The organism is Pedobacter ghigonis, assembly GCF_903166585.1.
GTDB lineage: Bacteria > Bacteroidota > Bacteroidia > Sphingobacteriales > Sphingobacteriaceae > Pedobacter > Pedobacter ghigonis.
On record NZ_CAESCM010000003.1, the window covers coordinates 461,371 to 513,333 of the forward strand.

The 51,963-nt window shown below is 39.0% G+C and carries 53 protein-coding genes and 1 pseudogene; 27 read left to right on the forward strand and 27 right to left on the reverse strand.

All coding sequences use genetic code 11. The features are described from left to right. Positions 1–51: 51 nt before the first annotated feature. The 8 genes from HWV58_RS07415 to HWV58_RS07450 all read right to left on the reverse strand — a co-directional run bounded on the left by HWV58_RS07415 (position 52) and on the right by HWV58_RS07450 (position 6,635). Positions 52–1,965, reverse strand: coding sequence for an AAA domain-containing protein (locus tag HWV58_RS07415; protein WP_175633475.1), 1,914 nt, complete (start codon positions 1,963–1,965; stop codon positions 52–54). A 58-nt stretch (positions 1,966–2,023) separates the two neighbouring features. Continuing rightward, positions 2,024–2,407 (reverse strand): DUF3037 domain-containing protein, encoded by a 384-nt coding sequence (locus HWV58_RS07420; RefSeq protein WP_175633476.1) that lies wholly within the window; start codon positions 2,405–2,407, stop codon positions 2,024–2,026. Next, positions 2,385–3,176: a HipA family kinase gene (locus tag HWV58_RS07425; protein ID WP_175633477.1), complete on the reverse strand. Its 792-nt coding sequence runs from the start codon at positions 3,174–3,176 to the stop codon at positions 2,385–2,387. The genes HWV58_RS07420 and HWV58_RS07425 overlap by 23 nt, the downstream gene beginning before the upstream one ends. A 181-nt stretch (positions 3,177–3,357) precedes the next feature. Continuing rightward, the gene (locus tag HWV58_RS07430) at positions 3,358–3,546 is read right to left on the reverse strand and encodes a hypothetical protein (protein WP_124560338.1); all 189 of its coding nucleotides are present in this window, start codon (positions 3,544–3,546) and stop codon (positions 3,358–3,360) included. Positions 3,547–3,917: 371 nt separating this feature from the next. Then, positions 3,918–4,460, reverse strand: coding sequence for an isopentenyl-diphosphate Delta-isomerase (idi, locus tag HWV58_RS07435; RefSeq protein ID WP_175633478.1), 543 nt, complete (start codon positions 4,458–4,460; stop codon positions 3,918–3,920). Further along, positions 4,461–5,297 carry a phytoene/squalene synthase family protein gene (locus tag HWV58_RS07440; protein WP_175633479.1) on the reverse strand — a complete coding sequence of 279 codons (837 nt, stop codon included), beginning with the start codon at positions 5,295–5,297 and terminating at the stop codon, positions 4,461–4,463. Continuing rightward, positions 5,281–6,186 (reverse strand): MerR family transcriptional regulator, encoded by a 906-nt coding sequence (locus HWV58_RS07445; RefSeq protein ID WP_175633480.1) that lies wholly within the window; start codon positions 6,184–6,186, stop codon positions 5,281–5,283. Before HWV58_RS07445 ends, HWV58_RS07440 begins: the two co-directional genes overlap by 17 nt. A 173-nt stretch (positions 6,187–6,359) precedes the next feature. After that, positions 6,360–6,635 (reverse strand): hypothetical protein, encoded by a 276-nt coding sequence (locus HWV58_RS07450; RefSeq protein WP_175633481.1) that lies wholly within the window; start codon positions 6,633–6,635, stop codon positions 6,360–6,362. A 295-nt stretch (positions 6,636–6,930) separates the two neighbouring features. Between HWV58_RS07450 and HWV58_RS07455 the strand changes: the two genes are divergently transcribed. The 9 genes from HWV58_RS07455 to HWV58_RS07495 all read left to right on the forward strand — a co-directional run bounded on the left by HWV58_RS07455 (position 6,931) and on the right by HWV58_RS07495 (position 13,614). Continuing rightward, positions 6,931–7,671, forward strand: a complete 741-nt coding sequence (locus HWV58_RS07455) for a LytR/AlgR family response regulator transcription factor (protein ID WP_175633482.1) — start codon at positions 6,931–6,933, stop codon at positions 7,669–7,671. A gap of 101 nt (positions 7,672–7,772) precedes the next feature. Next, positions 7,773–8,870, forward strand: a complete 1,098-nt coding sequence (locus HWV58_RS07460; RefSeq protein WP_175633483.1) for a sensor histidine kinase — start codon at positions 7,773–7,775, stop codon at positions 8,868–8,870. Between the two features lie 148 nt (positions 8,871–9,018). Next, positions 9,019–9,774: a LytR/AlgR family response regulator transcription factor gene (locus HWV58_RS07465; RefSeq protein ID WP_175633484.1), complete on the forward strand. Its 756-nt coding sequence runs from the start codon at positions 9,019–9,021 to the stop codon at positions 9,772–9,774. 110 nt (positions 9,775–9,884) lie between these two features. Continuing rightward, on the forward strand, positions 9,885–10,247 hold the full coding sequence (locus tag HWV58_RS07470; protein ID WP_175633485.1) for a response regulator transcription factor: 363 nt from the start codon (positions 9,885–9,887) through the stop codon (positions 10,245–10,247). 10 nt (positions 10,248–10,257) lie between these two features. Beyond that, entirely contained in the window at positions 10,258–10,884 is a 627-nt protein-coding gene (locus HWV58_RS07475; RefSeq protein WP_175633486.1) for an autotransporter outer membrane beta-barrel domain-containing protein, read from the forward strand. Positions 10,885–11,012: 128 nt separating this feature from the next. Further along, positions 11,013–12,386, forward strand: a complete 1,374-nt coding sequence (locus HWV58_RS07480; RefSeq protein WP_175633487.1) for an exonuclease domain-containing protein — start codon at positions 11,013–11,015, stop codon at positions 12,384–12,386. A gap of 18 nt (positions 12,387–12,404) precedes the next feature. After that, positions 12,405–12,743 carry an MmcQ/YjbR family DNA-binding protein gene (locus HWV58_RS07485; protein ID WP_175633488.1) on the forward strand — a complete coding sequence of 113 codons (339 nt, stop codon included), beginning with the start codon at positions 12,405–12,407 and terminating at the stop codon, positions 12,741–12,743. 98 nt (positions 12,744–12,841) lie between these two features. Next, positions 12,842–13,156 carry an ArsR/SmtB family transcription factor gene (locus HWV58_RS07490; protein ID WP_175633489.1) on the forward strand — a complete coding sequence of 105 codons (315 nt, stop codon included), beginning with the start codon at positions 12,842–12,844 and terminating at the stop codon, positions 13,154–13,156. A 23-nt stretch (positions 13,157–13,179) separates the two neighbouring features. After that, entirely contained in the window at positions 13,180–13,614 is a 435-nt protein-coding gene (locus HWV58_RS07495; RefSeq protein WP_175633490.1) for an SRPBCC family protein, read from the forward strand. Between the two features lie 49 nt (positions 13,615–13,663). On the opposite strand, the gene bioA is transcribed toward HWV58_RS07495, so the two are convergent. The 3 genes from bioA to HWV58_RS07510 are packed head-to-tail and all read right to left on the reverse strand — an operon-like array spanning position 13,664 to position 16,396. Then, positions 13,664–14,965, reverse strand: a complete 1,302-nt coding sequence (gene bioA, locus HWV58_RS07500; RefSeq protein ID WP_175633491.1) for an adenosylmethionine--8-amino-7-oxononanoate transaminase — start codon at positions 14,963–14,965, stop codon at positions 13,664–13,666. A gap of 5 nt (positions 14,966–14,970) precedes the next feature. Continuing rightward, a complete protein-coding gene (locus tag HWV58_RS07505) occupies positions 14,971–15,423 on the reverse strand; it encodes an NUDIX domain-containing protein (protein WP_175633492.1) in 453 nt (150 codons plus the stop codon). Beyond that, complete coding sequence (locus tag HWV58_RS07510) at positions 15,410–16,396, reverse strand: cation diffusion facilitator family transporter (RefSeq protein WP_175633493.1); 987 nt, start codon at positions 16,394–16,396, stop codon at positions 15,410–15,412. The genes HWV58_RS07505 and HWV58_RS07510 overlap by 14 nt, the downstream gene beginning before the upstream one ends. Before the next feature lie 112 nt (positions 16,397–16,508). Between HWV58_RS07510 and HWV58_RS07515 the strand changes: the two genes are divergently transcribed. After that, the gene (locus HWV58_RS07515) at positions 16,509–17,705 is read left to right on the forward strand and encodes a pyridoxal phosphate-dependent aminotransferase (RefSeq protein ID WP_175633494.1); all 1,197 of its coding nucleotides are present in this window, start codon (positions 16,509–16,511) and stop codon (positions 17,703–17,705) included. Between the two features lie 291 nt (positions 17,706–17,996). On the opposite strand, the gene HWV58_RS07520 is transcribed toward HWV58_RS07515, so the two are convergent. Beyond that, a complete protein-coding gene (locus tag HWV58_RS07520; RefSeq protein WP_175633495.1) occupies positions 17,997–19,241 on the reverse strand; it encodes an ABC transporter permease in 1,245 nt (414 codons plus the stop codon). Positions 19,242–19,442: 201 nt separating this feature from the next. Here HWV58_RS07520 and queA point away from each other — a divergent pair, with 201 nt between their 5' ends. Both queA and HWV58_RS07530 read left to right on the forward strand, forming a co-directional pair. Further along, positions 19,443–20,492 carry a tRNA preQ1(34) S-adenosylmethionine ribosyltransferase-isomerase QueA gene (gene queA / locus HWV58_RS07525; protein ID WP_175633496.1) on the forward strand — a complete coding sequence of 350 codons (1,050 nt, stop codon included), beginning with the start codon at positions 19,443–19,445 and terminating at the stop codon, positions 20,490–20,492. Positions 20,493–20,550: 58 nt separating this feature from the next. Further along, on the forward strand, positions 20,551–21,216 hold the full coding sequence (locus tag HWV58_RS07530) for a 2-C-methyl-D-erythritol 4-phosphate cytidylyltransferase (protein WP_175633497.1): 666 nt from the start codon (positions 20,551–20,553) through the stop codon (positions 21,214–21,216). 97 nt (positions 21,217–21,313) lie between these two features. Here the strand turns inward: HWV58_RS07530 and HWV58_RS07535 are convergent, their stop codons facing one another. The 6 genes from HWV58_RS07535 to HWV58_RS07560 all read right to left on the reverse strand — a co-directional run bounded on the left by HWV58_RS07535 (position 21,314) and on the right by HWV58_RS07560 (position 24,945). Continuing rightward, complete coding sequence (locus HWV58_RS07535; RefSeq protein ID WP_143009563.1) at positions 21,314–21,472, reverse strand: lmo0937 family membrane protein; 159 nt, start codon at positions 21,470–21,472, stop codon at positions 21,314–21,316. A 706-nt stretch (positions 21,473–22,178) separates the two neighbouring features. Then, positions 22,179–22,400, reverse strand: a complete 222-nt coding sequence (locus HWV58_RS07540) for a DUF2795 domain-containing protein (protein WP_010603503.1) — start codon at positions 22,398–22,400, stop codon at positions 22,179–22,181. Positions 22,401–22,486: 86 nt separating this feature from the next. Beyond that, entirely contained in the window at positions 22,487–23,035 is a 549-nt protein-coding gene (locus HWV58_RS07545) for a cob(I)yrinic acid a,c-diamide adenosyltransferase (RefSeq protein ID WP_175633498.1), read from the reverse strand. A 54-nt stretch (positions 23,036–23,089) separates the two neighbouring features. Further along, positions 23,090–23,848, reverse strand: a complete 759-nt coding sequence (locus tag HWV58_RS07550; protein WP_175633499.1) for an ABC transporter ATP-binding protein — start codon at positions 23,846–23,848, stop codon at positions 23,090–23,092. 79 nt (positions 23,849–23,927) lie between these two features. Then, positions 23,928–24,218, reverse strand: coding sequence for an Asp-tRNA(Asn)/Glu-tRNA(Gln) amidotransferase subunit GatC (gene gatC / locus HWV58_RS07555; protein ID WP_175633500.1), 291 nt, complete (start codon positions 24,216–24,218; stop codon positions 23,928–23,930). 1 nt (position 24,219) lies between these two features. Next, on the reverse strand, positions 24,220–24,945 hold the full coding sequence (locus HWV58_RS07560; RefSeq protein WP_175633501.1) for a lysophospholipid acyltransferase family protein: 726 nt from the start codon (positions 24,943–24,945) through the stop codon (positions 24,220–24,222). 258 nt (positions 24,946–25,203) lie between these two features. Here HWV58_RS07560 and trpS point away from each other — a divergent pair, with 258 nt between their 5' ends. From trpS to kdsB, 4 genes are all read left to right on the forward strand, one after another. Then, positions 25,204–26,202 carry a tryptophan--tRNA ligase gene (trpS, locus tag HWV58_RS07565; RefSeq protein ID WP_175633502.1) on the forward strand — a complete coding sequence of 333 codons (999 nt, stop codon included), beginning with the start codon at positions 25,204–25,206 and terminating at the stop codon, positions 26,200–26,202. 77 nt (positions 26,203–26,279) lie between these two features. Next, positions 26,280–26,894, forward strand: a complete 615-nt coding sequence (locus tag HWV58_RS07570; protein ID WP_025144984.1) for a deoxynucleoside kinase — start codon at positions 26,280–26,282, stop codon at positions 26,892–26,894. A 39-nt stretch (positions 26,895–26,933) separates the two neighbouring features. Beyond that, positions 26,934–27,134 carry a hypothetical protein gene (locus HWV58_RS07575; protein WP_175633503.1) on the forward strand — a complete coding sequence of 67 codons (201 nt, stop codon included), beginning with the start codon at positions 26,934–26,936 and terminating at the stop codon, positions 27,132–27,134. A 1-nt stretch (position 27,135) separates the two neighbouring features. Continuing rightward, the gene (gene kdsB, locus HWV58_RS07580; protein ID WP_175633504.1) at positions 27,136–27,891 is read left to right on the forward strand and encodes a 3-deoxy-manno-octulosonate cytidylyltransferase; all 756 of its coding nucleotides are present in this window, start codon (positions 27,136–27,138) and stop codon (positions 27,889–27,891) included. Positions 27,892–27,958: 67 nt separating this feature from the next. Here the strand turns inward: kdsB and HWV58_RS07585 are convergent, their stop codons facing one another. Next, on the reverse strand, positions 27,959–28,912 hold the full coding sequence (locus HWV58_RS07585; RefSeq protein WP_175633505.1) for a bifunctional helix-turn-helix transcriptional regulator/GNAT family N-acetyltransferase: 954 nt from the start codon (positions 28,910–28,912) through the stop codon (positions 27,959–27,961). Positions 28,913–29,009: 97 nt separating this feature from the next. On the opposite strand from HWV58_RS07585, the gene HWV58_RS07590 reads away from it, so the two are divergent. From HWV58_RS07590 to HWV58_RS07630, 9 genes are all read left to right on the forward strand, one after another. Beyond that, complete coding sequence (locus tag HWV58_RS07590) at positions 29,010–29,570, forward strand: DUF3575 domain-containing protein (protein ID WP_175633506.1); 561 nt, start codon at positions 29,010–29,012, stop codon at positions 29,568–29,570. Positions 29,571–29,612: 42 nt separating this feature from the next. Then, on the forward strand, positions 29,613–30,155 hold the full coding sequence (locus HWV58_RS07595) for a hypothetical protein (protein ID WP_175633507.1): 543 nt from the start codon (positions 29,613–29,615) through the stop codon (positions 30,153–30,155). Between the two features lie 12 nt (positions 30,156–30,167). Further along, complete coding sequence (locus HWV58_RS07600) at positions 30,168–30,635, forward strand: DinB family protein (protein ID WP_175633508.1); 468 nt, start codon at positions 30,168–30,170, stop codon at positions 30,633–30,635. A gap of 137 nt (positions 30,636–30,772) precedes the next feature. Continuing rightward, the gene (locus tag HWV58_RS07605; protein WP_175633509.1) at positions 30,773–33,544 is read left to right on the forward strand and encodes an outer membrane beta-barrel protein; all 2,772 of its coding nucleotides are present in this window, start codon (positions 30,773–30,775) and stop codon (positions 33,542–33,544) included. A gap of 6 nt (positions 33,545–33,550) precedes the next feature. Next, positions 33,551–34,312 (forward strand): GLPGLI family protein, encoded by a 762-nt coding sequence (locus tag HWV58_RS07610; RefSeq protein ID WP_175633510.1) that lies wholly within the window; start codon positions 33,551–33,553, stop codon positions 34,310–34,312. Positions 34,313–34,473: 161 nt separating this feature from the next. Continuing rightward, positions 34,474–36,090: a CTP synthase gene (locus HWV58_RS07615; protein WP_175633511.1), complete on the forward strand. Its 1,617-nt coding sequence runs from the start codon at positions 34,474–34,476 to the stop codon at positions 36,088–36,090. A 20-nt stretch (positions 36,091–36,110) separates the two neighbouring features. Continuing rightward, a complete protein-coding gene (gene yidC / locus HWV58_RS07620) occupies positions 36,111–37,910 on the forward strand; it encodes a membrane protein insertase YidC (RefSeq protein WP_175633512.1) in 1,800 nt (599 codons plus the stop codon). A gap of 249 nt (positions 37,911–38,159) precedes the next feature. Then, positions 38,160–41,012 carry a S9 family peptidase gene (locus HWV58_RS07625; RefSeq protein ID WP_175633513.1) on the forward strand — a complete coding sequence of 951 codons (2,853 nt, stop codon included), beginning with the start codon at positions 38,160–38,162 and terminating at the stop codon, positions 41,010–41,012. 280 nt (positions 41,013–41,292) lie between these two features. Beyond that, the gene (locus HWV58_RS07630) at positions 41,293–42,570 is read left to right on the forward strand and encodes a nucleoside recognition domain-containing protein (RefSeq protein ID WP_175633514.1); all 1,278 of its coding nucleotides are present in this window, start codon (positions 41,293–41,295) and stop codon (positions 42,568–42,570) included. An 82-nt stretch (positions 42,571–42,652) separates the two neighbouring features. Here HWV58_RS07630 and HWV58_RS07635 read toward each other — a convergent pair whose 3' ends face one another. From HWV58_RS07635 to HWV58_RS07645, 3 genes are all read right to left on the reverse strand, one after another. Continuing rightward, positions 42,653–42,895, reverse strand: coding sequence for a hypothetical protein (locus HWV58_RS07635; RefSeq protein ID WP_175633515.1), 243 nt, complete (start codon positions 42,893–42,895; stop codon positions 42,653–42,655). Positions 42,896–42,995: 100 nt separating this feature from the next. Then, positions 42,996–43,436 (reverse strand): PaaI family thioesterase, encoded by a 441-nt coding sequence (locus tag HWV58_RS07640; RefSeq protein WP_175633516.1) that lies wholly within the window; start codon positions 43,434–43,436, stop codon positions 42,996–42,998. A 421-nt stretch (positions 43,437–43,857) separates the two neighbouring features. Further along, a complete protein-coding gene (locus tag HWV58_RS07645) occupies positions 43,858–46,314 on the reverse strand; it encodes a TonB-dependent receptor (protein WP_175633517.1) in 2,457 nt (818 codons plus the stop codon). Positions 46,315–46,501: 187 nt separating this feature from the next. Here HWV58_RS07645 and HWV58_RS07650 point away from each other — a divergent pair, with 187 nt between their 5' ends. Together HWV58_RS07650 and HWV58_RS07655 are read left to right on the forward strand one after the other, a co-directional pair. Beyond that, positions 46,502–46,705, forward strand: coding sequence for a KOW motif-containing protein (locus HWV58_RS07650; RefSeq protein WP_175633518.1), 204 nt, complete (start codon positions 46,502–46,504; stop codon positions 46,703–46,705). A gap of 182 nt (positions 46,706–46,887) precedes the next feature. Next, the gene (locus tag HWV58_RS07655; RefSeq protein ID WP_175633519.1) at positions 46,888–47,736 is read left to right on the forward strand and encodes a hypothetical protein; all 849 of its coding nucleotides are present in this window, start codon (positions 46,888–46,890) and stop codon (positions 47,734–47,736) included. A 4-nt stretch (positions 47,737–47,740) separates the two neighbouring features. Here the strand turns inward: HWV58_RS07655 and HWV58_RS07660 are convergent, their stop codons facing one another. The 5 genes and pseudogenes from HWV58_RS07660 to HWV58_RS24265 form a co-directional block, all read right to left on the reverse strand. After that, positions 47,741–48,973 carry an MFS transporter gene (locus tag HWV58_RS07660; protein ID WP_175633520.1) on the reverse strand — a complete coding sequence of 411 codons (1,233 nt, stop codon included), beginning with the start codon at positions 48,971–48,973 and terminating at the stop codon, positions 47,741–47,743. 68 nt (positions 48,974–49,041) lie between these two features. Beyond that, the gene (locus HWV58_RS07665; protein ID WP_175633521.1) at positions 49,042–49,863 is read right to left on the reverse strand and encodes an SDR family NAD(P)-dependent oxidoreductase; all 822 of its coding nucleotides are present in this window, start codon (positions 49,861–49,863) and stop codon (positions 49,042–49,044) included. Between the two features lie 261 nt (positions 49,864–50,124). Beyond that, the gene (locus HWV58_RS07670; protein ID WP_175633522.1) at positions 50,125–50,706 is read right to left on the reverse strand and encodes a TetR/AcrR family transcriptional regulator; all 582 of its coding nucleotides are present in this window, start codon (positions 50,704–50,706) and stop codon (positions 50,125–50,127) included. Between the two features lie 88 nt (positions 50,707–50,794). Next, positions 50,795–51,496, reverse strand: a complete 702-nt coding sequence (locus tag HWV58_RS07675; RefSeq protein WP_175633523.1) for a DUF2461 domain-containing protein — start codon at positions 51,494–51,496, stop codon at positions 50,795–50,797. 254 nt (positions 51,497–51,750) lie between these two features. After that, positions 51,751–51,963: pseudogene (locus HWV58_RS24265) on the reverse strand (hypothetical protein); the annotation flags it as partial.

Sequence of the window (51,963 nt, forward strand, 5' to 3'; positions counted from 1 at the left end):
TAAAAATAATGATTTTATTGTCTTTTCACTTCAACTGATCTTATTATTTCCTTACAGGTCCATAAACTCCCATGCGCTGTGGTATCCGCCCAGTTTTTCGGTGTATGCAATAAAATCTGCATAAAATTTTGATTTAGACAATGTAGCGCTATCACCAATTACCACAAGCTTTTTTCTTGCCCTGGTCATTGCCACATTCATCCGTCGGGTATCTGATAAAAATCCGATTGTGCCTTCGGCATTGCTCCTGGTTAAACTAATGTACACCACATCACGCTCCTGCCCCTGAAAACTATCGATGGTGTTTACGGCAATTTGATTACGGTAAGGTGTTAAACTGTCATTTTCATTAATCAGGGAATTTAAAATTTGTACCTGTTGTTTGTATGGAGAAACAATGGCTACCGACGGAAACGGAGCCGGATTATTTGCTGCCAGCAAATTTTCTACCAGATGTGTTAAGTGTCTGATCAAAAAAGAAGCCTCATCAGGGTTTGTGGTACTGGTTCCGTCTAATTTTTCTTCAAAACTACAACCGGCAGTATCCATAAAATTAATGGGTGCATCATTTGCAAAAAGCAACTGATTAGCCACCGAATGATGTGCCTGTAATGCATCCTTATAAAATACTTTAGAAGAATAACCCATAATATCCTTATTCATCCGGTATTGTTCGTTTAACAACACAACCGATTCAGGATGAAGGCCTACAGTTTTTTCGAGTAAAGTATTGCCTAAGCCATTTCTGGATGCTTCGTTTGATTTTATTGTGGGCGAAAGCTGAAAGTGATCGCCAGCCAAAATTACTTTTTGTGCTTTTAATATGGGTATCCAGCAAGCAGGTTCCAATGCTTGTCCGGCTTCATCAATTACAATGGTTTGGTATTTTAAGTTACGTACGGTATAATGGTTTGCACCAACCAAAGTTGCCGTAATAATCTGGGCTTTGGTAAACAGGTTATCCATAATATACTGCTCTGTTTTTTCTACCTCCCTGCCAATTTTATGGGCTTCATCAAACAAGGCTTTCCTTTGGTCGCGTTCTGCTTTACCAAAGCTACGCTTATATTTGTGGGCCATGTTTTTATACTCGCTGGCCTGTTTCTTAAGCGCTTTAATGGTTTTCATATCCGGGTGACCAGCCATTTGATGATCAAGTGTAGCCGCAAGCAATTTTTCTGATACCCTGGCCGGATTGCCTACCCGGATTACCTTTAATCCTTCGGCAGCTAATTTTTCGGTCAGCAAATCAACAGCAGTATTGCTGGGCGCTACCACTAAAATCTTTTGATCGCTATGTTTAGCCAACGATTTAATGGCGTGAACAAGTGTAGTGGTTTTTCCGGTACCCGGCGGCCCATGTACAATGGCCAGATGATCGGCCGAAATGATCTTATTAACCGCAAGCTGTTGCGATTCGTTTAAGGTGTTGGGAATTATAAACTTCTCTTCGCCACGGAAGGAAGGTTTATCGCCCTGTGTTAAAATGCGGATCAGTTTATTTTCTGACTCGTTTTCGGCTAAATGTGTAGCCTGTTTTAGGGCAGCCTGCATTTCGTCGTAACTGTTGTTATCAAACAACAAATCAACCCCTAGTTTTCCATCTCTTGTCCAATCGGGCAGTTCATCTACCCTGAAAGTAATTTTCATCCGACTGCCGCTCTGGTGGGTAATTACCCCTTCAATGCGGTCTTCTTTGGCATCGTGATTGGAAAACAAAACCACCGATGATCCAAACCTGAACTGATGCGAAAAATCCTGATGCGTAGTGCGTTCGAGTTCTACGGTAAGGTAATCACCTCTGCCTATCTCCGTATTTCTGATGGCTATAGGGTACCAGGTTAAGCCCAATGCCCTCCTATCGACCGCAGAAGTATTTTCGGTAAGCTTTAAATAAGACTGTAAATCTTCTTCGCGCTCTATATTGAGCAAATCCTGAAGTTGTTTAAAATATTCTTTTGGCAATAGATGAAGTGTTTAATTGTTGAATGGCTTAACTGTTAAACTGCAAATTTTTAACTGATTACAGCACCAGCTCCTGGTGTAACCTCAGTAGTGTTTCTCCTGCATCAACACAAAGCCCGGGATGTACTTTTGAGCATTGTACAACCGTGCTCCGGGTAGCGGTAAGCCACCTGAAACGCGAAGCCTGATCGTATTGACCAATCGGCCCCGATCCTTTTGCAGCGGTGCTGATCCTTTCGAAAGCACAAAGATTGGCTTTCAGTTCGGCTAAGTCGATTTTAGGTGAAAAGGCTAATATGCGCGCTTCATCCAGGACAAAAATGCTCTTTAAAAATTTCTGCTTAGCGCAAAACAGTATAATCCCCACATTGATAAATTCTTCGCGTTCTACCCTTGGCATCACACGGATCACAGCATACTCAAATAAGAACTTCTCTTGCATATTGTGCTTCTTTTATAATGGTATCGGCATGTGATAACCTGGTGGTTAAAAAATGTGCGTAAGCTTTACGGTGATCGTTTGTATTGCTAAAATTAGTTTCACCTTCCAGCCAGTTATCCGGAATTAACGCAATCACAGCTTCAATTTTTTCAGGCGTAAGTATGGCTTTAAAAGTTTCATTTACCGCTTCTAATTCGGTTGCCCATGGCAACAGCACATGATCTTTAACCAAATAGAAGGGTTTAATAGCCTGCTCTTCCCAATTTTGCCACGAATGGTGAAAATATAGTGAAGCACCGTGATCGATTAACCAGAGCTCCTTGTGCCAAACCAGCATATTGGTATTTCTGCAGGTGCGGTCCATATTGGTTAAAAAGCAATCCAGCCACACAATCTGCGAGGCTAAGGTTGCATCAACAGTGGTAACCGTTGGGTCGAAGGTAATGGCACCTGATAAATAGTGCAGCGCAAGATTTAATCCTACACTCGCTTTTAGCAAATCCTGTATTTCTTCATCAGGTTCTGTACGGCCAAAAGCTTCGTCGAGATTGGCAAATACCAGTTCAGGTACGCGCAAACCCAAAATCCGGGCAATTTCGCCACCAATTAATTCGGCAATCAGCGCTCTTGGCCCCTGACCAGCCCCGCGAAATTTCAGTACATATAAAAAGTTATCGTCGGCCTCGGCAATGGCAGGCATCGAACCTCCCTCGCGCAATGGCGTAACGTACCTGGTTACATTTACTGTTCTTAGTTGTAAATCGTTCATAAACACGGATAGAACGACATTTAATTTATGGAATGTAGCATTCTAAACTAGCGGCAAATTTAACAGAATTAAAGCAATTATTTGGTCAAAGTTTAGTCAGCCAGAAAATGATTAAAATTTCCCGGGCAAGTACTTTATCAATATATTTTAGAGAGAGAATGATGCTTTAAATCATACAAGGCTAATCGTGCCCGAGGTATTCATTCCCTGTAGGGGTCATTGCTGCCGACCATTGTACCGATTCGCGGTTAATTTTGATTAGTCCCAGGCTTTCCAGTTCTTCGTAATCTTCTTCCATGCCGCCCAGAATAGAGGAACTCACCTGTTGATTGATTACCTCGAGTAGAGATATAATTTCTGATCTTTCCATAACAGTTAGCAATTAAATACATTTTGATTAACATAAATATAATCAAAATGTTTCCTGCTTAGCCAAATTGCAAGCCAGAAAAAGTATTTATTTCTTTCGGAGAGCCTGCCGCTTATTCCCTGCTATAAAAAAGATCGTTAAGCTAAGTCTTTAACAACTCAGTACACAGGTAAAACATATTGAAAAAAAATATTCAAGGTTAAGCCTAAAGCTTAAATCCCTCTTTACTAAGAACTTATTTTTGAGGCGAAGGCTCAAATTGAGCATCCAAGTATAATCTTAAAGTAAAAGAAATGTTAAAACTATTGCAATTTTCTAAACTACTCCTATATTTGTCCTCGAGAGCGTTAATTTAGATACGGGTATATGGCTTAGGCTGTATGCCCGTTTTTTGTTCTGGCAGTTGAAGCATGCCTTACAACTTTATCCAAACAAATCCTTAACCAGGGGCTATAAGCCTGAGGATTAAGGTTAATATCTTCCTGTAAGGACACTAAATCCATATACTTAAAGTCTTCTACTTCTTCCCGATTGATAAGCGGCAGTTCGTCCGTCATTCCGAAAAAAACGTGGTCTACTTCATGCTCGGTTAATCCGTTATCAAATTCGGCCTTGTAGGTAAATTTAAAAAGGTAGCTAATCTCGCACTCCATCCCCATTTCTTCTTTAAGCCTCCTTTTAGCTGCATGAACATTGCTTTCGCCAATTTTCGGGTGACTACAACAGGTATTGGTCCATAAACCTCCCGAATGGTATTTACTTTTGGCTCTTTGCTGCAGGAGCAATTCCCGCTTAAAATTGAAAATAAACACAGAAAAGGCACGGTGTAATGCCCCTACTTCATGTGCTTTCATCTTTTCCATCTGCCCCCGGGGCACATCCTCGCCATCTACCAATATAACGTGTTCTTCCATTTATATTACATTTAACTTGTTCCTGATGATTGAATCAAACATCAAACCAACTTTACGCGTATTTGAAATTCTAATCCTTTCAGTCATGATTTTTTCGGCGCTTAACCGTTTTATTTTTACAAAAAGCTTTTTATAGTAGATGTAGGTTAGATACACCCCATTCCGCGAACTTGCCGGCAAAAGCTTAATACCTGCAAGGGCTGCATCAAATTCTTCTTCTATTTCGGTTTCTATCTCTTGTTTTTGGGTATCACAAAATGCAGCCAGATTAACATTTGGAAAATAATTACGCTTTAAACCCTGATGATCAGCTTTCACATCGCGCAGAAAATTTACTTTTTGAAATGCTGAGCCCAGTTTCATAGCATAGGGCTTTAATCGTTCGTAATCGGCAATTTGGCCATTGGTAAATACTTTCAAACACATTAAACCTACAACTTCTGCAGAACCCAAAATATATTCGTTATACAACTCGGCAGTATATTTGGTTTCCGAAAGATCCATTTCCATGCTTTTCAGAAAGAGAACGATCAGTTCGTGATCTATTGTATACTGATTAACAACTTTTTGAAAGGAATTCAGGATCGGATTTAAGCTGATTCCCAGATTAATCGCCTCAAAAGTATCCTGTTTAAATTTATCGAGCAGTAACTTTTTATCATAGCGATGAAAACTATCTACTATTTCATCAGCCAGGCGCACAAAACCGTATATAGCATGAACGGGAAGGCGCAATTCCTTTCCGAGCATATATATACCAAAAGAAAAACTGGTACTATATCTTTTAGTGGTTAGCCTGCTGCAATCGGCAGATAGTTGATCAAAAATTTCTTTCATGTACGGCTTGGAATTGGATAGATTGTTCAAATTCATCAAGTGTTTTAAACCAATTGATGTGATCAATGTTTTTTAATTTGCTAATAACCTGGCTATTTCCGGCGAGGTGGATCTGAGCGGATGCACATATGGCCGATAGTTGATTGATATATTGCTGAGCTTTAACCGGAGCTTGTGTTTTAACCATAAAAATGAGCACATGATCTGCATTCAATACCGGATAAACTTGTTCAATAGCAGCTAAAGGCATTTTACTACCTAAAAAGACTACCTGCTGGTGATGTATGCGCAACATATAACTGGCAAAAAGCAACCCGATATCATGGTCTTCATATTCGGGCAAAAAAAGTAGCCATTTAGGTCCCGCACCCTTTTGAACGGGAATACTATCGATATGGGTAAATATTTTCTGGCGGATAATATTGGATAAAAAGTGTTCGTGTGCCGCGCAAATATCGTCTTTACGCCACATTAAACCTAAACGCATCAGCAAAGGATAAATAACCTTACGGTAACAAACCGAAAGCCCTAAGCCATCTATGCTTTCATCTAACAGGCGGTAAAAAGAAAACTCATCAAAAGCAATACCGTGCCTTACCAGTTGCGAAATATAATATTCGCTATGCTCATCATCTGGTGCCTGGGCAAATTCCTGATCAAGCAGCCTGTTCATTTCGGCATCAGAGAGCGAACAGATTTTAGAAATCTTTAGTCCGCTTTTAATTAAACTTACAATATTCAGCAACCGCTTTAACTGGTTGTCATCGTACAGCCTGGTATTCCCCTGCGAGCGCGCGGGACTTAAAGCACCATAGCGGCGCTCCCAAATCCTGATGGTATGCGCGTAGATGCCCGAAAGCTGTTCCAGGTCTGAAATAGAGTAAGTCATTATATTTTGTTCAAATATATTGCTTAAAATTTAAACAAAAATAATTCTCTGTTTATTTTTTTAAAAGAATCTACTCAGGCTAACGAATAAACATAGGCCTTTAAAAACAAACAGATTAAAAAAGAGCGGAAAAATAAAAGAGAGCGATGCTGGTAAATGTAAGCTGGCGCTTACTAAAGAGCTTCTTCTGTAAGCAATACGCCTTTTTCGCCATTACCGGTTTCGATGGTATGTACATGCTTATATGAATGGCTAAACAGATCGTAGCCATGTTCCATTTGTTTAATGGCAACAGTGCTTAAGGGATATTTAAAATTGGTTTGCATACAAAGCAGGTTATTATTGGCCAATAACAAGAAATCACAATCGTAACCTTTTTCTTGCAATTCAATAACCTTTTTGGTAATTGACACATTTAACCGGTTGGTTGTACGGATTTTGTTTTTCATGAGATATTGTGTTTAGGTAAATTCCGGGATGATAATTCGCTTAATAAATATATCTATAAAATATTACGATTCAAAATATAATATATTGTTTTACAACGAATTAAATCACACTCCTGTGTGTTTTGTTGCTACAAAACATTGCCTTTAAAACCTACTGAAGCAAACATCTTGAGCTGTAAAAACACTATGTATCATATTTATGACATAAAGTGTTAAAAAAGGTTACGCTGTTAAAATTAATTTCTAAAATTAAAATGCATGCTCTAATTTAGCTCTACTAACACACACGCACTTAATGAAACTAACATGTATCGTAATTGATGACGATATTCATGCCGTTAATGGTATAATATCTTACATCAATGCACTGGCCAATATCCAGCTTATCAAATCGTACACCGATCCCTTGCTGGCTTTAAACGAAATTACAGCAGGAGAAGCAGTCGACATTATGTTTATGGATGTTGATATGCCCCTTATTTCCGGGCTGGAGCTTTCCAAAGTAATCAGGCATAAAACTGATAAACTTATTTTCACCACGTCGCATTCAAAATACGCATACGAAGCTTTCGAAATGTACGCCAGTGCCTACCTGTTAAAGCCCTACACCTTTGCCCGTTTCGCCGAAACCATCAACATGCTCTTTCCTAAAAGGCCGGCAACACCCAATATAAACCTTAAACAAGAGGATGATTACTTCTTTGTTAGAAACAAAAACGACAACAATAACCTCATAAAAGTGCGGTATCCTGATATCGTAGCGGTAGAAAGTCTTCAGAATTATGTCAGAATTTTTACATTAAATGAAACAATTGTCGCCTATATCGCCCTATCCGAAATCAAAGTAATCCTCCTTAATTACGCCAATTTTGCTCAAGCCCACCGTTCGTTCATTATTGCAAAAAACTACATTGAGAAGGTTGAGGGCAATACTTTGAAGATGATTAACAACCTGACTATCAATATTGGCAGCAGTTACCGCGACAGCATCCAGGACTACATTAAAGAAAAAACGATTAAAACTAACCGCTCTTAAAGTTAAATTTTTGTTATTTTCGTATCACTAACCAATAAGCTCCGGGCTTTTTTTGGATGGTGATGTATTTGCCGTTCCCCAATTTACAAGTCGTTTACCAAATGAAACTAACAAAACAAAAAGAAAAAAAGTGGCCCGTTTTAAGCTGGATAGCCAGTAAAAAACTGCATATCATTATCTGGCTTGTCTTTATCTTTTACGAAGCCATTATTGTAGGCTTAATTAATGGAAAGTTTGGCCGTTTGGCTCCCTATGTTTTATACTACACGCTCAACATCACCACTTTTTATATACATGCACATATAGTTTTAGCCATAGGCCTTAACAAACCCAAACAAACCGCATGGAAATTACCATTACTACTCCTGGTCGAAATTGCTGCTTATTTTAGTATCTCCATCTGCCTCGATTATATCATTATCAACTATACCAATTATACCGGATCGAGAAGGATAACACTCGATCTGGTCTATTTCTCTGCGCCTTTATACCGCTGCGTTTATTTCATGTGTTTTTCTACAGGTTATTATTTTTTAACGCGTTATATTAAAGAGCGGAAAAAGACCGAGGAGCTGGAAAAACAAAGGCTAAACAATCTTATTCAACTCGCAAAATCCGAAAATGCATTTTTAAAAGCCCAGATACAGCCACATTTACTGTTTAATACTTTGGATTTTATTTACCAGAACGCCCGCGAATCGTCGCCTGTTGCTGCAGAAACTATCCTTTCGCTTTCAGAAATGATGCGCTATTCGGTAGATAACAATAAGGACAAAGATTTTGTATTGCTGGCAGAAGAAATTAACCAGGTAGAAAACCTGATCAATTTGCATCAGTTACGCCAAAATCACGGTATAGGTTTACGTTTCTGGTACGATGATGAAATCCGCCACATTAAAATTATACCCATGGTGCTCATTACCCTGGTTGAAAATATTTTCAAACACGGAGATTTGCTAAATGAAATTTATCCTGCCGAAATAAGCATAAAAGCTGAATCTAGTAAACTGATTATCGAAACGGCTAACCTGATTAAAGATACTAAAGACAGTTCGGGCTTAAATTCAGGCCTGGAGAACATCAAAAAACGTTTAACCTATACCTATGGTAAGGATGCAGAATTTAAATATGCAGTAACCGATGGCAACTGTTTTAGCGTAAGATTATCGATCATACTAAGAAAAGACAATCAACTTTAGTATTTTTACGTGGAAATCCCACATTACAATACAATTTCAAAAGAAATGATGATTTTCCTTGCCGAATAAATAAAAATCAGCAAGGAATGTTAATTTTTTCCTTTTTAAGTGCTGAAATTGTAATTTGCGTCATCTAAACCTATCAAAAATGTCAATAAGTTGCATCGCTATCGATGATGACCCCCATTCATTAGAGAGTCTGATAGCATACATGGATAAGCTTCCCGATTTAAAGCTTATTCAAACTTTTACCGAACCCATTCAGGCTTTGGCAGAGATTTCTGCTTCCAATCCTGTTGATATTATTTTTCTGGACGTGGAAATGCCTTCCCTTTCGGGCATTGAACTGGCTGGCTTACTCAGACAAAAAACAAAACACCTTGTTTTTACAACTGCCCATGCCCGTTATGCCATTGATGCATTTAAAGTAGATGCAGATGCTTACCTCCTTAAGCCCTACTCTATTTTGCATTTCACCAAAACCATCAATAATTTATACCCAACGGGCAAAAAAGCAGTTAATCCCTTTTCTATTTTTGAAGAAAATTTCTTCTACATCCCTTTACAAGGTCAGGATGGCAATCTGGTTAGAATTGACCTGAATGAGCTAATTGCAGTAGAAGACATTGACCATGATGTACAATTTAAAACAACTGTCAATACTTTTTTAAGCTCGAGGTCGAACTTTATCAAAATGCTGAATATGCTTAAAAAGCATTCTGCGTTTATTCAGATCAGCCCAACGGTTATCATTGCCAAACAGCATATTAAAAGCGTTTTGGGCGATAAGATATTGTTATCAAACGAAATTGCATATACCGTTCTTGATGCCTATAAAGATCAATTCGCACGCTTTGTAAAAAGCAACTTTACCGGAGAAAACACCCCGCCAGACACCTTATAATTAGCTAAATTTTCACACGCGCCTCTTCCCTCTTTTTATTTTCATCAAAACATTATTGTACAAACTTTGTATTAGGATAGTCTATTTAATAAATTAATTGATTATCCGTTTTGAAAAAAGTATTGGTTGTGGATGATGATCCAGATGTATTAGAGGTAGTGCAAGAGATATTAGAAACCGAAAATTACCAAGTTTATCCGCTCTTATCTCCACGGTTTATTTTTAAAGCCGTTAGGGACTTTAACCCTGATCTGATTATTCTGGATATTATGTTGAACGGAATGGATGGGCGTGCTGTGTTTAAAGAGTTAAAGTTAAGCAGCGAGAGCAATAACATACCGGTTATGCTTACATCGGCTAGGTTCGACGAAAGTTATGTGGTATCGCAAAGCTACAACCCCGACGATTATTTGCGCAAGCCTTTTACGATAAGCAGTTTATTACAAAAAGTAGGCACCCTGACCGAAAATTAAAAAACCAGATATGAATTTAAAATTAGTGATTGCAGGCTTTTTATTATCTGCTGCAGTATCAGCACAGATAAAAGCACAAACCAGACCTGATAAACTGTATTCGATGAGTGGTATCGGATTGGCTTTCCCAATGGGAGAAACTTCTGATTATTTTAAACCTAAATTTTCAACTTCACTGGGTTTGAATTTAGGCCTGGGCGATGGCGGTTTGTTTCTCTACCCTAAAGTAAGCTTGCATGCCTTTACTTTTAACCAGATTACCCCCGATGCTGGCTACACCTATACTTTACAAAAAGGCAGATCCACCACTTACCTTTTAAATGTAGCATTGGGTTATCGGAAAATTGTAGATAAATGGGCTTTTTACGGCTTTGCTGGTGCCGGTGGCGGAATTATCTTAACTCCGCAGGCCGGCGTTAACACATCCACACTGCAAGTTACCCAATCCAACAAATCGAACGGTTTGGGCATTGCCGAAGCCGGGGCAGGTATTGAATACAACCTGGGCGGAGCGAATTTATTTGTAGAAACCAGTTACATGTACGGTTTTGGTAAAATACAGAACCGCACTTTTAATACCATTCCTATTACCCTTGGCATTAAACCCAATTTGAGTAAATTGCTCAGCAAACTGTAATTACCCAACATACAAAATACAGCAGCGGTTACGTTAGATAAGTAACCGCTTTTTTTATGCTAAAGAAATAATCAAAATTATTTTTATACTAATTATTTTAGCATAGATTTGTAGTCAAAATTCATTCCATGTTGTACGCAGTTGTAGATATCGAAACCACTGGCGGTCATGCCTCAGCAAATGGCATTACCGAAGTTGCCATTAACATTCACGATGGGAATGAAATAGTAGAATCGTACACCACGCTGATTAATCCCGGGATAGCTATTCCGGCGCACATTACTGCACTTACAGGGATTGATGATGCCATGCTGAAAGATGCTCCCGTTTTTGATGATGTAGCTTTGCAAATTTACCAGCTGCTAAACGATAAGGTTTTCGTAGCCCACAACGTTAATTTCGATTACTCGTTTTTAAAACATCATTTAGGAGTGGCAGGTTACGATTTGCAGTGCACCAAACTGTGTACCGTTAGGCTCAGCAGAAAATTAATTCCAGGCAAAGGCTCCTACAGTTTGGGTAAACTTTGTACCGCGCTCGAGATTCCGATATACAACCGGCACAGGGCTGCCGGCGATGCCGATGCAACCAGTATTCTTTTCAATCTGCTGCTGGCGAGTGATGACAAGGGGATTATTGCAGAAATGCTTAAAAAAACCTCGAAAGAACAAGCTTTACCGCCCCATTTAGATAAAGCTTCGATTTTAAGGTTACCCAACCAGCCCGGTGTTTATTATTTTAAAGATAGTAAAGGCAAAATTGTGTATGTTGGTAAGGCAAAAAACCTAAAAAAACGGGTTATCAGCCATTTTACCGGCAATAACGCTAACCGCCAGCGCCAGGATTTTCTGCGCACCATACACCATGTTGATTTTGTGGTATGCGGCACCGAATTAATGGCTTTAATTTTAGAAGCCAATGAAATTAAACGCCTTTGGCCCGAAAATAACAGGGCCATGAAACGTTACGAGCACAAATACGATTTGTATGTATTTGAGGATCAAAATGGCTACCTGCGTTTGGCGATTGATAAACATAAAAAAAACAACCGCGCATTTCAGAGTTTTAATAATCTGCTGGAAGGTTATAATTTTTTAAACCAGATGGTTGATAAATACCAGCTTTGCGCCAGGCTATGTTACCTCCAAAAAACAGCAACCAAATGTTATGCGCACGAAAACGGGCAATGTTTCGGAGCATGCAGTGGTATTGAAACCGTAACAGTTTACAATAAGAAGCTAAATGCTGCACTGGCAGATATTCAAAAACAACAGCCTAGTTTTGCACTGGTTGATGAAGGCCGGGATGCCAACGAATTTAGTTGCCTGTTAGTAGAGAAAGGCCAGTTTTACGGTATGGGCTATTTTACCGATACCCAATATCTTTCGGATGGATTAGCGCCAATTAAAAACGACTTATCCACCTATCCTTCTAACAGTTATATTTTGAACCTGATTTTAACACATGCGGCGCAATACCCGCAAAAATTGTATAAATTGTAGCTATGTAACTCTACCTGTATGGATATTTCAACCTTTCGTACTTACTGCCGCTCATTCGATGAAGTTGTTGAAATGCCGCATTTTGAAAAAACTTCTTTCCGGGTAAACAAAAAGATATTTGCCAGTTTAGATCTTCAGCATAAGCGTGCTACATTTAAGTTGTCGGTAATCGACCAGTCGGTTTTCTGCGATTATAGGCCTGATAAGATAAAACCTGCAACGGGTGCCTGGGGCAAGCAAGGCTGGACTATTTTTGAAATAACCGATCTTCCTGATGAAATGGTTATTGATGCCCTTACCCTTTCCTACTGCAATGTGGCACCACCAAAACTAGCAGTGAAGCACAAAAGACACTAATTTCCGACTACACAAACAGATTAATACTAAAAAGTAGTATAAAAATTTGCGTAAGTGATTCCTTACATTTATATTCGTAAGTAATTACTTACATAATCATGAGAAGAGATGTATTTCAGGCCATTGCCGATCCCACTCGAAGAGAAATTATCAACCTTATTACCCATAAAACGCTAAACCTGAATGCCATTGCCGAAAATTTTGACATGAGCAGACCAGCTATTTCGCAGCACATCAAAGTGCTCACAGAATGTGGCTTAATTGAAATGAAGCAGCAAGGTCGCGACAGGTATTGTTACATTCAGTTTCAAAAACTGGCAGAAGTAGCGCAATGGGTTGAGCAATACCGCACCTTCTGGACCAGTAAATTAGATGCTTTGGCAGTACACCTGTCAAAGGACGAACAGAAATAAAATTTAAACTAAACCCTATAAAAATGGAAAACGAACCACTTATTGTAGAACGGGTATACAATGCCCCTATCAGTAAAGTATGGAAAGCTTTAACCGATAATAATGAAATTAAACAATGGTACTTCCAGTTAGCAGATTTTAAGCCAGAAGTTGGTTTTAAATTCGAATTTACCGGCGGACCAGACGATGGACCTCAATACCTGCATTTATGCGAAATAACCGAAATTATTGAAGGCAAAAAACTTGTTTACAGCTGGCGTTATGATGGTTACCCCGGAAACTCGCAGGTAAGCTGGGAGTTATTTGAGCAAGGCGACAAAACTTTACTAAAACTAACTCATACGGGTTTAGAAAGCTTTGCTGCTAACGGTTCGGATTTTGCCAAAACGAGCTTCAATGGTGGCTGGAACTACTTTGTTAACGATGCGCTTAAAAATTATCTTGAGCCGGCAGCTTAACTAATCCTCATCATTATACCGGGCGTAATGAATGCGCCCGGTATAATCGTTAAATTTCTGCTAAAGCCTGTTTTATAGCACCGTAAATATAATCGAGGTCAGCATCGCTGATCACATAAGGCGGCAGAATATAAATGATATTGCCTAAAGGTCTTAATATAATGCCTTTATCTAAAAAGTAAGCATACAACAAGTTGCGCAGGTTACTTAAATAAGAAGTTTCATTACCTGTTTCCCATTCAATGGCGATAATTGTGCCTGTTTGTCTAACCGATTTTACTTTGGTGTGCCCTTTTATTTCCTGTAAAAATACAGCATGTTTAGCCTCTACCCGCTTAATATTAGCCAGGGTTTCTTCTTTCAGTAAAATATCTAAACTCGCCAGCGAAGCTACACAAGCTATAGGGTTTGCTGTAAATGAGTGCCCGTGATAAAGTGTCTTTAGTTTATCCTCACTTAAAAAGGCATCAAAAATTTCATCGGTACAGGTAGTGATTCCCAAAGGCATAGTGCCTCCGGTTAAACCTTTACTTAAACAAATAATATCAGGTTTCTGGTTCAGTTTTTCGCAGGCAAAGTAAGTTCCGGTGCGACCAAAACCCGTCATTACCTCGTCGGCGATAATTAAAATACCGGCCTTTCTGCAAGCTGAAACCAGTTCATCAAGGTATTTTGCTTCGTACATTAGCATCCCACCCGAGCCTAAAATTAATGGCTCAAAGATAAAACAGGCGGTATCTGTCAACTGCGAAATATAAGCAGTAAGCTCCTCGATATTATCAGCATTTGGCAGCTCAATAAAATCGACATCAAAAAGCAAACTGTTAAAGGCATCGGTAAAAATGCTGCGTCCGCTAACCGACATGGCGCCAAAAGTATCACCGTGGTAAGCATTTTTAAAGGCCAGGATCCTGGTTTTGGGTTTACCTTTATTATCCCAGTACTGCAGGCACATTTTAAGCGCTACTTCTACGGCTGTAGAGCCATTATCGGTATAAAAAACCTTGTCTTGTTTACCCGGTAAAATAGGCAAAAGCCTTTCAGCCAGCAAAACAGCAGGTTCGTGGGTAAAACCGGCAAAAATTACGTGTTCAAGTACGCTAAGTTGCTCAGCAACCTTTTGTGCAATATAAGGGTGTGAATGACCGTGAATATTCACCCACCACGAAGAAACTGCATCAATATACTTTTTACCGTTCTCGTCGAAAACGTAAACACCTTCACCCCTTACAATCGGAATGTGGGGTAAAGCATTTTTCATTTGGGTATAAGGATGCCAGATTACTTTTTTATCGCGTTCGGCTAAATTTAAGTTGGTATCTGGAGCTTGAAATTCTGAAGTATCTGACATAATAATTAATGATTTACGGAATATTGATCTTTTAAAAGCTGTGCTACGGTTTTATCTGTTTTAAAGGTGATTTCATCGATGGCTAAATCTTCAATTTTAACCCACCTGAAAGCCTGCAAAATTTCACCTTTCCCATCGAAATCGTAAATTTTAGCTTTAAAAGCCAGTTTTAGGGGTGCTTTTTCCTTAACCAGATAGTACACGCTAATCACCTGACTATCGTTAAACGATGATTTTTCATAAAAATCTGTAGTGTAAAAATGCGAGAGTACATTAATTTCAGCCTCACATTCTTCTACAAATTCACGCTTCAATCCGTCTATCAAACCTTCTCCTAACTCTAAGCCACCTCCGGGAAATTTACTGAAACGGAAGCCATATTCTTCTTCATCACTTACCAAAACCTCGTTATTCTGGTTAATTAAGAGCCCGTACACGCGGACATTAAAGTAGCTCATTTTCGAAATGCTTTTTATTTTTGATTACAATTTCAGGTGTCCACACAATTTCTTTTCTAAAAGCTTCCGATCGTACCGGACACTCGCTCATATGACAATAGTGGCAACATTCGGGCAAACAGGGATCGGCATGAATAAAAAGCTCAGCCTTGCGTACACCGTTTGAATTGATGAGTTCATCAATCTGCGAAATTTCGCGATGCACTTTATTTAAATCGAAATAGTAAGGTAAAGTTACATGGCAATCGATATGAAATTCGGGGCCATACTGCTGTGTGCGCAGGTTATGTACATCTATCCAGGGGTTATGGCGGTTTTTCTGCAATACTTCCACCACCTCTTCCACCAAAGTAAAGTCACTTTCATCCATTAAGCCCCCAACCGAACCACGCGTGAGTTTATAACCCGAGTAAACAATATAAAAACCTACCAGAACAGAAAGCAAACTGTCCAGCCAAATAATATTTGTTAGCTGAATCAGAATTAAGCCTACCACAATGGCAGCGCTGGTATAGGTATCGGTTAACAAGTGCCTGCCATCGGCCTGCAAGGTAATAGAATGCTGATCTTTTCCTACATTAATAAGATATAAGCCAACAATCATATTAACCAGTCCGGTAATTCCAATAATCAGCGTTCCCTCCAGCAATTGCCCTACTGTATGTGGGTAAATGAGGTTGTAGGATGATTTGAAGATAATGATAACACCCGCAATCAGGATCAGGATTCCCTCTACAAAGGCAGAGAAGAATTCAACTTTACCATGTCCGTATGGATGGTTTTCATCGCGGGGTTGCGTACTGAGGTAAATGCTGTAAAAAGCAAAACTGCCGGCAATTACATTTACGATACTTTCGGCAGCATCGGTTAAAATGGAGTTAGATCCCGTAATAAAATAAGCTGTAAACTTGGCCAGCATCAATAAAACGCTCACCACTAACGACAATACAATTGCTTTTTTCTTTACCGACACAGTGCTTTTTTGTACAAAAATACGCTTATCGCATAAATTAAATGAGAAAAATATAGGTTTTTTAGTGCAGAATAATATTTGGTTTATATATTTGCGCTCAAAGTAATTAACCATGAGCACCTTATCGAAAAGAATCAACAGCCTGTCAGAATCTGCAACCCTTAAAATGACCAAACTTGGCCGCGAACTAGCGTCAAAGGGCATTAATATAATCAGTTTAAGCGTTGGTGAACCCGATTTTAACACGCCAGACCACGTAAAAAATGCTGCTAAAAAAGCATTAGACGAAAATTATACACGCTACTCGCCGGTACCGGGATATCCTGACCTGCGCCAGGCGATCGTAAATAAACTTAAAACAGAAAACAATTTAGATTACGATATTTCTCAGATCGTGGTTTCAACAGGTGCCAAACAATCGTTATCGAACGTAATTTTAACATTAATTGATCCGGATGATGAGGTAATTATCCCTACACCTTACTGGGTTTCTTATTCAGAAATGGTTACGCTTGCCGAAGGTAAATCTGTTTTTATCGATACAGATATTGAAAGCAATTTCAAAATTACGCCTGCACAGCTAGAAGCAGCCATTACCCCAAAAAGTAAATTATTCATGTTCTCTTCGCCTTGTAACCCAACCGGTTCGGTTTACAGCAAAGAAGAGTTGGCAGCTTTAGTAGCAGTTTTCGAAAAACACCCGAATATTTACATCCTTTCTGATGAGATTTATGAGCACATCAATTTTGTAGATAAGCACGAATCAATTGCGCAATTTGATAGCATTAAAGACCGTGTAATTATTGTAAACGGTTTCTCTAAAGCATTTGCAATGACTGGCTGGCGATTAGGTTACATTGCTGCAAACAAAGAAATTGCTGCTGCAAACGATAAGTTACAAGGACAAACCACTTCTGGTACTTGCTCTATTGCACAACGCGCAGGTATTGTGGCTTACGAACAAGGCTTAGAAAGCGTTTTAGTAATGAAAGAAGCCTTTTTGCGCAGAAGAGAACTGGTTTACAACTTATTAAACGAAATTCCAGGTGTAAAAACCAACCTGCCTGATGGTGCTTTTTACTTCTTCCCTGAAATCAGCTCTTTCTTTGGTAAAAAAGATGCTGATGGCAACGTAATTAAAGATTCTGCTGATTTAGCTTTATATCTACTAAACGTAGGTCACGTAGCAACTGTAGGTGGCGATTCGTTCGGTAACAACAACTATATCCGCTTATCTTATGCAGCATCAGACGAGAGCCTGGTTGAAGCATTAAGAAGAATTAAAGAAGCTTTAGGTAAACTAGCCTAATTAACTAACAGTTAATGGTTTTCAGTTAACTATATCACAACAAACCCCTCGTTAATTCAGTTTAACGAGGGGTTTATTTTTATCCGGTACCTGGCATCACACCGAGAACCAAAAGTATCTTTTATATTTTGAAAATGAAGGCCAGTATTTCATGGCAAATTAGTCCTTCTTTCCGTTATTAGTCCGCATCCGGTGAAAAACCGGCTTTGCGGGCTATCCACTTCAATAAGGTTTATTAACCGCGACAGCTACACAGTATTCACCTTTGCAAACTGCCAACTGCCAATTGAATTAACTTCTTATCGCCTCAACCGGGTCTAACCTCGAAGCCGAATATGCTGGCCAGAATCCGGAAATAGTACCGATAATAATCGAGATCCCGATTCCTAAAGCAATATTATTCAAGCCCAATATGATATGGAAATCTGTTGCAGCACCAATCCCAAGCGCAAACAGGTACACGAGTAACAGCCCGAGCAACCCTCCCAAAATACAAAGGGAAATAGATTCAAATATAAACTGTAGCAATATGAAATAATTTTTAGCGCCCAACGATTTTTGAATCCCGATAATGTTGGTCCGTTCCTTAACCGAAACGAACATAATATTGGCAATACTGAAACCACCTACCAAAATAGAGAAGCCACCAATAACCCATCCGGCAATATTTACCATTTTAAACATCGAGTCTAGCTGGTTCGATAAAATGGTGGTTTTATTCAGCGCAAAATCTTCTTCCTGTCCAGGCCTGATGCGGTGAATAGAGCGCATTAAACCCCTCAATTCACTTTCTACCTCTTCCAAACTCACATTATCGTTACCACGCACAGTAATTTGTGGTCCGTAACGTTCGCTCTGGATATCCAGTACACCTTTAGCAAAACTGATCGGAATATTTACGTTTTTATCAAGCGAAGTACCCAGCATATCTTCACCCTCTTTTTTGAAAACACCAACAACGGTTAATCGCCGGCCTAAAATCTGAACCTGCTTTCCTACCGCTCTATCTCCATCAAAAAGACCATCGGCAATATCAGAACCTAAAATACAAACCGGCGAACCATTTTTACTCTCATTTTCGGTAAAGTAACGTCCATCCTCTAGCTCAAAATTCCAGGTTTTATTAAAATCGTGTGAGGCTGCCCAAACCGAAATCCCCTCAACCGAATTACTTCGGTACTTAATGGTCCGGTCGTTAGTCGATATTTCGAAGGTTACGCCTTGTGCATTTTCAATCCTTTCGCGTAGCGCTTCAAAATCGCGTAACGAAGGCTGAGGGCGGTTCATGTATTTCCACCAGGGATAATTATCGCCAAAGCTCCAGGGCCATTTTTGCACATAAATGGTGTTTGAACCTAGTTTATCAACGCTCGATTGCAGTTTACCCCGAAAGGTATCTACAGCAGAAAATACCGCAATAATGGTAAAAATACCAATGGTTATAGCCAAAAGCGATAACATGGTACGCAATTTATTCTGGCGCAACGCATCAAATGCAAAACGGAAACTCTCGCCTATTAGCCTAAAGATTATCATAATTAGAGATTAGATGCAAAGCCTGTTAAAAGGTTACAACATATCTTCAAAACTAATTAATTTTTATGGCTGCGAGGCACTAACAAACTGTATAATTTAACTTAAAATGAAGTAAAACATAATATACTTCAAATGCGTTTGATAAAATACCGAAAAGAAAAATTAAATTCGTATTTTTGCACCTCAAAAAATTCATCAGGAATGAAATTATCACAATTCAAATTTAACTTACCTGAATCATTGGTAGCCAATAACCCGGCTGAAGAACGCGACGAAGCTCGCCTAATGGTTTTACACAAAGACAGCGGTAAAATTGAACATAAAATTTTCAAAGACGTTTTAGGTTATTTCGACGATAAAGACGTAATGATATTGAATAACACTAAGGTTTTTCCTGCCCGTTTATATGGTAACAAGGAGAAAACCGGTGCAACTATCGAAGTTTTCTTATTACGTGAATTAAATAAAGAACTGCGTTTATGGGATGTTTTGGTTGATCCGGCCCGTAAAATCCGCGTTGGTAATAAATTATACTTTGGTGATGACGATTTGTTGGTTGCTGAGGTTGTAGATAACACTACTTCACGCGGACGTACTATCCGTTTCTTATTTGAAGGTACCGACGAAGAGTTTAGAAAAAACGTTGAAATTTTAGGCGAAACACCACTTCCTAAATACATTAAACGTAAAGCCACCGCTGAGGATAAAGAGCGTTACCAAACTATTTTTGCTAAACACGAAGGTGCTGTTGCAGCTCCTACCGCTGGTTTACACTTTAGTCGCGAGTTAATGAAACGCCTTGAGCTTAAAGGTGTTGATTTTGCTGAAGTAACTTTACACGTTGGTTTAGGAACTTTCAGAACGGTTGAGGTTGAAGATTTAACCAAACACAAAATGGATTCTGAGCAGTTTATTATCGAGCAAAAAGATGCCAATATTGTGAACAAGGCTTTAGAAAACAAAAGAAAAATCTGTGCAGTAGGTACTACTTCTATGCGTGCAATCGAATCGGCTGTTTCTGCAAACAGAACTTTAAAGGCTGCAAACGACTGGACCAGTAAGTTTATCTTCCCTCCTTACGATTTCAGTATTGCAAACTCTATGATTACCAATTTCCACACGCCAGAATCTACTTTATTGATGATGGTAAGCGCTTTTGGTGGCTACGAAAACGTAATGAATGCGTATGAGGTTGCAGTTAAAGAAAAATACAAATTCTATAGCTATGGCGATGCCATGCTAATTATATAAGTTTTGCGGTTGGCGTTTAGCGGTTTAGTGCTAAACGCCACACCCTAAACGCACAACTATGAAATACTACGCTATAATTGTAGCAGGCGGTTCTGGCAATCGGATGCAAACAGAAACCCCAAAACAATTTTTATTGCTCAAAAACCTCCCGGTTTTAATGCATACCATAAAAGCTTTTGCGCAAAGCGAATCTCAGCCTAAAATTTTATTGGTTTTAAATAAGGAGCAGCAAGCTTACTGGCGCAGGTTATGCGATGAATTTAATTTCCGCATTCCACACCAGGTGATTGATGGTGGTACAGAACGCTTCCATTCGGTTAAAAATGCGGTTTATACCATTGAAGAAGATAGTTTTGTGGCTATACATGATGCTGTTCGTCCGCTGGTTTCGAAAACATTAATCGATAATGCTTATCAGGCTGCAGCGCAACGGGGTAACGTTATTGCCGCTGTACAATCGAGCGATAGTGTACGGCAATTTAAAAACGACAAAACATCGGCATTGAAGCGCGATGAGATCTATCTGGTACAAACACCTCAAACATTTAGCCTTAAGGTGCTTAAAGAGGCTTATAATCAGGAATTCGATAGCCATTTTACTGATGATGCCAGCGTGGTAGAATCAATTGGCTATAACATCAATATTATTGAAGGTGAACGGAGTAATATTAAAATCACCTATCCTATAGATTTGGAGCTAGCCGAGTTGCTGCTCAAACACTAATTTTATTGTAAAAGGAGTTTCAATAATTGAAACTCCTTTTTGTTATTCATCTGTTTTAAAGTGTACTTAAAAGAGGTGCATAGCAGATCCTTATATTTTATGCTGCCCTGCCAATAATTTTAAGCAGAATGGCAATCACTGCGATAACCAACAAAACGTGGATTATACCGCCAACATCGCCGAAGCCGTGAAATATAAATCCGATGACCCAAAGTATTACCAATACTACTGCGACTAAATACAATAAATTTCCCATAGTGTTAATTTTTTAGTAATGTAAATTATTGCAGTATTAACACCTGATTTTTAGCTTTTGTTTAAGATTTGTAAAGATTTATTGGTTTGATTTTTTTTTGCCCGCAGATTAAAGAGGATCAACGCAGACACATTACATAGTTTCATCAGCGTACTCTGCGAGATCAGCGGGGAATAAACCTCCAATTACTCTCCCGCAGATTTAAGATGATAAACCGCGGATACAATACATAGTTTCATCAGCGCGCTCTGCGAGATCAGCGGAAAAAAAAAATCCAACTACTCTCCCGCAGATTAAAGAGGAAAAACGCAGATACAATACATAATTTCATCCGCTTGCTTTGCGAAATCAGCGGGAAACACAATTTTCAATTATTCCCCCCGCAGATTAAAGAGGATCAACGCAGATACAATACATAGTTTCATCAGTGTGCCCTGCGAGATCAGCGGGAAACAAAACTCCAAATTATTCTCCCGCAGATTTAAGAGGATAAACGAAGATACAATACATAGTTTCATCAGCGTGCTCTACGAAATCAGCAGAACCAAACCTCTAATTATTTTCCCACAGATTTAATTGATCAATATGCAGATTAAATGGATAGCACTATCAGCGTACTCCGCGAGATCAGCGGGAAACAAAAAAAGGAATTGTTACAAGCATAAAAAAACCTCCCGGTTTCGCCGGAAGGTTCCTTATTTTGTTGTTAGTATTCGTCCTCGTTAAAGAAGAAATCTTCTTTCGTTGGATAATCTGGCCAGATTTCCTCAATAGTTTCATAAGGCTCGCCATCATCTTCTAATGCCTGCAGGTTTTCAATAACTTCTACAGGGGCACCAGAACGGATACCGTAATCAATCAATTCGTCTTTAGTTGCAGGCCATGGTGCGTCTTCCAAGTGCGATGCTAATTCTAATGTCCAATACATATCATCAATTCAATTTAATTCGTATTCCTTTATTATGCGCAAAGTATATTAAAATTTTTGAGCAAAACAAACTTATTTTTCAACTATCAAACCCGCGGGATCCAAATGTTTTCTTCCGCGTTGAAATCCATCGTCAGTTTTCGTGCCAAAACAAACAAATAATCGCTTAAACGGTTCAGATAAATCGTTACCCGCTCATCTACAAAGCTATTTTCTGCAAGCTCAACAGCAAGGCGTTCTGCCCTTCTGCATACGCACCTGGCCAGATGACAGTAAGATACTACAGTATTTCCGCCGGGCAGTACAAAATGTTTTAAAGCAGGTAAAATTTCATTCATCTCGTCCATCTCCTTTTCGAGCAGAACAATGTCGCTATCATGCAAATCGGGGATTTTCATTTTCGATTTCTCAGGGTCGGCCGCTAAAGATGCGCCTACCGTAAACAAACGATCCTGTATTTCCTTTAACAACTGTTTGTAATGCGGATTAATATCCTGGCACATGATTAAACCGATGTAGGAATTGAGCTCATCAACGGTTCCGTAGGTTTCGATACGGTGGTGAAATTTAGGCACGCGGGTACCACCAATAAGTGAGGTTTGACCCTTGTCGCCGGTTTTAGTGTAGATTTTCATAATGAAAAGGTTAAAGGCAGGAAGTTTAACGTTTAAAGCCTTATGCCATCAACCTTAGTTAATTTTCTCCCAATCGCTACCACTCTCTTTCAAAGCCTGTAAGCGTGGTGAAACATTTTTCACTTCGGTGTTTAAATAATCGTTTTCGATCAATCCGTCGCGCATACGTACAATCCGATGTGCGTGCTGGGCAATATCTTCTTCGTGTGTTACCAGAATAATGGTGTTGCCTTTGCTGTGAATCTCTTCTAACAAACCCATAATTTCGATTGAGGTTTTGGTATCTAAGTTACCGGTTGGCTCATCGGCAAGAATGATAGAGGGATCGTTAATGAGTGCTCTTGCCACAGCTACACGCTGGCGCTGACCACCCGAAAGTTCGTTAGGTTTATGGTCCATACGGTTACCTAAACCCACATTCTCTAAAGCTTTGGCAGCTCTGGCCTGACGGTCTTTTTTACTGCTTCCGGCATATATTAATGGCAAAGCCACATTATCCAGTGAAGTTGAACGCGGTAACAAGTTAAAGGTTTGAAACACAAACCCAATTTCTTTGTTACGCACTTCGGCAAGCGCATCATCACTCATGTGACTTACATTTGTGCCATTTAACACATAAGTGCCGCTTGAAGGAGTATCTAAACAACCTAAAATATTCATCAAGGTCGATTTACCCGAACCAGATGGTCCCATCAGTGCTACAAATTCGCCTTTATTGATATCTAAAGAAACTGATTTTAAAGCGTGAATCACTTCAGATCCAATAACATATTTACGGCCAATTTCCTTTATAGTAATGAGTGGTTTCTCCATGTTTTTTCTTTTTTAGACAAGGGCAATGGCAGGTATGTTACAAGAGATTAAAAATTTCGTGCCGAAATACCTGTAATTGTTATTTCTCGATGATTTTAGGTACCATAAAAAATTCGTCGCTATGTTTGGCGGCATTTTTTAAGCCTTCGGCAGTAGTAATTTCCTGTTTCACCACATCTTCGCGCCAAACATTAACCGATTCGTTCATATAAACCAAAGGTTTTACATTGGTGGTATCTAACTCATTTAATTTTTCCATGAATGATAAAACTTTATTCATTTCCGGAATCAAAACATCCACTTGCTGCTCATCAATATGAATCCTGGCCAGATCGGCTATTTTATGAATGGTTTTTGCGTCTAAATTCATGCTATACTAATTTACTATCAATCAATTGGTAAACCTGCTCTTTTAAGGCATCCGAGTCATCGGCAGCCATTGAGGCAGTGTTTATAGGTTTGTGGACGTAAATATCGCAAATTCCCGGCTTACTTCCATACTTTGCGCCATCATCCCAGTTAATTTGCCAAACATTGGCTAAACTTACCGGCACCAGCGGAATATTTTTATCGATGGCAAGGCGAAAAGGACCGTTTTTAAATTCGCCAAGTTTAGGGGGGTAATGATCATCGATCTTTCCTTCCGGAAAAATAATCAGGCTCATGCCTTTCTCTAAATTTTCGCCAGCCTTTTTGAAAGCCCTGAAGGCCGAAATTTTGCTATCGCGGTTTACAGCAATATCAATGGTTTTAAAGAAAATACCCAGCACCGGGTTGTTCAAAAGTTCATCTTTTCCCATAAAATGATACTTCCCATGCCCCATAATGCAAAAAATCATGATATCGAGGTTAGAGCTATGGTTGGCACAATAAATATAAGTTTGATTGCGATCTAACTTTTCCTCATAATGATAGGAGAAAAACACTCCGGCAAAAAAACTGCAAAGAAAACTGTTGGCTTTTCTGAAGAAATTTAATGCGCCATAATACTTTTCATTGCGTGATGTTAGATAATAGAAAGGATAAAACAGCGCAAAAAAGAACATGATGCAGAAAAGAAACCATATGCGGTGCAGCTGACGAAGAATTTTAATCATAGAAGCATCAAAAATATAAAATAGGTTGACATAATTACATTTTGTTTAAATGATTTTTTGGGCCTGTCTAATTGGAACTCTGGTTGTAAAAGAAACCAGGAATATAGCGCTTTTACCGGAGCAATCAGTAAATTATAGTTAACTGTAATCCTTCGACCGGTTCAGGATAACAAAAACTATTAAGGCTGCACCTAAATTGATATAAAATTGATCACATGTTATACAATGCTTGCATTTTATTTTTAATTTCGTGCCATTATGAAAGAAACAGTGGTGAGCGGCATCCGCTCAACAGGAAAATTACATTTAGGTAATTATTACGGTGCAGTAAAAAACTTTGTGCAAATGCAAAACGATTACAATTGCTACTTTTTTATTGCCGATTTACACTCTTTAACAACACATCCTACCCCGGCCGATTTACATGGCAATATTAAACATGTACTGGTTGAATACCTGGCCAGCGGAATAGATCCGGAAAACAGTACCATTTATATACAAAGCGATGTACCAGAAATTGCTGAGCTTTATTTATACCTGAACATGAACGCCTATATGGGCGAACTGGAGCGCAGTACTTCTTTTAAAGATAAGGTGCGTGCAAATCCTGATAATGTAAATGCAGGTTTGTTAACCTACCCTGTTTTAATGGCGGCTGATATTTTGATCCACAAAGCCACTAAAGTACCGGTTGGAAAAGATCAGGAGCAACACTTAGAAATGGCGCGTACATTTGGTAACCGTTTTAACCGCCTGTACAATACCGAATATTTCCCTGAACCTTATGCGTTTAGCTATTCGGATAAACTGGTTAAAGTACCAGGTTTAGATGGCAAAGGTAAAATGGGCAAATCAGAAGGCGAAGCCAATGCGGTTTACCTTTCTGACGATCCGGAAACTATCCGTAAAAAAGTAATGCGTGCGGTTAGCGATGGCGGCCCAACTGAAGAAAACCAGCCAAAGCCAGAGCCTATTCAAAATCTGTTCGATTTAATGAAAGTGGTTTCGAGTGTAGATACCCACCAGCATTTCGACGACCTGTACAACAAAATGCAGATCCGTTATGGCGATTTTAAGAAACAACTGGCCGAAGATATGATTATTGCCACTGCCCCAATGCGCGAGCGTATTCAGGACATTGCCAAAGATGATTCTTATTTAAGACAGGTAGCCAAACACGGTGCATTAAAGGCTCGCGAAAGCGCACAAAAAACGATCAGGGAAGTACGTAGTTTAATTGGGTTTAAAAGTTTTTAATTAATATTGTGATAAGCGCTTAGCGTTTGGCGAAACAACGCCTCCCGCAAAACGCCGAACGCAAAACGCAAGAACATATGCATATAGCAATTGTAGGGAATATTGGTGCTGGTAAAACTACTTTAACTGGCCTTCTGGCAAAAAATTATGGTTGGGAAGCTTTGTACGAAGCTGTAGACAATAATCCTTATCTGGAAGATTTTTATAGCGACATGAAGCGCTGGAGTTTTAACCTTCAGATTTATTTCCTGAACAGCCGTTTTCAGCAGATTACCGATATTGAAGTAAACAAACGCAACGTAATACAAGACCGGACAATTTACGAAGATGCCCATATTTTTGCAGAGAACCTGCACGATATGGCCTTAATGACTACCCGCGATCACGACAATTACCGTGCAATTTTCGACAACATTACCTCGTTTATTAAACCACCCGATTTGTTGGTTTACCTGCGTGCATCGGTACCTACTTTGGTTAACAATATCCAACGCCGTGGCCGCGAATATGAAGCTGGGATCAGGATCGATTACCTTTCTAAGCTGAATGAAAAATACGAAGCCTGGATTAAAGGCTACAACCTGGGTAAATTACTGATCCTGGATAAAGACAAATTGGATTTCACCAATAACCCCGAAGATTTAGGAACAGTAATCCAGTCTATCGAGGCCGAAATTAACGGTTTATTTTAGCCATTTGCTTAAATGCTGATTCAAAATAATTAACATAAGATGGGCAGAGATTTTCAGCACGAAAACCCAATGAACTGGAAATGGGGAATCTTTTATTTCAATAAATCAGATTCCCGTATAAGTGTTCCGAAGCGCCATAAAATATTGGGCTGGACACTCGACTTTGCCCATCCGGTTTCTTATGTAGTTCTGTTACTAATTTTTGGTGCAGTTATTTTATTAAGAACCTTAAATAAATAGTATGCCTAAAATTATCGGAATTATTCCTGCCCGTTACGCCTCTACCCGCTTTCCGGGGAAACCCTTGGTTGATATTGCCGGAAAAACGATGATACAACGGGTGTATGAACAGGCTTCAAAGGCTGAAAGCTTATCGAAAGTAGTTATTGCTACCGATGATGAGCGGATTGCCGATGAAGTAAAAAGATTTGGCGGCGAATTTGTATTCACAGCAGCACATCACCAAAGCGGAACCGATAGATGTGCGGAAGTAATCGAACAATTACCCGGGTTTGACATCGTAATCAACATTCAGGGCGATGAACCTTTTATAGAACCTGCACAGATTGATTTACTGGCCAGCTGCTTTACCGAAGAAAAAGTGGAGTTGGCCACCCTTATTAAACCTATACAAAGCCAGGAAAGCATTTACAACCCGAACAGTCCTAAAGTGGTAATTGATGTAAACGGCCGCGCGATGTACTTTAGCCGCAGTCCTATTCCTTTTATTAGAAACGGCGAGCCGGGTGTTTGGGCAGAAAAACATCAGTTTTACAAACATATTGGCATTTATGGTTACAGAACAGCTGCATTAAAGGCCATTACCAAACTGGCTCCATCTTCATTAGAAATAGCCGAAAGTTTAGAGCAGCTCCGCTGGATCGAAAACGGGTTTTACATCCAGACAAAAGTTACCGATTTAGAAACTGTTGCCATTGATACGCCCGAGGATTTATTGAAGTTGAATAAACTGCTGAAGGCATTGAAGTTAGAATAATTGAATGCTTGAATTTTGAATGATAGAATGGATACATTGTCTCAACACTCAATCATTCAAAACTGTATCAACAAAGAACCAACTCCATCTGAATATTGCACCTGGTATAAGGCGTTGGTTTTCCTGCTACTTTCTTAAAACCAAGTTTATGGTAAAGGTTAATGGCTGGTTTTAAAATGGTATTGCTTTCTAAATAAATTTTGGCTGCTCCAAGTGATCTGGCTTTATCGACAATGGCCGAGGCCAGTAAAAAACCAATATTCTTGCCCTGCGCCTTTGGCGAAACAGCCATTTTAGCCAGTTCGAAATCATATTCGCCATCATTCATTTTAATTAAAGCACAAACGCCAAGGGGTTCACCATCAAATAATGCCACCAAAATATGGCCTCCCTGATTTAAAATATAACTCTGTGGATTATCCAGCGCTTTATAATCAGATTCTTCCATTTCGAAATAAGTAGAAATCCACTCTACATTTAGCGCCCTGAATACTTCCTGGTATTGAGGTGTATAAGCTACAATTTCAACTTTCGAGCTGTCGCGTTCTTTTTTCTTTTCCATCACCCGTCTTAATAATGTTTTCTGTTCGAGCAAAAACTCCCACTCGCCTATCGCCTCCCAAAGTTTATTTTGTGTTTGTGCCGATAGCTCTTCTATTGCCGCATCCACATCAATCAGCTGGTCTTTAATTTTATAGGCAACCTGCATACCTGCATCAGTTAAGCTAATCACATTTCGCCTGCCATCTTCCTTATCCTTACCCTCTTTCACATAGCCCTTTTTTAGCATTTCGCCTATAATTTTACTTACAGATGGATGCGAGTGACCAATCTTCTTAGCCAGTTCGGTTATGGTTTTCTCTTCGCCCTGCGATAAGGAATAAAAAACCGGGAACCACTTGGGTTGCATATCTATGTTATAAAGCTGATAAATATTCGCAGCATCTTCTGTTACCTTATCGGTTAACATCCTCAATCTGCTGCCTATTGCTACTTTTCCTGTTTGTTCGAAAAAATCCATAAATAATTAATTACGTAATCAGTTACGTAAATGTAGCTAAATATTTTAATTATTAGTATATTCAAAAAAAATAACGCAATCAACATCTCATTACGCTATGAAAAAAATCGCCCTCACGATGCTGTTAGGTATCTTTACTCTTGTTGCCAAATCTCAGGACCGGATCGGATTATTGGTTAAAACCAATGTATTAAATGCTTTAGCTAAACGTCCGGCTATATCGGTTGAGAAAACTTTTGCTGATAAATATGGTTTAGAGCTTTCTTACACCACTGGAGAATTAAACTGGGGCAGAGATTATAAGTTTAATGGTTTCCTGCTGCGCGCTAAAATCTACTCAGATCAAATTGAAATAAATGCGTTAATCCCTTTCTATGGTTTATATGTTGGAAATTTAAATAAGCAGATTATTTCCAATGCAACGGTTGATAATACTGGTTTCTTTTCTATAGGCAGAAATAGAAATTTCGAAGCCAATTCTTTCCGAAGCGGTATAAATATTGGTTTTTTATTTATCCCTAAAAAGCGTTTTATCCTCGAAGGAACTACTGCCCTCGGTTATGGTAAATATTTTAATGTTAAAAACTACATCTCCGATCCTATGCCAAAAGGATATCTCGATTTTCAGCTGTGGCTATCTGTCGGATATTATTTTTAATAGCCAGGGCCTTAATAAACCTAAAATTTGTAATTTCGGGACATGAGAAAATTATCGATCTTCGTTATCAGCTGCTTAATTGTATTTTCTGCCTGCCAATCTAAACAGGACAAAGAAGCCGGATCTGTTGAGTTCAAAAACGTTAACCAAAGTATTGCCAAATCATTCTCCGATTTAAAAACTCTTGACACCTTCAAGATTGAGCTTACCGGCAGAAAACCCGAAGATATGGTATTGACCTTTACCATTAAAAAAGCTGATGGAAAGGAGATTTATAACGCCAAAATAAAAGGTACAGAGCTGTTAGGCAGTACCGATCCGAATATAGATTTAACAAAAGAGAAAGACCAGATTGTTTTCATAAAAACCATTGCTGACGATTTTTTTAGCGATGAAAACTTTCTTGAACCTGCTGTAATGCCTGAAGATAAAGCCGATAATTATGTTCCGGACAAGCCGCTTTACGAAGAACTGAAAAAAACCGGATTAAATGGTTTCAAGTATCGCTTAGGTAAAGAAAACAACATTTACATTGCCTGGAGCGAGAAAGAACAAAAGGTTAAGGTTTATTATAACTGTTGCTAGCCGGATGTAAAGATGAAAAGGCCCGAAGATATCGCCAGCCGGTTAAAAGAAGTATTGTTAACTGGCTACTGGATAGCCAACACCAATTATAAGGATCAGTTACTTAGCATTAGCTGGGAGCAAGCCATTTATCCGGTAGAAAACCTGAACACTATTGCGGCCCTAACTTACCACATTAACTATTACTTAGCAGGCCTTTTAAACGTACTTAAAGGCGGTGCTTTAGAAATTAAAGATCAATATAGTTTTGATCTCCCTCCTATCCGGTCATCACACGATTGGCATAAATTAGTAGAAACCTTTCTGAAAAATTCAACAGATTTCGTTAATGAAGTGGCGCAAATGCCTGATGCCAAATTAGACGAAACATTTGTAGATGAGAAATATGGCACCTACCTGCGCAATATCGAGGCTGTAATTGAGCACAGCTATTATCACCTTGGGCAAATTGTGCTGATCAAAAAATTAATACCAGCCTAAAACCCTACTGTACTCCTGCTGTACAGGCATCAATTCTGCTCAAAAAAAATATTAAAAGTATTTTATATAAACTAACCGAATAGTTGTATTTTCACGCCCCATAGCCAAACAACTATTTATCAACGTTTTCTCTGTACATGCTCAAAACTCTCCTCTCCGTTTTAATTTTTTCGGTATTACTTATTCCTGCGTTCGCCCAAAAGGCCAGTATTAAAGGCATTGTGGTTGATACCGTCGAGAAAAAAAACCTTTCAAACAGTTCAATACTACTCATTAACAGCAAAGATTCTATCCTGGTTAAAGATATCAGGGCCAAAGCCAATGGCGAATTTGAACTGTCAAACCTAAAAAAAGGCAATTATACTCTGGTAATCACCTACCCTAAAATGGCCGATTATATCCGCGATATACAGTTATCCGATTCGGCCAAATTTAACCTGGGCAAAATTCCGATGGACACCAAAGCCACACTATTAAATGAGGTGGTAATTAAAGCGCAAAAACAGGCCATTAGTATAAAAGGCGATACCATAACCTACCAGGCCGATAGCTTTGCAGTGAAACCCCATGCCAATGTGCAGGAACTATTGAGGCGCTTACCCGGAATTGAGGTAGATAGAAACGGAGCCATAAAGGCTGGCGGCAAAGATGTAAACACCCTTTTGGTTGATGGAGAAGAGTTTTTTGGCGATGATCCGCTACTTGCTGCCAAATACCTGAAAGCCAATGCCGTTAGCGAAGTACAGGTTTACGATAAAAAAACAAAAGATGAGGAACTAACCGGCATTAAAGAAGGCGATGCGAAGGAAAAAGTAATGAACATTAAGCTGAAAGAAAATGCCAAAAATGGTTACCTCAGCACTCTTGATGCCAATAGCGACCTCAGTCATTTTAAGAACCTGGGCGGTATGGCCGGTATTTATAAAGGCAAGTTAAAAACGGCTGTATTTGGCTCTACCACGAACCTGAACCAGGACTCGAAGGCGAGTGAAGCCATGAGCAAAATAAAGGGAAATGATTATGATGTAATTGAAGTTGGAGACGATGGCAGTTCGGTAATGATCAGTTATGGTGGTAGCGATGACGATGATTATTTTTCACCCTCAAATGGTCTGCCCAATGTAACAAGCTATGGTGCCCATTTTTCGGATAAATGGAATGAAAACAAAGTCAGCCTTAAATTAAACTATAAAGGCAATAACAAAAATGTTTTAGACCGGAATACCGCTAAAAACCAGTCGCTGTTGCCCAACGGAACAAATTTCTTTAGCACGGGTGGATCGAATAGCGAAACCAAAAGTGCGGGACAAAGTTTAAGAGGTAACGTTGAAGTTAAATTAGATTCCTCGGCTACGCTTAAGGTATCTTTTGCAGGCAAAAAGTCCAGAAACAGCAGAGAAGATATCAGTACAAATGAAACCAGGAATGATGCCGGAGATCTGGTAAACAACAGCGAGCAGCTTAATACCAGCGATGGCAATAGCACCCAGTTTAGCGGTAATATTAACTATGCCAAAAAATTTGCTAAAAAAGGCCGCACCATTTCTATCGATTTGCAACCAGAAGCGAATAACAACAGTGATATGGGCGATAACATCAGCAAAACAAATTATTATTATGCCAGTGGCCTAAAACCAGATAACCGCAATTACCTCAACGATAATTCTGGCAGAGAACGATCTATAGCTACGCGGATATCGTATACCGAACCACTGAGCAAAAGACTTACACTCCAAACAGCCTATAGTTTTAAAACGATAGCTTCTAACAGCCATAAACTCGTTTTTGATAGAGACCTGAATAATAGCCGTATCGATTCGTTGAGCAACAATTTCGACTTTAATAATTTTTCGAATGTGGGTAAGGCTTTACTGCAATACCGCGCTAAAAAGTTTTCTGTTTCTGGCGGTATGGAAGCTACCGAAACTACTTTCGAACTGAATGACCTGGATAGGAAAAATCAATTTACCCGCAACTATATCAACTGGGCACCACATACCAGTTTCGACTACAGGATTGGTAAGTCCACAAGTATGTCACTGAGTTATTCAGGTAATACCGATCAACCTGGTTTAGAGCAACTTCAACCTATCAGGCAGGTAAACAACCCGCTTTACCAGGTAGTGGGTAACCCTAATTTAAAACCATCGTTTAACAATGGTGTAAACTTTAACATTAACAGCTTTCAGCAAAAATCGCAGCTGTACATGTATGCTTATGTAAGTTATAATTTCACTAAAAATGCCATTGTAAGTACCAGTACAGTTGATGAATTTAATAAAACCGTTACCAGTTACATCAATTTAAATGGCGTAAACAGCTTGTATGGCAGTGCCAGTTTGCACAAAGGCTTTAGCAAACTGCATTTAAATACCAATATCGGTTTAAGTTATAGCCGTAGCAATTCGATGGAAATACTCAATAATCAAATCAACAAAGCCGTAAGAAGTAGCCTGAGCATACGTCCGCACATTGGCTACCACAGTTCTGTGGTACAGTTTGACTACAGCACATCTTTTACTTTCTTAAACGGCAAATCCTCAATTGGTGCCATAAACAATGGCAAAAGCTTTAACCACAATCATGATATACAAGGTACCATAAACTTACCCTACAGCACCGAATTTAGCACCAGCATCAATCTATCATATCAACCGGCAAACAGTTCGTTTAGCACTCCGGTAAATGTGGCTATCTGGAATGCCTATTTATCAAAAAAAATGCTGAAGGCTGAAGAATTAGAATTTAAAATATCGATTTCAGACATACTAGGAGAAAGAATTGGTTATAGCCGTAATGTTGGTGGTAACAGCATTAGCGAGAACACTTATAGCTTTATCCCCAGATATGTTTTAATTGGTGTAACTTACAATTTAACCGGTAATTTTATTAAAGAAGATAAAAAATAATCAGGCATGAAAAACGCATTCTTAACACTTATAATGATGTTAACGGTTATGCTGGTTAAGGCACAGACCGTTTTTATACAAAGCGCAAAAATAACTTTCGAAAAGAAGATAAATCAAAAACAACAACTTGCAGAAAACGACTGGATCTCTGACGATGCCCGTGATAAAATGAGCAAATACCGCATATCTAACTGGGATTACCATTTTAATGACAGTGCCTCTATTTATCGTGCCAAACCAAAAGAAACTGTAAGCGATAATCAATTCTTTTTCTTTTCGGGCGATAATACCAGCGAGATATTTACTGATTTTGGCAAAAAAACAAGGGTATTGAGAAAACCAATAAGTGGCGAAGATTTTATACTTAAAGATACTATCCCGCATTTAAACTGGAAAATTATGCACGATGTACGTAAAATAGCCGGATACGAATGCCGTAAAGCCATTGCCGTTATCAACGATACGGTTTCGGTGGTTGCCTTTTATACCGACGAAATATTGCTGCGTGGCGGTCCCGAAGGATTTACCGGTTTACCGGGTATGATTTTAGGCCTTGCCATACCCCGGTACAATACTACCTGGTTTGCCACCAAAATTGAGGCTAAAAATGTTCCGATATTAGCCATTGCTGCACCAACCAAGGGTAAAAAAACCGACAACGAAAAAGACTTTAAAAAACTGATCGATCTTTACACCCGTTACGACGATAAAAAGAAGCCCAGAAAAACAGAAGACATCAAAAAAGAGATCTATAATTTACTGTTGTAAATTTATTCAACCGATAAATCAGTCAATATCAACCATATAAAACCCTCAAAAAATATTCTGACTACTACTTAAAACCGGCGATAATTTTTCGTACCTTTGTATCCCGTACAAAAGCAATTAACCAGTGGTTAAAAACTGGTTGATTTCACAAATTATCAAACATGACTAAGTATATTTTTGTTACGGGCGGTGTTACTTCCTCTTTAGGTAAGGGCATCATTTCCGCATCTTTAGCTAAACTTTTACAGGCACGTGGCTACCGTGTAACCATTCAGAAATTCGATCCGTACATCAATATCGATCCGGGAACTCTAAACCCTTACGAGCACGGTGAATGTTTTGTAACCGAAGATGGTGCTGAAACTGATTTGGATCTTGGTCATTATGAGCGTTTCCTGAACGTTCCAACTTCACAAGCCAACAACATCACAACCGGCCGCATTTACCAGAATGTAATTAATAAAGAACGTAAAGGCGAATATTTAGGTAAAACCGTACAGGTTGTTCCCCACATTACCGACGAGATTAAACGCAATATGCGTATTTTGGGCGAAAGCGGTGAGTACGACATTGTAATTACCGAATTAGGTGGTACCGTTGGCGATATCGAATCTTTACCGTTTATTGAGGCTGTACGTCAGTTTAAATGGGAAGAAGGCAATACCAACGCTATTGTAATTCACTTAACACTGGTACCTTACTTAGCTGCTGCAGGTGAGTTAAAAACTAAACCAACACAACACTCTGTTAAAGCTTTATTAGAGTACGGTATTCAGCCTGATATCCTGGTTTGCAGAACAGAACACCACTTAAGTTCTGACCTGAGAAAAAAAATTGCCCTATTCTGTAACGTTAACATCAATGCGGTAGTCGAATCGATGGATGCATCAACAATTTATGATGTGCCATTGTTGATGTTAAAAGAACAACTGGATAAAACTGTTTTATCGAAATTAAAACTGCCTACCAAAAACGATCCGGATATGGAAAGCTGGAAAGATTTCCTTGGTCGTTTAAAAAACCCAACTGCCGAAGTAAGAATTGGTTTGGTGGGTAAATATGTAGAATTACCTGATGCCTATAAATCAATTATCGAATCTTTTGTACACGCCGGTTCGAAAAATGAATGTAAGGTAAAAGTGGAATACATCCACTCAGAAGGTATTTTTGCCGATAACGTAAAAGAAAAATTAGGTCACCTGCAAGGTGTTTTAGTGGCACCTGGTTTTGGTAGCCGTGGTATTGAAGGTAAAATTGATACCATTAAATATGTTCGCGAGAACAATGTTCCTTTCTTCGGGATTTGCTTAGGTATGCAATGTGCAGTAATTGAGTTCGGACGTAACGTTTTAGGCTTAAAAGATGCACATACTACTGAAATTGAAGAAAACACTGCAAATCCGGTAATCAATATGATGGAAGAGCAGAAAAAAATAACCAATAAAGGCGGAACCATGCGTTTAGGCTCATACCCTTGCGATATTAAAAAAGGTACAAAGGCTTATGGTATTTACGGCAAAGCGCACATTAACGAGCGTCACCGTCACCGTTACGAATTTAACAATGAGTATTTAAAGCAATACGAAGAAGCAGGAATGATTGCTTCGGGTATGAATCCACAAACCAATTTAGTTGAAATTGTGGAGCTTAAAAACCATCCGTTTTTCGTTGGCGGACAGTTTCACCCTGAATTAAAATCAACAGTTGCTAATCCTCACCCACTTTTTGTTAAATTTGTCGCCGCTGCGATGGAGTTTGCGAAAAAGAAAACGAATTAAAAGCAGTACAGACACAAATAATGGATAGAAATACCTTTACAGGATTGTTCCTGATTATGATCATTTTGGCAGGATCATTTTACTTTTTGAAGCCGAACGAGGCCGAAGTAAAAAAAGCCAAAGAAATAGAGCGCCAGGATTCTCTGAAAAAAGCCGGCGTTTCTCCAGTACTAAATGACACTACAAAAACTGCAGTTGTTAACCCTGCTGTAGATTCTTTAGCGCTAAAAGGCCCTTTTGGTACTGCAATAACCGGAACCGAATCGAGCACTGTTTTAGAAAACGAGAACTTGTTAATCACCCTAAGCAATAAAGGTGGTAAAATTTCATCAGTTGAAATTAAAGGACAAAAAACATTTGCAGGTAAACCTTTGGTTTTATTTGCGGGCAACCAGAACAAATTTGGTTTAAGCTTAAACGCAGCCGGTAAAGTAATTAACACCAACGATTTATACTTTACACCAACTAAAACCGGTAATACGGTTACCATGCGTGCAAACTATGGTGCCAATGCTTATGTAGAGTATGTTTACGATTTAAAAGCATCAAGTAACAAAGTTGCATTCAATATTAATCTGGTTGGCTTACAACAAGTAATTGCAGGTAACAATATTGGTTTAAACTGGCAAACAACCTTATTACAGCAAGAAAAATCGATTGAGAGCGAGCACCGTTACTCTGCACCTTATTACAAATATTTAGATGGCGACGTAAACCATTTAAGTGTTTCGAAAGATGAAAAAGAAGAACTTACTAAAGGAAAAATCCAGTGGTTCTCTTTCAAACAACACTTTTTCTCAGCTTCATTAATTGCAAAACAAGCTTTCGAAAAAGGAAGTTTAGAAGTTAAAATCCCAACAGCACCTGGTCAGGTTAAATTTTACGATGCCAACATGCAATTGCCTTATGCGCACACTGCAAATCAGGTTTACGAATTGGAGTTCTACTTTGGTACCAACAAGTTCTCTGCTTTAAAAGCACAGGGCTACGATTTAGAACAACAGGTTGATATGGGTTACTGGCCTTTAAAATACATTAACCGTTTCATTGTATTGCCGGTATTTAATTTCTTAAACAGCTTTGGCTGGAACTACGGTTTAATTATCCTGGTACTAACCATTTTGCTAAAAGTAGCTTTATCGCCGCTTACCTACAAGTCATACCTATCAATGGCTAAAATGCGTGTATTGAAACCAGAAATGGATGAGATTAAAGCTAAAGTAGGTGAAGATAACCCAACATTGGTTCAACAGGAATACTTAAAACTATATAAGAAAGCCGGTGTAAACCCGCTGGGTGGTTGTTTACCAATGGTACTACAGTTGCCACTGGTTATGGCCTTCTTCTTCTTCTTCCCTAACTTGTTTGAGTTACGTGGTGAGAGTTTCTTGTGGATGAAAGATTTATCGACTTATGACGAGTTTATCAAATTTGGTGTAAAAATCCCTTTCATTGGCGATCACTTAAGTTTAATGTGTGTATTGATGACCATCTCTACATTGATTATGACTTATTTTAACAACCAGGTTTCTGGAGCAACAGGTCAGATGAAATACATCGGTTACATAATGCCGGTTATTTTCTTAGGTGTATTAAATAGCTATCCTGCCGGATTGAACTATTACTACTTCCTGGCCAACTTAATGACTTTCGGTCAGCAGTTCTTAATCCGTAAAATGGTTGATGATGATAAAATCCACGCTTTAATACAACAAAACAAAGCTAGACCAGCTGATGAGAAAAAGAAAAAATCTAAATTCCAGCAGCGTTTAGACGATTACATGCGTCAGCAACAACAGCAACAACAAACTAAAAAATAGTTTCTTGCCTCTATACGAAAACCCTCAATTGCTTTAAGTAATTGAGGGTTTTTAGTTTAAAGGCTCACCACAGTCCGGTACGATCTCAACTAATGGTTTCTCCTCCATTTCCCATCATCCATATTACATTTTCCATCTTCCACCTTTCGCTTATAATTGTAATATTTGGCATACAAGTTTCCTATTCAGCTAAAAATTTCCAATTTTAGGAGATTAAATCTCAACCAACAAATTAATTAACTTATTAAAATGCATAAGAGACTAACAATTATTCTGTCTTTCGTTGTCAGCCTAACCTACGCGCAAAAGAAACCATTAAACCACAGTGTTTATGATACCTGGGAATCGGTAGGTTCAAAGCAGTTATCCAATAATGGTCAATGGGCCATGTACAGTATTTTGCAACAGGAGGGCGATGCACAACTTTACCTCAATAACCTTAAAACCCATACCAAACTAAATATCGCACGGGGTCTTAATGCCCAGTTTAGCAACGACTCTAAATTTGCTGCATTTAATATCCGCCCGTTCAATAAAGATTTACGCCAGGCTAAAATTAAAAAAACAAAAGCCGATGAACAGCCGAAAGATTCATTGGGCATAGCCAACTTAACTACCAATGCCATTACGAAGGTTGCAAGGGTAAAATCATTCAAATTTCCAGAAGAAGGTTTCGGTGTTTTGGCTTATTTAAGCGAAAAACCAGATACCGCAAAAAAAACAGTAAAACCTGTTGAGAAAAAAGATGCTGAAACGGATTTTGCAGATGATGAACCAGCAGGAAAAGGTAAAACTGATGAAGGCACTGATTTAGTGATCAAAAACCTGGTAACTGGAACAGATAAAACCTATAAATTCGTTACCGATTATTATTTCAGCAAGGATGGTAAGCAATTGGTGTTTACCTGCAGCGGATCTAAAAAAGACAAAACCGCTCCTCAGGGTGTATTTTTATTAAACATCGAGAAAGGCACACTTAAAACCTTAATTAAAGGCAAAGGAAGTTTCAAAAATTTCACTTTTGATGAGGAAAACGAACATGTAGCTTTTGTGGGAGAACAGGATCCTGAAAAGAAAGAAATAAAAAATTACAACGTTTATTACAACTCTTTAACTTTAGATACGGCTCAAATATTAGTCGATTTCGATATGCCGGGCTTACCTGCAAAATGGACAGTTAACGGCGATGGTAAAATTACTTTTAGCAAGGATGGCAAGAAATTATTTTTCGGCATCTCTCCCATTAAGAAACCAAAAGATACTACCATAGTAGATTTTGAAGTAGCCAAAGTGGATGTTTGGAACTACAAAGATGATTATCTGCAACCTATGCAGCTTAAAAATGCAGATAGAGACAGTAAGAAAAGCTATTTATCGGTAATTGATGTGTACAGCAGCGATCCTAAGGTAATTCCTTTAACCGATTTAACCCTTCCCGATGCCAGTATCATAGCTGATGGTGATGCAGACCAGGTTTTAGCCACTACTGATTATGGGCGCAGAATTGAATCGCAGTGGAGTGGCTCAACCAGCAAAGACTACTATTTGGTAAATACCAAAAATGGACAACGTAAAAAGATTATCGAAGGTTTAAATGGTTATGCCATGGCTTCGCCCGGAGGAAACTACGTTTTATACTTTGATAGAAAAGCAGGCAGCTGGAACACTTATGCTGTAGCTACCGGAAAAGTAACTACATTAACCACGGGCTTAAATGTAAAGTTTGTAGATGAAGAGAATGATGTGCCTGATCTTCCTTCGGCATACGGTTTAGCAACCTGGACGGAAGACGATAAAGCCGTTTTAATTTACGATAAATATGATATCTGGTCGTTTTCACCAGATGGTAAATCAGTTGCAAAAAACATTACTGCCGGTTTTGGCAGGGCAAACAACCTCACGTTTCATTACGAAAGAGTGCAGCAAGACAGAGCTGAAAGAAATGCAAATAAATTTGTTAAAGCAAATGAACTGGTTTGGTTATCGGCTTTTAATAATGTTACCAAAGAAAATGGTTTCTATCGTACCAATGTAGGTTCGGTTAAAGCGCCTGAACTGGTGGTAATGGCCAAGTTTAAATACTCAGACCTTGCTAAAGCCAAAGATGCAGATGTTTACATTTATGATAAAGCCAGTTATGTAGAATCGCCAAATATTTACGTAACCAGCGATTTTAAAACAGAAACGAAATTAAGCAACACCAACCCACAACAACAAAACTACAATTGGGGAACGGCTGAGCTGGTAAAATGGACTACCCCGAAAGGCTACAAAGCAGAAGGTATTTTATACAAGCCAGAAAATTTCGATCCGAACAAAAAATACCCGATGATTGCTTATTTCTATGAGAAACTAACCGATGGTTTATATAGCTATCAGGCACCAGCGCCTACTCCTTCGCGCTTAAATATTTCTTATTTTGTAAGTAATGGTTACCTTGTTTTTGCACCAGATATCAGTTACGAAACTGGTCACCCTGGTCAATCAGCTGTTGAATATATCAATTCGGGCGTAGAAAGCTTAAAGAAAAACAACTGGGTTGATGGCAGCAAAATTGGTATTCAGGGTCAAAGCTGGGGCGGTTATCAGGTTGCTTATTTAATTACGCAAAACAACATGTATGCAGCGGCCTGGGCTGGCGCACCAGTTGCCAATATGACTTCTGCTTATGGTGGTATCCGTTGGGAAACCGGTATGAACCGTCAGTTCCAGTACGAGAAAACACAGAGCCGTATTGGTGCTACCCTTTGGGAAAAACCTGAGTTATATATCCAAAACTCACCCTTATTTATGTTCCCCAAAGTAAATACACCTGTGGTAATTATGGCTAACGATGCTGACGGGGCTGTGCCATGGTATCAGGGAATTGAAATGTTTACCGGCCTGCGCCGTTTAGGTAAACCAGTTTGGATGTTAAACTACAATGGTGAAGCACACAACCTGGTTCAGCGCCAAAACCGCAAAGATATCCAGATCCGTGAGCAACAATTTTTCGATTATTACTTAAAAGGTGCCAAAGCACCAGTTTGGATGACTTCCGGAATTCCTGCAACTGAAAAAGGAAAAACATGGGGTTTTGAGTTAACCGACGATAAACCGTAATTGAGTTTGGAGTTCTAAGCTGGGAGTTTAGAGGCTATGATTCAGAAACGATAGTTCAATTCGAACAATTAAAAATTTAAATCCATGTTACAAGCTTATAAAGAGGGTGTAGCATGGATTTTTTGTTTGGATAAATCACTAAAAATTCATTACCATTTTTCGATCTTAAACAGGACGATCGCTAGTGACTCCAAGCCCCAATCTCCCAACTCCAGACTCTCCCCTATGAACTATCGGTTAAAAAAGCTATTTTCACGCATCAAAAAACTAAACACTCGTAATGGCATTAAGCAGAATCTGGTCGGCATTTATTATTGTAGCTATTGTTGTAGCAGGTATTAAATGTATTTTCTTTGGGCAAAGCGATATTTTTAACTGGATGGTGATTGGTAAAGCCGATGATCCATTGAACCCCTTGCACCTTAATGGCATTATTGAAACTTGTTTAGGGGCTGTTGATATTTGCTTAAAACTGATTGGCATTATGGCTTTGTTTATGGGGTTTATGACCATAGCCGAAAATGCAGGAGGTATCAGATTGTTATCCAGAATTGTAGGCCCTTTTTTTTCTAAGCTTTTTCCCGAAATCCCAAAGGGACATCCCGCAACAGGCCATATGGTTATGAATTTTTCTGCAAATCTTCTAGGTTTAGATAATGCTGCAACTCCCTTCGGACTAAAAGCAATGGAAAGTTTGCAGGAGTTAAACCCTAAAAAAGATGTTGCTTCCAATGCGCAAATTATGTTTTTATGTTTGCACGCATCAGGTTTAACCTTAATACCAGTAAGTATTATCGCGGCCAGGGCATCTTTAAAAATTCCTTCAGCTAATCCTACTGATATTTTTGTGCCCTGTATGATTGCTACTTTTGTGGCTACCCTGGCTGCTATGTTTATTGTTTCCTTTAAGCAAAAAATAAATGTTTTTCAACCAGTAATCCTGGCCTGGGTTTTAGGCTTATCAACGATAATTGGTGGTTTGGTGCTTTATTTAACCACTTTAAATCTAAAAGAATTACAATCATTTTCTGGAATATTGAGCAACGGCTTAATTCTCCTGATCTTCTTCCTGATTATATTGGGTGGCTTGTATAAGAAAATAAATATTTTTGAAAGTTTTGTAGATGGTGCGAAAGGTGGTTTTGATACTGCGATCAGAATTATACCATACCTGGTTGGCATGTTGGTTGCCATAAGCCTGCTGCGCACAAGCGGTACTTTCGACATCATAATTGATGGACTTAAAAGTTTGTGTACGGCATTAAATCTCGATTCCAGGTTTATTGATGGTATTCCAACAGCGCTGATTAAACCCTTGAGCGGAAGCGGTGCCAGGGGGATGATGATTGATACCATGAACATACATGGTGCAGATTCATTTCCAGGTCGTTTGGCCGCTATTTTACAAGGTTCATCTGATACTACCTTTTATGTTATTGCTGTTTATTTTGGTTCAGTAGCAGTTAAAAATACCCGATATGCTGTTGGAGCCATGTTATTAGCTGATTTGGTAGGTATTATTACTGCTATTTCTCTTTGTTATATGTTTTTTGGTTAATAAAACCTATATGATAAAAAATCCTTGTTCGGCTCAACCAAACAAGGATTTTTCTTTATGAGCAGTATTTTTACAGCAACCTTTAAGAAACCGAAGCGGGCAAAGAAATCCTGCTGATAATTTCATCAATGGCATCAGGATCTATGGCTGCGTTTTTAGAAGCACACCATTTTTCGCTCTTGTTATCTAACCAGATACAAAAAGAATGGTAACCATCTAAAACAACAGCGTAAGTTTCATGAAAATCATCTTGAATACGCATGCAAAATCCTTTAAAAATTTTGCCTCTAACAATAAATTGCAGGGTTGAATAATTTTCTAACATGGCTCATTATATTTTTGGTTAATTTATAACACTTTGTTAACGAGAATGTTTTGTTAATTTTAAGGAATTAATAAGTTTTTTCGTTATCGTTAAAAAAGACTTAACCTATGTTTAACATGTTGGAATAGCCTTTAGCTATTAAACGCTTTTTCGAAGGTAAAAATATCTCGCATTGCAAATTTAAAATGGTTCGTCCTCTTTTTACAATGGCCGTTTCGGCTATAATTTCATCTCCTTCACTTGCAGTAGCAAAATAATCAATGTAGTTATTTACCGTGGTATATCTGTCGTTCAAACCCATGGTGTAAACGGTGGCACCAATCAAATCGTCGATAATACCTGCGGTTACACCGCCATGCAAAATCTGGTATGGGTTGGTCATTTCTTTGCGTACGGTATATTGGCAAACTAAAATACCAAACTCTGCCTTTACCAAAACCGGGGCGAGCCAGTTCATAAAATTAGAAGGCGATGAAGTAATGACTTTGCCTATTGATTGCCTTAAGAAATTTAGTCTTTGTTCGCTTAAAGATTCTTCCATGAGGTATGAAATTTTTGATGTTAGATCGAGATACTAAGATAGCGAAGGTTATCGTCTTTTCCGTACAGGTGGGAATCCTCATACGAAATATAAACCTGAGTATTACGATTCCCAATCAAGTTGGGAATGACGAACGCCTATACGAAATCCACTAGCCAAACCGTCATTCCCGTGCAAACGGGAATCTTAATGCCAAATATAAGCTTGAGTGTTACGATTCTCATCTGCTAGTGATCGAATCAAGGCTTCCTAAATAGATCGATATTTTCCATTAAAAAAGAAAGCGGAAGATAGCATCTCTCCCACTTTCTAAACGAAACATTAACCTTAAACAAGGATAAGTTTAACCGATGATGAAATAGGTATCAAACCCCATGTTTCCATTTTCCATCATCCCTTTTACATCTTAAGAACAACTTCATTATATCGGAACAATAATTTTAAAGCTCATATTCCTGCCCATGTTGTAAATCCCTGAGCGGGCATTTGGTGAAGCCGTATAATATTCGAAATACTTTAAACGGTTTAAATTGGATTGATAAGCTGTATTAAAAATATTATCAACCTGAATAAAAACATCGAATAAAGTTTTGTTTTTCCGGCTTACAATTGTCGATCCGACACCCCCATTAAGTAAAGTATAGCCTTTGGTAAAGGTTTCGGTATCATCTAAACCATAAAACTTATTTTGATCAGCAAAAATAGCCGCATCAATTTTAACATAAGGTTTGCTTAAAAAGCCAATAGCATGCTGCGCCGTTGCTTTAAGTTCCGACCTGATCTGCAAAGGCGGGATAAAGGGTAAATATTTTGCTTTATCGCCCTGCTTCGCCAATAGTTCCTTGTTTTGGTTTAAGCCCACAACATAAGCCATGCTGTTGTTAAAAGTTAGCCATTTAATCGCTGCCGGATGCAGGTTAACAGTTACTTCCGCACCATACAACCGCGCTTTTGATTGCTGATACTGATAGGTTAAATTGCCGGGTACAATAACCACCGGATTTCCATTTGCATCAGTTAAACGCGATTGGTAAATGTAATTCTGAATGTTGTTGTTAAAAAGCTCCAGACTAATATCCGCATCCTTTAAGTAAGCAATTAAACCAATATCTTCCTGAAGGTTAAATTCGGGTTTAAAGGTTCTGTTACCCAAATAAACTATGTGCGCACCCGGATCTAAACCGTTAGAGCCAATTTCGGTAATATTGGGTGCACGGTAACCCCTAGCAATGTTGGCCTTGATTAATAATTTCTCTGAAATATTATAGGTTAAGCCCAAACTCCCTGATACACCATAATAGTTTTTGCTAAATGAGGGAAATTGCAAATTTGCACCCGGAGTAGCTGCGTTTACCTGTTTACCAAAACCGGTTTGTGCATCGGTACCTACATAAAAATCGGCCCAGTTAATGTTTCTCCTGTCAAGCCTGATTCCGCCCGAAATATCAACCTTACCAAAGGTTTTCTTGGCAAAATAGAAAGCACCAATATCAAAGAGATCGTAATCCGGAATAGGAAAATCGGTAGCTGCTTTGCTCCTGTTGGCCTGGTACATACCATTTACACCAATTGTACTTTCAATCCCCGAAAAATCAGGCAGGTTATATTTAAGGTCGTAATTGAAAGTATTTAACACCACATACAAACCAGCCTGCTGGGGTACAGTTGGGTGATTATATTCACGGCGTACGCTTTGTTGTCCGCCTAAAAGGATGTTCAGGTCGCTGTTGCCAAATTTAAACTGGCTGGTATTGTAAAACCTGTAATGCTGAATATGCTGATGTAAGGGATTTAAGCGGTAAGTATCCAATTCATTATCGGGTACAATGGGCCTGTTTTTAATATCGTCGCCATCATCCAGTACCTGACGCGTAAATTTCCGCGAAAGCGAGTCTCTGCTCCCATCGGGTATTTCCATTAAATTATTATAATAGGTTACGGCAGTTTTCGAAAAACCCCAGTGTTTATCTACCCGGGCAGATGCCGAGAAGTTATATTCCCTGAAAGCCGTTCCATAAACCAAACCATCTACCCTATTTTTATAATTGTGTGCTGTTTTTCCGGTTCCCCTGAGGGTAAATTTCCAATCGTTTTTAATGAATGCCAATCCCAGCGACGAGCCAATCATGCTGTTATTGGTTTGGTAATTGGTTGTAAAATCGCCTTTCAACTTTCCATTTTCGAAATTCGGACTATAGGGAATCATATTGATAACACCTGCCAATGCATCCGATCCGTAAGTTAAACTGGCTGGTCCTTTTACCACTTCAGCCCTTGCAATTCCATACTCATCAACCTCAATACCATGCTCATCGCCCCATTGTTGTCCTTCCTGCCGCAATCCATCATAAAGCGTTAATACCCTGTTATAGCCCAATCCACGAATAAACGGTTTAGAAACATTCGGACCTGTGGTTACCGCTGTAACTCCGGGTACCCCTTTTACAATAGCTTCGATCAGATTGGTATTCACATTCTGATCCATCGCTTTTTTAGCGAGCACGGCAATGGGCACAGGGCTTTTACGCAGTTCAGTAGCCCGGTTTACCCCGGTAATAACCACATCCTTTAAATTTGCTTCCATCGAAATCAAATCGACGTTAAGGAAGGTCGTATCGTTATTTACTGTGATTTTAATTTTTTTGTTCTGATGCCCAACACCAGAGAATAAAACATCGTAACTACCCGAAGGGATATCATTAAAGTGATACGCACCAGATTGATTTGATTTGGTAGCTTTATTTAAACTAAGAATTTTAACGGTAATATTTTCTGTCGGACTATTTTGAGAAGTAACCAGACCTTGCAATACGGTTTGCTGCGCCCTGGAAACGAGGCCAATAAAAAGAAAAGTACTAAGGAGTATAAAAGCTTTCATCAATCTTTATTTGTCTAAATATAATTTTAGACAAATCTAAATTTAAATTTATACTTATCAAATAAAATATTTAGATATTATTTATAACTCTGTTTTTTTTGCTGCTTAATCTTTATTATATCTATCTTAGTGAGGGATTTATTCCAATTAAGCTTATCCCAGAAAACTAGAAATCAACAGATAGAATATGGACAATCAAAGCCCAGCGCTATTAAAAGATGGCGACCAGTGCCTGGTAGTTGCCGGTACACATAAAGGGAAATCGGGTACGGTACGTGATATTAACACCAGCAAAACGGGTCACATTACCATCACCGTAGTGCAGGAAAATACAGTACGCTTTAAAACCCTCGGAAAAAATGTGATAATTACCCAACCAGATGGCAATTAACTGACGTTTTTGAGCTGTTAATCAACATTATTTCTATACGCAATTACAGCAAAACAGCAAGCCTTAAAACCAAAGTCGCTCGCATACAGATACTTTCATGTTTTCGTATCTAAAACTTACACTATCGTGATTTGGGTGGCTACAAATGGCATAATTTTTATAATTTTAACGGCAATATGCCGATGTCTTTAACCCCGCTTTCCGAAGCAGATTTGTTGCAGTTTGAAGATCAACTTACTGACCAGGAAAAGTCAGTTCACGAAAATTTCACAAAGCTGATTCAGTTGTACCAACGCTTTCAATTAAATGAGCAATCGCTGAATAAGTTTGAGCATATGGCTTCGGCTATGCGCATTAAAAGTGACTATGAGCTAAAGAAAACACACTGGGATGGTGAATTGGCAGAATTAAAAAAGCAGTTCAAATTACTTGATAACCGGATTACCGCTGCAGAGCAAAAAATGTCGCGGGGCATACCAGACGACTTGCTGATAATGGAAAAAATGATTGCCGAACAGGAACTCATTGTGGCCGATCAGGAAAAACTAAACCAGGCCGAAGCTGCATTAATCAGCCACGTGCGCGAGATCGATATCGAATATGGGAAGCAGCAGGAAAAACTGAACCAGCAACGCGCACAGCCTAAAACGGAAAGCTTAACCAACATTACCGAAAAACTGGATGAGTTGCGTGCGGCAGAACAAAAAACAAAACTGAAGGCAAACTTAATCGCCCTCCTGCCTATTTTAGGTATCCCCTTATTGTTCGATTACCTGGCCAAGAATTTTGGCTTGTTAAGTACCCAGCCTGCGCATTCGCTTATAACCGGGCACTTTATTTTTCTGATCGTTTTAATTTTGGTCGAAATATTTTTAGCCGATAAAATCCGTAAAAAGGTTGCGGTTTACCTGGCCTCAGGCTATCTGAAAGCACAGCTGAAGCAATTAAAGCAATACGCTGCAGAAAACAAACAGAGTATTAACAGAATCGAAAACACCTATAAAATTAAGCTGGCAGATATTAATGCCTAAAACATTAACTAGCTACAGCAATCTTTTGCAGGTTAACGTCTGCTATTATTCTGCGTTTGCGATAACGGTTAAAGGCGATAAACAATATCATAACAAGTACAATCAGCGCCAAATTTGCAATACCAAGCAACGTTTGACTTTTAACAGCAAACAAATTGGCCATTCCGTAACTGAATACCGAGCTCACCATGTACATGGCCCCACCTGTAAAACCACTGGCCATGCCTGCGTTTTTGGAGAAACGGCTAAGACAGTAACCGTAAATAATATTAAAAATAAAGCCTCCACAAAGGTGTATGCCAATGGTAAAGCCGATTACGGTATACAGGTTGCTTGCCAAAGCTGTGCTACTGATCATTAAAATTGCCAGAGTTGCTTGAAAAACCAATGCTACTGTTACCTTTCGCGATAAGGGTACATCGATTAGCGATTTTGCAATAATACCGCCAAACATCAACGAAAGACCAGATAATAACGAGCTGTAACCCGTAACCACAGCCGAGTAACCCAAGATACGTTCAATAATAAAAGGGCTCGATAAACTGTAAACAACTACCAAACCAAAACAAACCCCTATAACCGCCAGTCCCAACATAAAATCGGGTGTTTTGAGCATTTTACCATAGGTTTCTGCAATGGCTTTGGCTTTAAAAGCATGAAAGTGTTTTAAAGATTCGCCACTATACATTATTTCGAGCACCAGAAAAATAAGCGATAAGGCACCCAGAAAATAGAAATTTGCACGCCAGCCAAATAAACTTTGCAGATAACCACCTAAAAAAGGAGCCATAATGGGTGCACAGGCCCAAATAATGGCAAAAAGGCTTACATAATGTTTTAATTTGGCACCACTATAGAGATCGACAAAATAAGCTCTTTTTCCCACTACAATTAACGCGATGGTTAGCCCCTGAATAATACGCATGGCATAAATAACGTGGATATCGGATGTAGCAGCGATTATAAAACTGGTGAGTGAAAAAACTGCAAGCGAAAAAATGCTGATTTTAAACCGGCCAAAACTATCTAAAATACTACCTATAAAAAGCTGGCTTACCCCTATACTAAACATGAACAATACCAGCGAAAGCTGTACCGCCGAAGCCGAAACCTGCAAATCTTTCGCCATGGCAGGTAATGCAGGCAGATAAATATCGGTTGCGAAGCCAGATAGTGGGATCAGTGCCAACGCTAAAACAGTACTGAAGCCCTGGTGGTTTTCTTTTAAAATTTTCATTAATGTGTGTTGGTTACAATAAACGTCTCACAAAAGACCGATCAGTCTTTTGTGAGACGTAAAAAAGATTAATTTCCGTGAGCGGCCTCAGAAACAGATTTCCAGGCTTCGAAAGTGCTTAAACGCTCCCGATAAATCTCTGTTACAGCAGCATAGGCAAATTTACCGAACAATACGCGTAATGGTGGATTGCTGTTATCAACCAGATCTAATATCGGTGCGGCAGTTGCCTGCGGATCGCCAAAAATGCCCGGAGCCGACGCTGCTTCCTGAAAGCCTTGTTTTACCGGATTGTAGGCATCAATAGCTGTGGTTTGCGAAGCTGAAGCTCCTGCCCAGTCAGTCGTATAGCCATTTGGTTCAACCAGGGTAACATGTATTCCGAAATCTTTTACCTCCGAGGCCAGAGTTTCGCTCAGCCCTTCTACTGCAAATTTCGAAGCATTGTATATGCCCAATACCGGCAAGGTAACTAAACCTAAAAAGCTCGATACCTGGATGATGTGCCCGCTCTGTTGCGCGCGCATTACTGGCAATACAGCCTGCGATAACCAAAGCACGCCAAAGAAATTGGTTTCCATCTGGTTGCGGGCTTCTGCTTCGCTGGTTTCTTCTACTGCACCAAACAAGCCATAACCTGCGTTATTAATCAGCACGTCTATTCGACCAAAATGATCGGCAACTGCTTTTACTGCCGCAAAACTGGCATCCCTGTTGTTTACATCCAGCTGTATGGGTAATAACTGATCACCGTATTGTGCTTTCAATTCGGTAAGCGATTCGAGATTTCTTACTGTTGCGGCAACTTTATCGCCGCGTTTTAAAAATGCTTCAGTCCAGATTTTTCCAAACCCGCGCGAAGCTCCTGTGATTAAGATTACTTTTGACATTTTATTTATTTGTTAAGTAGTTCATTGGTCATTGGTTCATTAGTTAATTGGTCAATAGTCCATAGCCAAGCATATAAGGTGATCATATTCACAACCTATTGGATATTGTATTTTGATTATTGGTGATTAGTTCATTTGTTTATAGTCCATAGCCAAGCATATAAGGTGATCATATTCACGACCTATTGGTTATTGTATTTTGAACATTGGTTATTTATCACTTCATAAATATACCAATCGGTCTTTATTTGATTAAAAAAATTAGATCAGGTAGGATTCAAAATCGGCTTTGATGCTATCCATAATGATGTTCATTTGCTCATTGGTTTCCAATACTTTACTGCATAAAATCGCTCCCTCTATCATTGCGAATGTTTTGATACTAAAGTTTTTGGCGTTCATGTCTGTGCGCAATTCACCATCTTCTACGCCATCGCTCACAATGTTAAAAATCCTTTTCTGGGCCGAACGGATTCCCTTTTTTACATATTCTTTAATGCTGTCGTTTGTGTCGTCGGCTTCGGTGCCAAAATTCAGTAAAGGGCAGCCGCCATCTTCACTTTTAATATTTTTATAGGCTTCAATCAGGTTAAAGAGTTTCTCTTTTGCTGTTCTGCCTTGCGCAACAGCCCTATCCAGCGAATTGGCCAGCGTTGTGGTTAAATAAAAGAAAGACTCTTTACAAATCTCGTCTTTGTTTTCGAAGTTTCCGTAAATACCACCTTTGGTTAATTTAGTCGCCTCCATAATATCGCTTAGCGAAGTTGCAGCCATTCCTTTCTTGTTGATAATGGTTGCTGATTTTTCTATAATAAATCTTCTGGTGCGCTCTGCTTTATTCATGTTCGTAGATTTAAGCCTCAAAATTAAACCATTTGGTATATTTTAAAGAATGCATTTCAAAAAAAGACTTTTAAATTACTTATGCTTTTTATTCCGTTTCGCCATTGGCATCGCCTGTTAGTACGGCGCTCATGTAATCAAAAAATGGTCGCATGGCTGCAAAGGTTTGTCCGGCATGCTGCAGAAAACCTGGGTCAAGCACTTCCTTATCATCAAATTTCCGGACGAGCAGAAACTGTTTGTAGCGTAATAAATCAATTTCAGGATCATCTTTAGCAAAACCTTTAGGCGCTGTGGCCAGCTGCTCACCTTTTAATGTACCAAAATTATTTACGAATTCTTTGCTGCCTATAATTTTTCTTAATGGTGTTCCGTCAAAGGCAATATCTTCTCTAATCAGCTTGATATCTGTCGGCGAGGGTGCCCAGAATCCGCCTGCTACAAAACTGTTGCCTGCCTCGATATGAAAATAATAGCCACCTCTCCTTTGTTTCGATGCCCGTTTAAAACTGCCACTCCAATGCGATTTGTACGGGGTTTTATCTTTAGAGAAACGGGTATCGCGGTAAATCCTGTACAAGCTCTTTTTGCCGCTTTGGGTTTCAATTACATCGGTTAAATTCAGTACGTCCAAAAGTGCAGACGCAAATTCTTCGATATAAGTTTGTTGTGCTATAAACTCTTCTTTATGGGCGTTAAACCATTCACGGGTATTATTTGCTTTTAATTGAGTAAGAAATTCGATACTTGATGCGGGTATCTTCACTGCTTCTGCGCTATTTTTCTTCATTTTTCAGGGTTAGAAATTGAATCAAATATAGCGAGGAAAAAGGGAAGGTAAATAACAATTAGATAATTCATATTATAATAATCGTTCAAGTTTTTATACAAATGTATCCATTTGGTTATCACAGAACCCCTATGAGATCGTCATTTCGAGCGTAGTGCAACGGAGTCGAAAAATCTGATGAGAGATCTCTCCATTTCGCTGCGCTTCATCCGATAGCTATCGGATCGAGAGGATTGTTATGATAAAAACAAATTTTAAGCAGCTATATTATAGTTATTTTTATAGCTGACTTGATTTTTTATAACTGCAGCAACCCTTAACGCTATCTTGTTTCTGACGACATTAATTATGCTCATGCTGTGCTTCCCTTCATCCTTTTTTCTGTTGTAATATGTTTTGAATTCCTGATTATGTTGAATTAGAGATAATGCACACATATGCAATAATCTTTTAAGTTCTTTATTCGC

Coding starts and splice junctions, on each gene's coding strand:
- HWV58_RS07605 (WP_175633509.1), top strand. CDS start 30,773: ATGCTCAAAACTCTCCTCTCCGTTTTAATTTTTTCGGTATTACTTATT.
- HWV58_RS07425 (WP_175633477.1), bottom strand. CDS start 3,176: ATGAACGATTTACAACTAAGAACAGTAAATGTAACCAGGTACGTTACG.
- HWV58_RS07635 (WP_175633515.1), bottom strand. CDS start 42,895: ATGTTAGAAAATTATTCAACCCTGCAATTTATTGTTAGAGGCAAAATT.
- HWV58_RS07430 (WP_124560338.1), bottom strand. CDS start 3,546: ATGGAAAGATCAGAAATTATATCTCTACTCGAGGTAATCAATCAACAG.
- HWV58_RS07550 (WP_175633499.1), bottom strand. CDS start 23,848: ATGGAGAAACCACTCATTACTATAAAGGAAATTGGCCGTAAATATGTT.
- HWV58_RS07645 (WP_175633517.1), bottom strand. CDS start 46,314: ATGAAAGCTTTTATACTCCTTAGTACTTTTCTTTTTATTGGCCTCGTT.
- HWV58_RS07665 (WP_175633521.1), bottom strand. CDS start 49,863: ATGTCAAAAGTAATCTTAATCACAGGAGCTTCGCGCGGGTTTGGAAAA.
- HWV58_RS07585 (WP_175633505.1), bottom strand. CDS start 28,912: ATGGATTTTTTCGAACAAACAGGAAAAGTAGCAATAGGCAGCAGATTG.
- HWV58_RS07575 (WP_175633503.1), top strand. CDS start 26,934: ATGGGCAGAGATTTTCAGCACGAAAACCCAATGAACTGGAAATGGGGA.
- HWV58_RS07625 (WP_175633513.1), top strand. CDS start 38,160: ATGCATAAGAGACTAACAATTATTCTGTCTTTCGTTGTCAGCCTAACC.
- HWV58_RS07540 (WP_010603503.1), bottom strand. CDS start 22,400: ATGTATTGGACATTAGAATTAGCATCGCACTTGGAAGACGCACCATGG.
- HWV58_RS07650 (WP_175633518.1), top strand. CDS start 46,502: ATGGACAATCAAAGCCCAGCGCTATTAAAAGATGGCGACCAGTGCCTG.
- HWV58_RS07660 (WP_175633520.1), bottom strand. CDS start 48,973: ATGAAAATTTTAAAAGAAAACCACCAGGGCTTCAGTACTGTTTTAGCG.
- bioA (WP_175633491.1), bottom strand. CDS start 14,965: ATGTCAGATACTTCAGAATTTCAAGCTCCAGATACCAACTTAAATTTA.
- kdsB (WP_175633504.1), top strand. CDS start 27,136: ATGCCTAAAATTATCGGAATTATTCCTGCCCGTTACGCCTCTACCCGC.
- HWV58_RS07560 (WP_175633501.1), bottom strand. CDS start 24,945: ATGATTAAAATTCTTCGTCAGCTGCACCGCATATGGTTTCTTTTCTGC.
- HWV58_RS07670 (WP_175633522.1), bottom strand. CDS start 50,706: ATGAATAAAGCAGAGCGCACCAGAAGATTTATTATAGAAAAATCAGCA.
- HWV58_RS07630 (WP_175633514.1), top strand. CDS start 41,293: ATGGCATTAAGCAGAATCTGGTCGGCATTTATTATTGTAGCTATTGTT.
- HWV58_RS07675 (WP_175633523.1), bottom strand. CDS start 51,496: ATGAAGAAAAATAGCGCAGAAGCAGTGAAGATACCCGCATCAAGTATC.
- HWV58_RS07455 (WP_175633482.1), top strand. CDS start 6,931: ATGAAACTAACATGTATCGTAATTGATGACGATATTCATGCCGTTAAT.
- HWV58_RS07475 (WP_175633486.1), top strand. CDS start 10,258: ATGAATTTAAAATTAGTGATTGCAGGCTTTTTATTATCTGCTGCAGTA.
- HWV58_RS07490 (WP_175633489.1), top strand. CDS start 12,842: ATGAGAAGAGATGTATTTCAGGCCATTGCCGATCCCACTCGAAGAGAA.
- yidC (WP_175633512.1), top strand. CDS start 36,111: ATGGATAGAAATACCTTTACAGGATTGTTCCTGATTATGATCATTTTG.
- HWV58_RS07445 (WP_175633480.1), bottom strand. CDS start 6,186: ATGACTTACTCTATTTCAGACCTGGAACAGCTTTCGGGCATCTACGCG.
- HWV58_RS07520 (WP_175633495.1), bottom strand. CDS start 19,241: ATGATAATCTTTAGGCTAATAGGCGAGAGTTTCCGTTTTGCATTTGAT.
- queA (WP_175633496.1), top strand. CDS start 19,443: ATGAAATTATCACAATTCAAATTTAACTTACCTGAATCATTGGTAGCC.
- HWV58_RS07460 (WP_175633483.1), top strand. CDS start 7,773: ATGAAACTAACAAAACAAAAAGAAAAAAAGTGGCCCGTTTTAAGCTGG.
- HWV58_RS07465 (WP_175633484.1), top strand. CDS start 9,019: ATGTCAATAAGTTGCATCGCTATCGATGATGACCCCCATTCATTAGAG.
- HWV58_RS07610 (WP_175633510.1), top strand. CDS start 33,551: ATGAAAAACGCATTCTTAACACTTATAATGATGTTAACGGTTATGCTG.
- HWV58_RS07655 (WP_175633519.1), top strand. CDS start 46,888: ATGTCTTTAACCCCGCTTTCCGAAGCAGATTTGTTGCAGTTTGAAGAT.
- HWV58_RS07420 (WP_175633476.1), bottom strand. CDS start 2,407: ATGCAAGAGAAGTTCTTATTTGAGTATGCTGTGATCCGTGTGATGCCA.
- gatC (WP_175633500.1), bottom strand. CDS start 24,218: ATGAATTTAGACGCAAAAACCATTCATAAAATAGCCGATCTGGCCAGG.
- HWV58_RS07530 (WP_175633497.1), top strand. CDS start 20,551: ATGAAATACTACGCTATAATTGTAGCAGGCGGTTCTGGCAATCGGATG.
- HWV58_RS07485 (WP_175633488.1), top strand. CDS start 12,405: ATGGATATTTCAACCTTTCGTACTTACTGCCGCTCATTCGATGAAGTT.
- HWV58_RS07615 (WP_175633511.1), top strand. CDS start 34,474: ATGACTAAGTATATTTTTGTTACGGGCGGTGTTACTTCCTCTTTAGGT.
- HWV58_RS07440 (WP_175633479.1), bottom strand. CDS start 5,297: ATGAAAGAAATTTTTGATCAACTATCTGCCGATTGCAGCAGGCTAACC.
- HWV58_RS07450 (WP_175633481.1), bottom strand. CDS start 6,635: ATGAAAAACAAAATCCGTACAACCAACCGGTTAAATGTGTCAATTACC.
- HWV58_RS07545 (WP_175633498.1), bottom strand. CDS start 23,035: ATGAAAATCTACACTAAAACCGGCGACAAGGGTCAAACCTCACTTATT.
- HWV58_RS07600 (WP_175633508.1), top strand. CDS start 30,168: ATGAAAAGGCCCGAAGATATCGCCAGCCGGTTAAAAGAAGTATTGTTA.
- idi (WP_175633478.1), bottom strand. CDS start 4,460: ATGGAAGAACACGTTATATTGGTAGATGGCGAGGATGTGCCCCGGGGG.
- HWV58_RS07570 (WP_025144984.1), top strand. CDS start 26,280: ATGCATATAGCAATTGTAGGGAATATTGGTGCTGGTAAAACTACTTTA.
- HWV58_RS07640 (WP_175633516.1), bottom strand. CDS start 43,436: ATGGAAGAATCTTTAAGCGAACAAAGACTAAATTTCTTAAGGCAATCA.
- trpS (WP_175633502.1), top strand. CDS start 25,204: ATGAAAGAAACAGTGGTGAGCGGCATCCGCTCAACAGGAAAATTACAT.
- HWV58_RS07505 (WP_175633492.1), bottom strand. CDS start 15,423: ATGAGCTACTTTAATGTCCGCGTGTACGGGCTCTTAATTAACCAGAAT.
- HWV58_RS07535 (WP_143009563.1), bottom strand. CDS start 21,472: ATGGGAAATTTATTGTATTTAGTCGCAGTAGTATTGGTAATACTTTGG.
- HWV58_RS07495 (WP_175633490.1), top strand. CDS start 13,180: ATGGAAAACGAACCACTTATTGTAGAACGGGTATACAATGCCCCTATC.
- HWV58_RS07590 (WP_175633506.1), top strand. CDS start 29,010: ATGAAAAAAATCGCCCTCACGATGCTGTTAGGTATCTTTACTCTTGTT.
- HWV58_RS07515 (WP_175633494.1), top strand. CDS start 16,509: ATGAGCACCTTATCGAAAAGAATCAACAGCCTGTCAGAATCTGCAACC.
- HWV58_RS07595 (WP_175633507.1), top strand. CDS start 29,613: ATGAGAAAATTATCGATCTTCGTTATCAGCTGCTTAATTGTATTTTCT.
- HWV58_RS07480 (WP_175633487.1), top strand. CDS start 11,013: ATGTTGTACGCAGTTGTAGATATCGAAACCACTGGCGGTCATGCCTCA.